This window comes from Streptomyces sp. A18 (assembly GCF_059026065.1).
The window spans coordinates 1-57,019 of sequence record NZ_JBWLKL010000012.1 but is presented as its reverse complement, the minus strand read 5'-3'; the positions used below and the strand labels follow the sequence as shown (position 1 = coordinate 57,019).

49 protein-coding genes and 1 pseudogene (1 of these 50 cut by a window edge) are annotated in these 57,019 nt (G+C 71.8%); 30 read left to right on the top strand and 20 right to left on the bottom strand.

What is annotated here, in order from left to right; all coding sequences use genetic code 11:
- The 4 genes from AC5P1C_RS20635 to AC5P1C_RS20620 form a co-directional block, all read left to right on the top strand.
- Positions 1–1,045 carry the final stretch of an MFS transporter gene (locus AC5P1C_RS20635; RefSeq protein WP_493867345.1) on the top strand. 1,370 nt of this gene lie to the left of the window's left edge, so 1,045 of the gene's 2,415 nt are visible here — the last part of the coding sequence; its start codon lies beyond the left edge, outside the window; its stop codon occupies positions 1,043–1,045.
- Positions 1,046–1,196: 151 nt separating this feature from the next.
- Positions 1,197–3,629 carry an ATP-binding SpoIIE family protein phosphatase gene (locus AC5P1C_RS20630; RefSeq protein ID WP_493867344.1) on the top strand — a complete coding sequence of 811 codons (2,433 nt, stop codon included), beginning with the start codon at positions 1,197–1,199 and terminating at the stop codon, positions 3,627–3,629.
- A 112-nt stretch (positions 3,630–3,741) separates the two neighbouring features.
- Positions 3,742–4,470, top strand: a complete 729-nt coding sequence (locus AC5P1C_RS20625; protein ID WP_493867343.1) for a class I SAM-dependent methyltransferase — start codon at positions 3,742–3,744, stop codon at positions 4,468–4,470.
- The gene (locus AC5P1C_RS20620; RefSeq protein ID WP_493867342.1) at positions 4,470–4,982 is read left to right on the top strand and encodes a hypothetical protein; all 513 of its coding nucleotides are present in this window, start codon (positions 4,470–4,472) and stop codon (positions 4,980–4,982) included. Before AC5P1C_RS20625 ends, AC5P1C_RS20620 begins: the two co-directional genes overlap by 1 nt.
- A gap of 14 nt (positions 4,983–4,996) precedes the next feature.
- Here AC5P1C_RS20620 and AC5P1C_RS20615 read toward each other — a convergent pair whose 3' ends face one another.
- Positions 4,997–6,466, bottom strand: a complete 1,470-nt coding sequence (locus tag AC5P1C_RS20615) for an MFS transporter (protein WP_493867341.1) — start codon at positions 6,464–6,466, stop codon at positions 4,997–4,999.
- Positions 6,467–6,532: 66 nt separating this feature from the next.
- Here AC5P1C_RS20615 and AC5P1C_RS20610 point away from each other — a divergent pair, with 66 nt between their 5' ends.
- Positions 6,533–7,174 (top strand): TetR/AcrR family transcriptional regulator, encoded by a 642-nt coding sequence (locus AC5P1C_RS20610; protein WP_493867340.1) that lies wholly within the window; start codon positions 6,533–6,535, stop codon positions 7,172–7,174.
- A 243-nt stretch (positions 7,175–7,417) separates the two neighbouring features.
- Here the strand turns inward: AC5P1C_RS20610 and AC5P1C_RS20605 are convergent, their stop codons facing one another.
- A complete protein-coding gene (locus AC5P1C_RS20605; protein WP_493867339.1) occupies positions 7,418–8,515 on the bottom strand; it encodes a LysR family transcriptional regulator in 1,098 nt (365 codons plus the stop codon).
- A gap of 186 nt (positions 8,516–8,701) precedes the next feature.
- On the opposite strand from AC5P1C_RS20605, the gene AC5P1C_RS20600 reads away from it, so the two are divergent.
- The 11 genes from AC5P1C_RS20600 to AC5P1C_RS20550 all read left to right on the top strand — a co-directional run bounded on the left by AC5P1C_RS20600 (position 8,702) and on the right by AC5P1C_RS20550 (position 21,242).
- Positions 8,702–10,171, top strand: a complete 1,470-nt coding sequence (locus AC5P1C_RS20600; RefSeq protein WP_493867338.1) for an MFS transporter — start codon at positions 8,702–8,704, stop codon at positions 10,169–10,171.
- A 29-nt stretch (positions 10,172–10,200) separates the two neighbouring features.
- Positions 10,201–10,686 carry a pyridoxamine 5'-phosphate oxidase family protein gene (locus AC5P1C_RS20595; RefSeq protein ID WP_493867337.1) on the top strand — a complete coding sequence of 162 codons (486 nt, stop codon included), beginning with the start codon at positions 10,201–10,203 and terminating at the stop codon, positions 10,684–10,686.
- Between the two features lie 65 nt (positions 10,687–10,751).
- Positions 10,752–11,585 carry a M55 family metallopeptidase gene (locus tag AC5P1C_RS20590; RefSeq protein ID WP_493867336.1) on the top strand — a complete coding sequence of 278 codons (834 nt, stop codon included), beginning with the start codon at positions 10,752–10,754 and terminating at the stop codon, positions 11,583–11,585.
- Positions 11,578–12,930, top strand: coding sequence for a M20/M25/M40 family metallo-hydrolase (locus tag AC5P1C_RS20585; RefSeq protein WP_493867335.1), 1,353 nt, complete (start codon positions 11,578–11,580; stop codon positions 12,928–12,930). The genes AC5P1C_RS20590 and AC5P1C_RS20585 overlap by 8 nt, the downstream gene beginning before the upstream one ends.
- 36 nt (positions 12,931–12,966) lie before the next feature.
- The gene (locus tag AC5P1C_RS20580) at positions 12,967–14,955 is read left to right on the top strand and encodes a S9 family peptidase (protein ID WP_493867482.1); all 1,989 of its coding nucleotides are present in this window, start codon (positions 12,967–12,969) and stop codon (positions 14,953–14,955) included.
- Positions 14,952–15,875 (top strand): S66 peptidase family protein, encoded by a 924-nt coding sequence (locus tag AC5P1C_RS20575; protein WP_493867334.1) that lies wholly within the window; start codon positions 14,952–14,954, stop codon positions 15,873–15,875. Before AC5P1C_RS20580 ends, AC5P1C_RS20575 begins: the two co-directional genes overlap by 4 nt.
- A gap of 197 nt (positions 15,876–16,072) precedes the next feature.
- Positions 16,073–17,881, top strand: a complete 1,809-nt coding sequence (locus tag AC5P1C_RS20570; protein WP_493867333.1) for an alpha/beta fold hydrolase — start codon at positions 16,073–16,075, stop codon at positions 17,879–17,881.
- Between the two features lie 155 nt (positions 17,882–18,036).
- Positions 18,037–18,285: a LapA family protein gene (locus AC5P1C_RS20565; RefSeq protein ID WP_493867332.1), complete on the top strand. Its 249-nt coding sequence runs from the start codon at positions 18,037–18,039 to the stop codon at positions 18,283–18,285.
- Positions 18,282–18,593 (top strand): hypothetical protein, encoded by a 312-nt coding sequence (locus AC5P1C_RS20560; protein ID WP_493867331.1) that lies wholly within the window; start codon positions 18,282–18,284, stop codon positions 18,591–18,593. Before AC5P1C_RS20565 ends, AC5P1C_RS20560 begins: the two co-directional genes overlap by 4 nt.
- Positions 18,594–18,613: 20 nt before the next feature.
- Positions 18,614–19,213, top strand: a complete 600-nt coding sequence (locus AC5P1C_RS20555; RefSeq protein ID WP_493867330.1) for a GNAT family N-acetyltransferase — start codon at positions 18,614–18,616, stop codon at positions 19,211–19,213.
- Positions 19,214–19,253: 40 nt separating this feature from the next.
- Complete coding sequence (locus AC5P1C_RS20550; RefSeq protein ID WP_493867329.1) at positions 19,254–21,242, top strand: DUF5107 domain-containing protein; 1,989 nt, start codon at positions 19,254–19,256, stop codon at positions 21,240–21,242.
- Between the two features lie 43 nt (positions 21,243–21,285).
- On the opposite strand, the gene AC5P1C_RS20545 is transcribed toward AC5P1C_RS20550, so the two are convergent.
- The 6 genes and pseudogenes from AC5P1C_RS20545 to AC5P1C_RS20520 form a co-directional block, all read right to left on the bottom strand.
- Positions 21,286–22,581: an amidohydrolase gene (locus tag AC5P1C_RS20545; protein ID WP_493867328.1), complete on the bottom strand. Its 1,296-nt coding sequence runs from the start codon at positions 22,579–22,581 to the stop codon at positions 21,286–21,288.
- A gap of 65 nt (positions 22,582–22,646) precedes the next feature.
- Positions 22,647–23,924, bottom strand: coding sequence for an amidohydrolase family protein (locus AC5P1C_RS20540; RefSeq protein WP_493867327.1), 1,278 nt, complete (start codon positions 23,922–23,924; stop codon positions 22,647–22,649).
- 190 nt (positions 23,925–24,114) lie between these two features.
- Positions 24,115–24,798 (bottom strand): GntR family transcriptional regulator, encoded by a 684-nt coding sequence (locus AC5P1C_RS20535; protein ID WP_493867326.1) that lies wholly within the window; start codon positions 24,796–24,798, stop codon positions 24,115–24,117.
- A 52-nt stretch (positions 24,799–24,850) separates the two neighbouring features.
- Positions 24,851–25,205 (bottom strand): annotated as a pseudogene (locus AC5P1C_RS20530) (VOC family protein).
- Between the two features lie 10 nt (positions 25,206–25,215).
- On the bottom strand, positions 25,216–25,365 hold the full coding sequence (locus tag AC5P1C_RS20525; protein ID WP_493867325.1) for a hypothetical protein: 150 nt from the start codon (positions 25,363–25,365) through the stop codon (positions 25,216–25,218).
- Positions 25,366–25,393: 28 nt separating this feature from the next.
- A complete protein-coding gene (locus tag AC5P1C_RS20520) occupies positions 25,394–26,494 on the bottom strand; it encodes an enolase C-terminal domain-like protein (RefSeq protein WP_493867324.1) in 1,101 nt (366 codons plus the stop codon).
- A 295-nt stretch (positions 26,495–26,789) separates the two neighbouring features.
- Here AC5P1C_RS20520 and AC5P1C_RS20515 point away from each other — a divergent pair, with 295 nt between their 5' ends.
- Complete coding sequence (locus AC5P1C_RS20515) at positions 26,790–28,637, top strand: transketolase (RefSeq protein WP_493867323.1); 1,848 nt, start codon at positions 26,790–26,792, stop codon at positions 28,635–28,637.
- A 6-nt stretch (positions 28,638–28,643) separates the two neighbouring features.
- Here AC5P1C_RS20515 and AC5P1C_RS20510 read toward each other — a convergent pair whose 3' ends face one another.
- Positions 28,644–29,105, bottom strand: a complete 462-nt coding sequence (locus tag AC5P1C_RS20510; RefSeq protein ID WP_493867322.1) for a hypothetical protein — start codon at positions 29,103–29,105, stop codon at positions 28,644–28,646.
- A gap of 240 nt (positions 29,106–29,345) precedes the next feature.
- On the opposite strand from AC5P1C_RS20510, the gene ligD reads away from it, so the two are divergent.
- Together ligD and AC5P1C_RS20500 are read left to right on the top strand one after the other, a co-directional pair.
- Complete coding sequence (ligD, locus tag AC5P1C_RS20505; protein WP_493867321.1) at positions 29,346–30,302, top strand: non-homologous end-joining DNA ligase; 957 nt, start codon at positions 29,346–29,348, stop codon at positions 30,300–30,302.
- 67 nt (positions 30,303–30,369) lie between these two features.
- Positions 30,370–31,134 (top strand): GvpL/GvpF family gas vesicle protein, encoded by a 765-nt coding sequence (locus tag AC5P1C_RS20500; RefSeq protein ID WP_493867320.1) that lies wholly within the window; start codon positions 30,370–30,372, stop codon positions 31,132–31,134.
- A gap of 48 nt (positions 31,135–31,182) precedes the next feature.
- Here AC5P1C_RS20500 and AC5P1C_RS20495 read toward each other — a convergent pair whose 3' ends face one another.
- Together AC5P1C_RS20495 and AC5P1C_RS20490 are read right to left on the bottom strand one after the other, a co-directional pair.
- Positions 31,183–31,353 carry a hydrophobic protein gene (locus tag AC5P1C_RS20495; RefSeq protein WP_493867319.1) on the bottom strand — a complete coding sequence of 57 codons (171 nt, stop codon included), beginning with the start codon at positions 31,351–31,353 and terminating at the stop codon, positions 31,183–31,185.
- A 118-nt stretch (positions 31,354–31,471) separates the two neighbouring features.
- Complete coding sequence (locus AC5P1C_RS20490) at positions 31,472–32,281, bottom strand: class I SAM-dependent methyltransferase (RefSeq protein ID WP_493867318.1); 810 nt, start codon at positions 32,279–32,281, stop codon at positions 31,472–31,474.
- 180 nt (positions 32,282–32,461) lie between these two features.
- Between AC5P1C_RS20490 and AC5P1C_RS20485 the strand changes: the two genes are divergently transcribed.
- The 3 genes from AC5P1C_RS20485 (at position 32,462) to AC5P1C_RS20475 (ending at position 35,849) form a co-directional block, all read left to right on the top strand.
- Positions 32,462–34,081 (top strand): ABC-F family ATP-binding cassette domain-containing protein, encoded by a 1,620-nt coding sequence (locus AC5P1C_RS20485; protein ID WP_493867317.1) that lies wholly within the window; start codon positions 32,462–32,464, stop codon positions 34,079–34,081.
- Positions 34,082–34,163: 82 nt separating this feature from the next.
- Positions 34,164–34,775 (top strand): TIGR03086 family metal-binding protein, encoded by a 612-nt coding sequence (locus AC5P1C_RS20480; protein WP_493867316.1) that lies wholly within the window; start codon positions 34,164–34,166, stop codon positions 34,773–34,775.
- A gap of 45 nt (positions 34,776–34,820) precedes the next feature.
- Positions 34,821–35,849 (top strand): AraC family transcriptional regulator, encoded by a 1,029-nt coding sequence (locus AC5P1C_RS20475; protein WP_493867315.1) that lies wholly within the window; start codon positions 34,821–34,823, stop codon positions 35,847–35,849.
- Between the two features lie 406 nt (positions 35,850–36,255).
- On the opposite strand, the gene AC5P1C_RS20470 is transcribed toward AC5P1C_RS20475, so the two are convergent.
- On the bottom strand, positions 36,256–36,627 hold the full coding sequence (locus AC5P1C_RS20470; RefSeq protein WP_493867314.1) for a CBS domain-containing protein: 372 nt from the start codon (positions 36,625–36,627) through the stop codon (positions 36,256–36,258).
- 292 nt (positions 36,628–36,919) lie between these two features.
- Between AC5P1C_RS20470 and AC5P1C_RS20465 the strand changes: the two genes are divergently transcribed.
- Positions 36,920–37,717 (top strand): RNA polymerase sigma factor SigF, encoded by a 798-nt coding sequence (locus tag AC5P1C_RS20465; protein WP_493867313.1) that lies wholly within the window; start codon positions 36,920–36,922, stop codon positions 37,715–37,717.
- Here AC5P1C_RS20465 and AC5P1C_RS20460 read toward each other — a convergent pair.
- The gene (locus tag AC5P1C_RS20460) at positions 37,698–38,864 is read right to left on the bottom strand and encodes a PAS domain-containing protein (RefSeq protein WP_493867312.1); all 1,167 of its coding nucleotides are present in this window, start codon (positions 38,862–38,864) and stop codon (positions 37,698–37,700) included. The genes AC5P1C_RS20465 and AC5P1C_RS20460 overlap by 20 nt on opposite strands.
- 86 nt (positions 38,865–38,950) lie before the next feature.
- Between AC5P1C_RS20460 and AC5P1C_RS20455 the strand changes: the two genes are divergently transcribed.
- Both AC5P1C_RS20455 and AC5P1C_RS20450 read left to right on the top strand, forming a co-directional pair.
- Complete coding sequence (locus AC5P1C_RS20455) at positions 38,951–39,658, top strand: ANTAR domain-containing response regulator (protein ID WP_493867311.1); 708 nt, start codon at positions 38,951–38,953, stop codon at positions 39,656–39,658.
- 141 nt (positions 39,659–39,799) lie between these two features.
- Positions 39,800–41,041, top strand: a complete 1,242-nt coding sequence (locus AC5P1C_RS20450; protein WP_493867310.1) for an aminotransferase class I/II-fold pyridoxal phosphate-dependent enzyme — start codon at positions 39,800–39,802, stop codon at positions 41,039–41,041.
- Here AC5P1C_RS20450 and AC5P1C_RS20445 read toward each other — a convergent pair.
- A complete protein-coding gene (locus AC5P1C_RS20445) occupies positions 41,038–41,655 on the bottom strand; it encodes a DedA family protein (RefSeq protein ID WP_493867309.1) in 618 nt (205 codons plus the stop codon). The two genes, AC5P1C_RS20450 and AC5P1C_RS20445, sit on opposite strands and share 4 nt — an antisense overlap.
- The gene (locus tag AC5P1C_RS20440) at positions 41,652–42,440 is read right to left on the bottom strand and encodes an MBL fold metallo-hydrolase (RefSeq protein WP_493867308.1); all 789 of its coding nucleotides are present in this window, start codon (positions 42,438–42,440) and stop codon (positions 41,652–41,654) included. Before AC5P1C_RS20440 ends, AC5P1C_RS20445 begins: the two co-directional genes overlap by 4 nt.
- A gap of 99 nt (positions 42,441–42,539) precedes the next feature.
- Here AC5P1C_RS20440 and AC5P1C_RS20435 point away from each other — a divergent pair, with 99 nt between their 5' ends.
- The 3 genes from AC5P1C_RS20435 to AC5P1C_RS20425 all read left to right on the top strand — a co-directional run bounded on the left by AC5P1C_RS20435 (position 42,540) and on the right by AC5P1C_RS20425 (position 46,692).
- The gene (locus AC5P1C_RS20435) at positions 42,540–42,962 is read left to right on the top strand and encodes a hypothetical protein (RefSeq protein WP_493867307.1); all 423 of its coding nucleotides are present in this window, start codon (positions 42,540–42,542) and stop codon (positions 42,960–42,962) included.
- Positions 42,963–43,031: 69 nt separating this feature from the next.
- Positions 43,032–45,209 (top strand): phage holin family protein, encoded by a 2,178-nt coding sequence (locus tag AC5P1C_RS20430; RefSeq protein WP_493867306.1) that lies wholly within the window; start codon positions 43,032–43,034, stop codon positions 45,207–45,209.
- A gap of 82 nt (positions 45,210–45,291) precedes the next feature.
- Entirely contained in the window at positions 45,292–46,692 is a 1,401-nt protein-coding gene (locus AC5P1C_RS20425; RefSeq protein ID WP_493867305.1) for an amino acid permease, read from the top strand.
- 43 nt (positions 46,693–46,735) lie between these two features.
- On the opposite strand, the gene AC5P1C_RS20420 is transcribed toward AC5P1C_RS20425, so the two are convergent.
- Positions 46,736–48,373, bottom strand: a complete 1,638-nt coding sequence (locus AC5P1C_RS20420; RefSeq protein WP_493867304.1) for a DUF6345 domain-containing protein — start codon at positions 48,371–48,373, stop codon at positions 46,736–46,738.
- A 228-nt stretch (positions 48,374–48,601) separates the two neighbouring features.
- On the opposite strand from AC5P1C_RS20420, the gene AC5P1C_RS20415 reads away from it, so the two are divergent.
- Both AC5P1C_RS20415 and dnaK read left to right on the top strand, forming a co-directional pair.
- Positions 48,602–49,027: an OsmC family peroxiredoxin gene (locus AC5P1C_RS20415; RefSeq protein ID WP_493867303.1), complete on the top strand. Its 426-nt coding sequence runs from the start codon at positions 48,602–48,604 to the stop codon at positions 49,025–49,027.
- 150 nt (positions 49,028–49,177) lie between these two features.
- Entirely contained in the window at positions 49,178–51,040 is a 1,863-nt protein-coding gene (gene dnaK / locus AC5P1C_RS20410; RefSeq protein WP_493867302.1) for a molecular chaperone DnaK, read from the top strand.
- A gap of 126 nt (positions 51,041–51,166) precedes the next feature.
- Here the strand turns inward: dnaK and narI are convergent, their stop codons facing one another.
- From narI to AC5P1C_RS20390, 4 genes are all read right to left on the bottom strand, one after another.
- Positions 51,167–51,889: a respiratory nitrate reductase subunit gamma gene (gene narI / locus AC5P1C_RS20405; RefSeq protein ID WP_493867301.1), complete on the bottom strand. Its 723-nt coding sequence runs from the start codon at positions 51,887–51,889 to the stop codon at positions 51,167–51,169.
- A complete protein-coding gene (gene narJ, locus AC5P1C_RS20400) occupies positions 51,889–52,458 on the bottom strand; it encodes a nitrate reductase molybdenum cofactor assembly chaperone (protein WP_493867300.1) in 570 nt (189 codons plus the stop codon). The genes narI and narJ overlap by 1 nt, the downstream gene beginning before the upstream one ends.
- Positions 52,459–52,468: 10 nt before the next feature.
- Positions 52,469–54,082 (bottom strand): nitrate reductase subunit beta, encoded by a 1,614-nt coding sequence (narH, locus tag AC5P1C_RS20395; RefSeq protein WP_493867299.1) that lies wholly within the window; start codon positions 54,080–54,082, stop codon positions 52,469–52,471.
- A gap of 3 nt (positions 54,083–54,085) precedes the next feature.
- Positions 54,086–57,019: nitrate reductase subunit alpha (locus tag AC5P1C_RS20390; RefSeq protein ID WP_493867298.1), on the bottom strand; the 2,934-nt coding region annotated here is incomplete at its 5' end.

The window sequence follows — 57,019 nt, the reverse complement described above, 5'->3', positions numbered from 1 at the left end:
CGCGGACTCGCTCGCCGACCGCATCCCGGCCGGCGCCGGCCTCCCCGACCCCGAGGCCATCACCCCGCAGCTCGTCCACGCGATGCCCGCCCCACTGCGCGAGGGCTACATCGAGGCGTACGCCGACGCGATGCCCCGCATCTTCCTCTACCTGGTGCCGGTGCTCGTACTCGGCCTGCTGATCACCTTCTTCCTCAAGGAGACACCCCTGTTGTCCAGCGCCGCGTCCCAGGACGCCCCCACGGCCGAGCCCACGCCCATCCCTCAGGCCCGCACGGCGTACGCCGCCGGGGTGCCCGTCTGCGGCACCGTGCAGCACCCGGACGGCACCGTCGTGCCCCACGCCGCACTGACGCTCATCGATGTCGCGGGGCAGCAGATCGGCCGCGGTGCCAGCGGCCAGGACGGCCGGTACGCGCTGTCCACGCCGGGCTCTGGATCGTTCGTCCTGATCGCCGCCGCCGGCGGGCACCAGCCGCAGGCGGTCACCGTCACCGTCGGTGAGCGCCCCGTGGAGCTCGACGTCGTGCTCGGCGGTGCCGGACGCCTGGCGGGCAGCGTGGTCACCGCCGACGGGACGCCGGTCAGGGACGCGGCGGTGACCCTCACCGACGTACGCGGAGAGGTCGTCGCCACCACCCGCAGCGGACGCGAAGGCGGCTACGTCATCACGGAGTTGGTGGCGGGGGAGTACACCCTCGCCGCCAGTGCGCCCGCCTTCCGCCCCGCGGCCCTGCCCGTCAGCGTGCAGGCATCGCGCGAGACCCGGCAGGACGTCGAACTCGCGGGCGGCGCCGTCCTGCGCGGGACCGTGCGCGCGAGCGGCGGGCGGCCGGTGGAGGACGCGCGCGTGACGCTGCTCGACGCGGCGGGCAACGTCGTGGACACCCTCACGACCAGGGAGGACGGCACCTTCCGGTTCATCGACCTGTCGTCCGGCGAGTACACGGTCATCGCCGCGGGCTACCCGCCGGTGGCCACCGTGCTCCAGGTCGCGGGCGGCGGGCGCACGGAGCGCGATCTCCAGCTGGGGCACGAGGACTAGGGCCCTGTCCGACGGGAGCGGCGGGAAAATACCCGCCGGAGGCGCCCCAGCGCGGCCCAATTCCCCTATTGCACCGCACGGCAACCTCTGCCGGTCGTACGGTGGTCGGGGCGGCGCAGGGCTTCGCGGTGCGCCGGAAGGAGTGTTGGCCATGGAATACGGCAGCCCGGACGGGCCGGTGGCGCAGCATGCCGTGGCCGGCCGGATCCCGCTCGCCGTGGTCGTCATCGACGGCGCGGGCCTCGTCTCGCACTGGAGCACCGGCGCACGCAAACTGTTCGGATACTCCAAGGAGGCGGCCGTCGGCAGCCCGGCGGGCGACCTGCTCCCGGTGGCCGGGGCGATCCCGGAGGAGCGCGCGCACTACGGCGAGTACGACGGCCTGGGCCCCGACCTGGGGACCTCCCTCGACGGACACATCTCGTACCCCGCCGCGGGCCGGGCCAGGCTCTCCGTGCCCGATGGCGATGACCACCGCGTGGACGTCCTGTGGTGGGCGTACCCACTGATCGGCCCCGGAGCCGAGCGGCTGCTCGTGCTCGCGGCGGACGCCGAGCGCCTCGCCGACGACGAAGGCCACGAGCCGGGCCAGGTGGAGCGGATAGCGCCCGGGTTCGCCCTGCACACGGACTTCCCCGGAGCCGACGAGCTGGCGCACGGGCTGCCCGAGATCCTGCCCAGCATGAGCGTGGGCGAGAGCTCCCGCATCGTGGCGCAGATCCTCGAACTGGGCTATCCAGTCCTGGAGTTCAGCAAGCACGACCGCGTGCCCGTCACCCCGAACTGGGGCGTGCCGCGGCGCGCCGAGCGCAAGGCGCGCAGGCTGCGCGCCCAGCGGGCCGCCGCGGAGGGCGGCGACACGGCCGAACCCGGCAGCACGCACGACGAGGCCGAGGACATCGAGTACGCGGCGGTGCGCGAGCGCCTGGAGTTCCTGAACGAGGTCAGCGGGCGCATCGGTTCCTCGCTGGACCTCTCGCAGACGATCATCGAGGTCAGCCGGGCCGTCGTGCCGCGGTTCACGGACGTCGCGGGCACCTATCTGCGCGAACAGGTCGTCGCGGGCGAGGGCTTCCCCGAGGGCCCGCCCGACGAGACCACCCTGTGGCACCGGGTCGCCGTGGAGCACACGGACGAGCCGGGCCGCTGGGACGACGTGGTGCCCGTCGGCGAATCCATGCCGTTCCCCGCGCACACGCCGTTCTTCCAGTGCATGACCTCCGGCGATCCGGTCCTCGTACCGCGCATCACGGAGCAGATGGGCAACGCGATCGCCGCACAGTTCGAGAAGCGCGACATCCGCCCGCTCATCAACCACCGCTCGATGCTCGTCGTACCCCTGAAGGCCCGCAATGTGGTGCTCGGGTTCATGATCCTGCTGCGCCACCAGGAGCGGCCCGTCTTCAACGACATGGACCGCGTCACCGGGGCCGAACTCGCCGCCCGCGCGGGCCTCGTGCTCGACAACGCCCGCATGTACACCTACCAGGAGAGCGTCGCCGACACCCTCCAGGACAGCATGCTGCCGCACATCGAGCCGCGCATGACGGGCTGCGACATCGCCACGCGCTACCTGCCGGGCACGCTGCTCGGCCGGGTCGGCGGCGACTGGTTCGACTCCGTGAAACTGCCCGGATCGCGCACCGCGCTCGTCGTCGGCGACGTGATGGGGCACGGCCTCAACTCGGCGGCGATGATGGGTCAGTTGCGCACGGCCGTGCAGACCATGGCGGCGCTTGACCTGCCGCCCGCCCAACTCCTGCGCAATCTGGACGACTTGGCGCAGCGGCTCGGCGAGCACTACCTCGCGACGTGTCTGTACGCGGTCTACGACCCCATCGCGAGCGAACTGCACCTGGCCAATGCCGGACACATCCCGCCCGTCCTGGTCCGCGCCGACGACGGCCGCAGCGAACTCCTCGACCTGCCGACGGGGGCGCCCATCGGCGTCGGAGGCGTGCCCTTCGAGGCGGTCACCGTACGCGTGGCGCCCGGCGACCGGCTCCTGATGTGCACCGACGGCCTCGTCGAGGTGCGCGGCGAGGACATCGGCGTCGGCCTCGCCACGCTCACCGAGTCCGCGGCCCACCCCGCCGCCTCCATGGACGACGCCTGCGACACCATCATCCGCGCGCTCAACACACGCGGCGGGCGCAAGGACGACGTGGCCCTCCTGATGGCCCGTCTGAACGGCGTCGCGGACGAGGACGTCGCGGGCTGGCGGCTCGCGCTCGACCCGAGCGAGGTGAGCAGGGCGCGCGAACTTGTGCGTGGACAGCTGCGCATCTGGTCCCGCGCCGACCTGTCCGAGACCGCCGAGCTCCTGGTCGGGGAGCTCGTCACGAACGCCGTACGGCACTCGGTGAGCCGTCACGTCGAACTCCGCCTTGTCCGCTCCGGATCGACGCTGATCTGCGAGGTCGAGGACGACGACCACACCCTGCCGACGCTGCTGAGCGCGGGCCCCGGCGACGAGTTCGGGCGCGGGCTGCGGATCGTCAGCGTGCTCGCCAAGGAGTGGGGGACCAGCCGTACGAACTCCGGCAAGACCGTGTGGTTCGAACTGGCCCCGCCTCGAAGGTGATGTGAAGGCGCGGCGATTGATTGCGCCGTTGACTTGCCCGCGCACCCAGGGCGCGGTAGACCGATCTCGCCGTCGGCTTCGGCGGTCGTCGTCGCACCCTGGGGAGCTGGGCATGAGCGTCACGAGTCGGTACAAGGAGGCCTGGGAGGGGTTCTGGCGGGACGCCCCCGGGGAACCGGGGGCCGTCTTCTGGGACGCCGAACCCGCGCTCACCGTCGGCATCCATCTCGCCCTCTTCGAACCGCACATGGTGGCGGTCGGCCTGCCCGTCGTGGACCTCGGCTGCGGCAACGGCACCCAGACCCGCTTCCTCGCCGACCGCTACCCGCGCGTCCTGGGCGCCGATCTGTCCGCCGCGGCGCTGCTGCACGCACGGCGCGCCGACCCCGCGGGGCAGGTCGACTTCAGACAGGTCGACGCCGTGGAGAAGGCCGAGGCCGAGCAACTGCACGCGGAACTCGGCGACGTGAACGTCTATATGCGCGGGGTGCTCCACCAGTGCGAGGAGGCCGACCGGCAGCCGCTCGTCGACGGCATCGCGGCGCTGCTCGGTGAGCGCGGCAGAGCGTTCGTCGTCGAGCTCGCCGAGGCCGCGGGGACGGTCCTGCGCGGCCTCGCCCAGCGCCCCGAAGGGCCGCCGCCGAAGCTGGCGCCGGTGTTCGCGCACGGCATCGCGCCGGGTGACGTCGCGGACGCCGCGGTGCCTCAGTACGTCGAGGCCGCGGGCCTCACGGTGCTCGCGCAGGGTGAACTTCCGCTCACGACCACCGAGTTCACACCGGACGGCACGCGGATCGAGCTGCCGTCGAAGTGGTTGGTGGTGGGTCGTAGGGTGACCTGATGGGTCTCATCGACAAACTGACCGGCACCAGGTACCCCGCCAGCGGTGTCGCCCCGCGCACCGCCGAGGAGGTGCGGACCGCGCTGCTCGGGCTCAACGGCCCTGACGTGCCGTACCTGATACGCGAAGGCATCCCGGCCGAAGGCGCCGACCTGGTGGCCGAATGGCGGGTCCTGGAGCCCGCCTGGCGTACCTTCTTCGTCCGGACCCAGCTGGACCGCACCCTCAAGACCCGGATGCGTCTGCTGCCGGACAGCCACGAGGTGCGCACCGTCGACGAGCAGAGAGAGGTCTCGTGGGTCGGGGACACCCCCAGGCTCGCCACGTCGCGTGAGTACGCCCGTGGGCAGGTGACCGCGAAGAGCTGGAGCTGGACGTACGAGCGAGGGGCCGACGGCAAGCTGCACAAGAAGGAGACGTTCCGTTTCGACCCCGCCGAGATGAAGGACCCCCTGCGGGACGCGGTTCTCGGCGCGGGGTGGGTGTGGCGGGGAGTGGTGTTCAAGCTGTGAGCGGCATAGCGGCATTAGCGGCCAGAACGGCCTGAGCCCACGACTCGGGACGCCTTCGGCCTGATCCGTCGCGCCGCGACCACCCCAGCGGCCGCCATCACGCCCGTCAGCGCGAACGTGGCCGTCAGGGCCACGGACGTGGAAGCCCCGTGGACGTCGGCCAGGGAGACCGCGGCGCCGCCCAGGCCGCTGAGCACCGCGACCGCCAGGGTTTGGGCGAGCTGCATCGCGCCGCTCGCCTCGCCCTGCCGGTCGGCCGGTGCCTGCTCCATGGCGTCCGTGGTCGCGGCGTTGAAGGCCACTCCCATGCCCGCGCCGCCGATCGCCCACCCGGCTACGGCGGTCAGCGCGGGCACGGCGTCGACGAGGATGCCGAGCGCCATCACCACGATTCCCGCGAGGAGCACGGCGAAGCCCGCCGCGATCGGCACCGCACGCGAGCGACCGCCCCAGCGCACGTCCGCCCTGCCCTGCCAGGCCGCCCCGAGCACCCAGGTGATCGCGCCCGCCGAGAGCCCGAGCCCGGCTTCCGTGGCGCTCAGGTCACGCAGTCGTACCAGGCCGAGCGGCAGGAACGCCTCGCTGCCGAAGTATGCCCCGCAGAGCAGGAAGCGCAACACGACGCCGGTCGGCACCCCGGGACGCACGGTGAGCGTGCCGGACGGCGTGACCGAACGCAGCGCGTAGATCCCTGCGGCGGCGCCCATCAGGGCCAAGGGGACGAGCAACGCAGGTTCGTGCAGCTGGAGTCCGGTGAGGAGTACCCCAGTGCCCGCGGCGAGCAGGACACTGCGTGCGACCGGTGTCGTCCACCAGCGGCCGTCCTTCACGCGGGCCGCGGTCGTGGCGCCCAGGTGGCGCAGCCGCGGCAGCACCAGTGCGGCGGCAGCGGCGATCAGCGGCAGGAGGAGCACGAACACGCCACGCCAGGAGATCTGGTCGGCGATCACGGCGGCGACGGTCGGTCCGACGAGGGAGGGGACGGTCCAGGCGCCCGAGACGAGCGCGAACATCCGCGCCCTCAACTGCTGTGGATACGCGAGGGAGATGACCGCGTAGGCCAGCGCCATGACGGCGCCGACGCCGAGCCCCTGCAGGAAGCGCCCGGCCAGGAAGGCGGGCCAGTTCGGCGCGGACCCGGCCACCGCGCAGCCGGCGGCGAAGACGGCGAGTCCGACGGCCAACGGCCTTGCGGGCCCCCGGAGATCGGCGGCACGCCCGGCGGCGACCGTACCGATCAGGTTGGCCAGCATCAGCGCGGACAGCCCCCAGCCGTAGGCGCCCAGGCCGCCGAGTTTCCCCGCGATCTCCGGCAGCACGGTGGCCACGCCCATCGACTCGAAGGCCACCAGGCCGACCGAGAGAACGATGCCCCAGGTCAGCGCCGCGTAGGGCGCGCGAAGCACGCTTTCGCGGCCGGTGTCGTACACGGGCTCGGGTGTGGTGGTGAGTGCCCGGTCGGCGGTCGATTCCTGCTCAGGCAAGGTCGCCCCTCCTTAACGTTTCGATCCGGAACGGAACGAAAGGTCATGCTACCTATACTGCTGCCCATGGCAACCCTCGATTCCGTCGGCCGCGCCGAACGCCCCACGGGGCGCCCCCGCGACTCCCGGCTCGACGGCGCCATCCTGACCGCGACGGCGCAGCTCCTGGAGGAGTCCGGCTACGCGCACCTGACGATGGAGGCGGTCGCGCGACACGCGGGCACCACTAAACCGGCCATCCGCCGCCGTTGGCCCTCCCGGCAGCGCCTCGTCGTCGCGGCCCTCGCCGAGACCATGGGCACCGCCCCCACCCCGGACACCGGCTGCACGCACTGCGATCTGATCGAGGGCATCGAGACCATCAGCCGCGCCTTCGGCGGCAACCTGGGCCGCCGCACCCTGCCCGCCCTGGTGGCCGACCTGGCCGACGACCCGGAGCTCGACCGCACCTTCGCCGAGACGATCTTCCACCCCAGAAGGGCCACCACCGAGGTGGCCCTGCGCCGCGGCATCGAGCGCGGTGACATCCGCCCCGACGCGGACATCGACCTGCTCCTGGACGTGCTCGCCGCCACCACCTACCACCGGGTGCTCTTCGGCCACGCCCCCGTGACCGATTCCCTCGCCCACGACGTCGTCATGACGGTGATGGGCGGCGCAGCCACACCGCGCTGGCGCGAGCACTATCAGCGGCGCCACGCCGACTGACGTGCCGAGGCCGGACGGCCGTGTCAGGATCACGGGCCGAGGCCCCCGCTGGACCGCCGGTGCCATGTCGATCTCGGCCCTCGCCGGATGGAAGCTGGTGGCCGCCGCCGTGCCGGGCGGGCCGCTGGGATGGGCGACCCCGGCACACGACGTCCTGCGCATCGTCACCCTCGTCGCCCTTGGCCTCGCCTTCGCCTGGTACGCGGTGCTCGTCGTCCGTGAACTGCGCCGGCCGCGCCCGCGCTACGACGTACGCCGCTGGGCCACCGTCTTCCCCTTCGGCATGACAGCCGTCGCCGCGCTCTCCACCTCCACGGCCGTCCCTGCGCTCTGGACCTGCGGGAAGGTGCTGCTCCGGCCCGCGCTCGCGGTCTGGGCCGTGGTCGCGGCCGGCGCGCTGCGTGCGGGGCGTGCCGAACGCGCGGGCGCCACGGTCCGGGGATCCGCCTGAGCCACGTCACGGGCCGCCTCGCCGGCGGTCCTGGCGAAGGTCTCGATCGCCCCGGTGCCGTGACCGGCCCGCCACACCAGGCCGTACCCGACCGGCTCGGCGTCGGCGAAGGGGACGTACGCGACACCGGGCCGGGTGAAGTACGTCCCGGTGTGCGCGGGAGCCAGGAACGCGCCCTTGCCGCCCGCGACCATCATCAGCGCCTCCTGCATGTTGGTCACGCCCGGACCGCGGCCGATCGGCCTGCCGGACGGGGTGCGCGAGGGGACGCGGTGCTCCAGCCAGTAGTCGGGCACCTCGCCGTCGATCGCCAGGAGCGGTACGTCGGCCAGGTCCTCCAGGGACACCGAGTCCCGCGCGGACAGGGGATGCGACGAAGCGATCGCCAGGACGCGCTCCTCCGCGAGCAGCGCGGGACCGCCGAACAGGTCCGCCTCGCGCACCGGGAACTCCGTGAGCTGCACGTCGAACTCGCCCTTGCGCAGCTGCCCGTACGGATCCCCGAGCGGCACCTCGCAGATCTCCACGGCGAGCCCCGGATGGCTCACGCGCAGCGCCTCCGTCGCCCGCATCACGATCTCGCCGGCCAGCGGATTGGCGAACCCGACGTGCAGCACGCTGTCGATGCCGCGCGCGGTGGCCGCGGCCCGTTCGACGGCGGCGTCGATGGCCCGGTGGTGCGGCTCCAGATCGGCGCGGAGCTGCCGGCCGAGCGCGGTGAGGGCGACGCGGCGGCTCGTGCGGATGAACAGCGGGGCGCCGACGCGGCGTTCCGTGCGCTGGATCAACTGGCTCACCCGGGCGCGGGACAGCCGCATGCGCTCGGCCGTCCTGCCGAAGTGCAGCTCCTCGGCCAGGAGCAGAAAGCACTCCAGTTCATCGCGTTCCATCGACGTCCCCCAGGCAGTTCGGTTCTGGTTCGGATCTGGCTCGGCTCTGGCTCGGTTCTGGCTCGGATCGGTAAGCCTGGTTGAACGAACGTTGCGATCTTCGCCGTTGTTCCGCCCGCACGCCCGAACGAAGGTGAGTGAGCCGGGAAAACCCCGGCACCATCGACGAGTTGGCGGAGAACCGACATGAGTACGCAGACAGAGTCATCGACCGGGGCGCCGGGCGCCCCGGCCGGCTTCAAGCGCCGCGAGTGGGGCGTCCTGCTCGTCCTGTGCGGCGCGATCTTCCTCGAAGGCATCGACGTGGCCATGCTGAACGTGGCCCTGCCGTCCATCCGCGCCGACCTGGGCCTGTCCACCGGGTCCCTGCAGTGGGTCATGAGCGCCTACGTCCTCGGATACGGCGGCTTCATGCTGCTCGGCGGCCGTGCGGCCGACCTCTTCGGGCGCCGCCAGATGTTCGTCCTGTGGCTCTCGGTCTTCCTGGTCTTCTCCGGGCTCGGCGGCTTCGCCACCGAGGGCTGGACGCTGATCGTCGCCCGCTTCGTCACCGGCGTCGCCGCGGCCTTCATGACCCCCGCGGGCCTCTCCATCATCACCACGGGCTTCGAAGAGGGCCCGCGGCGCAACAAGGCGCTGCTCTTCTACTCCGGCACCGCCGCGGGCGGATTCTCTATCGGCCTGGTCGTCGGCGGTCTGCTCACCGCGATCGGCTGGCGCTGGGTCTTCTTCGTGCCCGTGGTGCTCTCCGCCCTGATCCTGGCCGCCGCCCTCGCCTTCGTCCCGAAGTCCCCGCGCCCCGACCGCGCCGGGCAGAGCGTCGACCTGGTGGGCGCCGTCACGGTCACCGTCGCGATCGTGCTGCTCGTCCTTGGCGTGGAGCGCGCCTCCCACGCGAGCGGCGCGGCCACCATCGCCACCCTCGCCGCGGGCATCGCCCTCGTCGCCGTCTTCGTCGCCGTCGAGCGCCGCTCGGCGTCCCCGCTCGTCCGTCTGGGGATCTTCCGCAGCGGCGCCCTGGTCCGCGCCAACCTCTCGGGGCTCTTCTTCGCGGGCGGCTTCTTCGGATTCCAGTTCCTGGTCGTCCTCTACCTCCAGGAGCTGCGGGACTGGTCCACGCTGCAGACCAGCTTCGCGATGATCGTGGTCGGCCTCGACGCGGTGCTCTCGCCCACCCTCACCCCCAAGCTGGTCCAGCGCTTCGGCAACGCCCGGGTGATCTTCGGTGGTCTGCTGCTCGCCGCGCTCTCCTACGCCCTGTTCCTGCCGGTCGGCGCCGACTGGACGTACCTGGCGATGTTCCCGAGCCTGATCATCCTCAGCCTCGGCTTCGCCCTCACCTACGGACCACTCACCATCGTCGCCACCGAGGGCGTCAAGGAGGAGGAGCAGGGCCTGGCCGGCGGACTGCTCTACACCGCCTTCCAGTTCGGTGCCGCCCTCGGCCTCTCCACGGTCACCGCCGTCAACGTCTGGGCCACTCCATCCAGTTCACCCTCCGCGCTCCTCGACGGCTACCGCGCGGCTCTCTGGGTCCCGCTCGCCGCGGCCCTGCTCGCCGCCCTGATCAGTGCCTTCGGGCTGCGCTCGCGGCCGGGCTCGGTGACGGCGTCCGGCGAACCCGCCGGGCGCACCGAGATCCCCGCCGCCCACTGACACAGCACCCGACGACCAGGGAGACCGACATGCCCACCACCAAAGTCAGCGACTTCTGCGACCTCCAGGACACGTTCTTCTCGTACGTACGCGACATCAAGTACGCCACGATGATCACCGTCGACCGCGCGAACCGCCCCCGGGCCCGCGTCCTGCTCCCCGTCTGGGAGATCGTCGAAGACCGTCCTGTCGGCTGGCTCGCCGCCTACAGGACCCCCGTCAAGACGGCCCACCTGGCCGACAACCCGCACACCACCTACTCCTACTGGAACCCCCGCCAGAACACCGTCCACGTCGACGCCCTCTCCGCCTGGGCCGACGACGAGGCCTCCAGACGCCACGCCTGGGACCTCTACACCAGAGGAGGCCCGCCGGGCGTGGGCTACGACCCGGTCCACTACTGGCGCGGCGGCCCGGAGGATCCCGAGTACCACGTGATCCGCATCGAGCCCTGGAGGATCCAGCTGGTCCGCGGATCGGACCTGCGCAGCACCCTGTGGCAGCCGCGAACGTGAGGGCGCGCGACGCGGTCGCCGGCGGATCTGGTCCAGGAGTTGGCGAACGCGTAGCGTGAGGCGGCATGAAGATCCTGATCAGCGCAGACATGGAGGGGGCCACGGGCGTCACCTGGCCGGCCGACGTGCTGCCCGGTACGCCGCAGTGGGAGCGGTGCCGTTCGATGTTCACCTCGGACGTCAACGCCGCCGTGCTCGGCTTCTTCGACGGGGGCGCCGACGAGGTGCTCGTCAACGAAGCCCACTGGACCATGCGCAACCTGCTCCTGGAGAACCTCGACGAGCGGGCCCAGATGCTCACCGGGCGGCACAAGTCCCTCTCCATGGTCGAGGGCGTCCAGCACGACGACGTGGATGGCATCGCCTTCATCGGCTACCACGCGGGCGCCGGCATGGAGGGTGTGCTCGCGCACACCTACCTCGCCAACTCGATCACCGGCGTGTGGGTCAACGGCGACCGGGCCAGCGAGGGACTGCTCAACTCCCACGTCGTCGCCGAGTACGGAGTGCCGGTCGTCCTCGTCACCGGCGACGACCTGGCCTGCGAGGACGCGCTCGGCTACGCACCCGGCGCGCTGAAGGTCGCCGTCAAGGACCACGTGTCGCGGTACGCGGCGGTCTGCCGCACCCCGCGGCGGACCGCGTCCGACATCCGGGCCGCGGCGAAGGAGGCCGCGCAGCTCGCCGTGCGGCACGATCCGGTCCAGGGCGGACCGTTCACCGTGGAGCTGGAATTCGACGCCGAGCACCTGTCCATGGCGTCCACCGTCGTGCCGGGCGTGCGCCGCACCGGCGAGCGCAAGATCGCGTACACCAGCGAGACCATGTACGAGGGCATTCGAACCTTCAAGGCGGTCACGACGATCGCCTCGGCGGCTGTGGAGGAGCAATATGGCTGAGGAGCAGCCGGGGCATCAGGCCACCGGACACGTCGACGGGCAAGCGCTCGACGAGGTCGTCCGGTTCACCTCAGAGCTCATCCGCATCGACACCACGAACCGGGGCGGCGGCGACTGCCGCGAGCGGCCCGCCGCCGAGTACGCCGCCGAGCGGCTCGCGGGCGCCGGGCTCGAGCCGACGCTCCTGGAGCGCACACCGGGGCGTACGAACGTCGTCGCGCGGATCGAGGGCACGGACCCCTCGGCCGACGCGCTGCTCGTGCACGGGCACTTGGACGTCGTGCCCGCCGAGGCCGCCGACTGGAGCGTGCACCCGTTCTCCGGGGAGATCCGCGACGGCGTCGTCTGGGGCCGCGGCGCCATCGACATGAAGAACATGGACGCGATGATCCTCTCCGTGGTGCGCGGCTGGGCGCGCGCGGGAGTGCGGCCACGGCGGGACATCGTGATCGCGTTCACCGCCGACGAGGAGGCGAGCGCCGAGGACGGATCCGGGTTCCTCGCCGACCGGCACGCGTCCCTCTTCGAGGGGTGCACGGAAGGCATCAGCGAGTCCGGCGCCTTCACCTTCCACGACGGACGCGGCAATCAGCTCTACGCCATCGCGGCGGGGGAGCGCGGCACCGGCTGGCTCAAGCTGACCGCGCGAGGCAAGGCGGGCCACGGCTCGAAGGTGAATCACGCCAACGCCGTGAGCAACCTCGCGGCGGCGATCTCGCGCATCGGGGAGCACCGGTGGCCGGTGCGGCTGACGCCGACGGTCCGGGCCGCCCTGACCGAACTGGCCGCGCTGTACGGGGAACAGGCCGACCTGGACGCCCCCGGGTTCGACGTGGACGCGCTCCTGGAGAAGCTGGGCCCGGCCGCTGACCTGGTCGCCCCGACCGTGCGCAACAGCGCCAACCCGACGATGCTGCAGGCCGGTTACAAGGTGAACGTGATCCCCGGGGAGGCCGTCGCCTACGTGGACGGCCGGTTTCTGCCAGGAGGAGAGGAAGAGTTCGCCGCCACTCTTGACCGGCTCACCGGAGCGGACGTCGACTGGGAGTTCCACCACCGTGAGGTGGCGCTGCAGGCGCCGGTCCAGTCGTCGACGTACGCGAAAATGCGGGCGGCCGTCGAGGAGTTCGCGCCTGAGGGACATGTCGTGCCGTACTGCATGTCCGGCGGCACGGACGCCAAGCAGTTCTCACGGCTCGGCATCACCGGCTACGGCTTCTCGCCGCTGAGGACACCGGAGGGCTTCGACTATCAGGCGCTCTTCCACGGAGTCGATGAGCGCGTACCGGTCGACGCGCTGCACTTCGGCGTCCGCGTACTCGACCGCTATCTGAGAACGGCCTAGGGAACACAACCGATCATGGGGGAAGAGAAGGACATGATGGAGACCCAGGCTTACGGATCATGGCCATCACCCATCGACGCGGCACTCGCCGCCGCCCACGACGGCTCTCCGGCCCATGTGGGCTTCGTCGGGGACGAGGCGTGGTGGACCGAGCCGAGGCCGGCCGAGGGCGGCAGGCGCGCGCTGGTGCGGCGGCGTCCGGACGGCACGGAGGAGTCCGTGCTGCCCGAGCCGTGGAACGTGCGCAGCCGGGTCATGGAGTACGGGGGGCGTGCCTGGGCCGGGGCCGTGGGGCCGGACGGGCCGCTGGTGGTGTTCGCCGACTTCTCGGACCAGCGTCTGTACGGGTACGAGCCCGACACCCCCGGAGCCGTGCCGCGCCCGCTGACCCCGCTCTCCGGCGTGGGCGGCGGCTTGCGGTACGTCGACCCGTGCGTGCACCTGGACCGGGGCGAGGTCTGGTGCGTCCTGGAGGAGTTCACCGGGCAGGCGCCGACCGACGTGCGGCGGATCGCCGTCGCCGTGCCGCTCGACGGCTCGGCGGCCGGTGACCGCGCCGCGGTGCGTGAACTCTCCGACGACCGGCACCGGTTCATCACCGGGCCCCGGCAGTCGCCGGACGGCTCCCGCGTGGCGTGGATCGCCTGGGACCACCCCCGGATGCCGTGGGACGGCACGGAGCTTCTTGTCGCCGAGGTCCGCGAGGACGGCACGTTCGGCGCGCCGCGGGTGTTCGCGGGCGGCCCGGAGGAGTCCATCGCGCAGGTGGAGTGGGCGCCCGACGGGCGGCTGCTGTTCGTGAGCGACCGCACGGGATGGTGGAACCTCTACCGCGGTGACGCCTCCGACGGCGGGACGTCGGGAGTGCCGGTCTGTCCGCGCGAGGAAGAGTTCGGCGGGCCCCTGTGGGGGGTCGGCTTCGGCTGGTTCGCGCCCCTGGACAGCGGCCTGATCGCCGTCGTGCACGGCAAGGGCGCCACGGCGCTCGGCGTGCTCGACCCGGAGACCGGCGAAGTCGTCGACGCTGCGGGCCCCTGGACGGAGTGGTCGGCGACCGTCGCGGTGAACGGCACACGCGCGGTCGGTGTCGCGGCGAGCCCCCGCAGCGCGTACGAGGTCGTGGAGCTGGACACCAGCACCGGCCGCGCCCGCGTGATCGGCGCCGCGCACGACGACCCGGTGGACACCGCGTACTACCCCGAGCCGCGCATCCGCACCTTCAGCGGCCCGGCGGGCCGCGAGATCCACGCGCACGTCTACCCCCCGCACCACCCGACCCGCGTCGCCGCCGACGACGAACTCCCGCCGTACGTGGTGTGGGTGCACGGCGGCCCCACCGGCCGCTCCCCGCTCGTACTCGACCTGGAGATCGCCTACTTCACCTCGCGCGGCATCGGCGTCGCCGAGGTCAACTACGGCGGCTCGACCGGCTACGGCCGCGCCTACCGCAACCGCCTGCGCGAACAGTGGGGCATCGTCGACGTCGAGGACTGCGCGGCCGTCGCCCTCGCCCTGGCCGACGAGGGCACCGCCGACCGCGACCGCCTCGCGATCCGCGGCGGCAGCGCGGGCGGCTGGACCACGGCCGCCTCGCTGACCACGACGGATGTGTACGCCTGCGGCACGATCATTTACCCGGTCCTCGACCTCACGGAGTGGGGTGCCGGCGGGACGCACGACTTCGAGTCGCGGTATCTGGACTCGATGATCGGGCCGTTCGACGAGGTGCCGACGCGGTACGTGGAGCGCTCGCCCGCGGAGCACGCCGACCGGGTCAGCGTGCCCTTCCTGCTGCTCCAGGGGCTCGACGACGTGATCTGTCCGCCCGAACAGGCCGAGCGGTTCGTCTCCGAGCTCGAGGGGCGCGGCGTGCCGCACGCCTACATCGCCTTCGAGGGGGAGGGGCACGGGTTCCGGCGCGCGGACACGCTGATCCGCGCCCTGGAGGCCGAACTCTCCCTGTACGCCCAGGTGTTCCGCCTGAACCTGGCCGGCACGACGCCCACCCTGGAGCTCGCCAAGTGAATCCCCTGACGCGTCCCGCCCGCCTGACTCCCGGCGCACGGGTCGCCGTCGTCGCGCCCAGTGGCCCCCTTCCGGACGACCGGCTCCAGGCGGGCCTCGACATCCTGCGGGGCTGGGACCTGGAACCGGTCGTCGCCCCTCATGTCCTGGACCGGCACGAGCGGTTCGACTACCTCGCGGGCACGGACGCGGACCGCGCCCGTGACCTCCAGGAGGCGTGGTGCGACCCTTCCGTCTCCGCGGTGCTCTGCGCGCGCGGCGGCTACGGCACGGCGCGGATGGTCGAGTTGCTCGACTGGACGGCGATGCGGGCGGCGGGCCCGAAGGTGTTCGTCGGCTACAGCGACATCACCACGCTGCACGAGGCGTTCGCCGCGCGGATGGGTCTTGCGACGCTGCACGGTCCGATGGTCGCCGCCCTCGACTTCCTCAAGAACCCCCGCGCGCAGGAGCACTTGAGGGCCACGCTCCTCGCGCCGGAGCAGGTCCAGGTGATCGTGTCGGACGGCGCCGCGCTCGTGCCCGGCCGCGCTCGGGGCGTCACGCTCGGCGGCTGCCTCAGCCTGCTCGCCGCGGACATCGGCGCCCCCGGGGTGCGCACGTCGGCGCGGGGCGGGCTGCTGTTCCTCGAGGACATCGGCGAGGAGACGTACCGCCTCGACCGCTATCTCACCCAACTCGCCCGCGCGGGCCGACTGGAGGGGGTGAGCGGTGTCGCGCTCGGCTCCTGGGTGGACTGCGATCCGTACGACACGGTGCGGGCGCTGCTGCTCGACCGGCTCGGCGGGCTCGGGGTGCCGGTCGTCGAGGAGTTCGGGTTCGGGCACTGCGACGGGGCCCTGACGGTGCCGTTCGGGGTGGCCGGTGAACTGGACGCCGACCAAGGGACGTTGACGCTGGACGTGCCCGCGCTGTCGTGACGACGCAGTGCCGTGGGGGCGCCTGCGCCGGCGTGGTGACGCGCTGCCGCGCGGTCCCGACCGCGTACTGAATCCCCGTCAATTCCCGGCGAGAAACTCCTGTCACGAACGTTGACCCGAACCTGACACGTGTCACAGCATGACCCTGACCGGATACTTACCGGTCGGTAGTCGGCTGTCCTCAGCGTGGAGGTCTCGTGTCCCGTCGTACCGCATCCCGTCGTGCCGTCTCCCGCCCCCGCGCGCCGCTCGCCCTCGCCGTCGGCGCCGCGCTGGCCGCGCCCCTGGCGTTCGTGGCACCCGCGCCCGCGAGCGCCACCGGTCAATTCACGGTCACCCCGCTGAAGTTCACGGTCGAAGCGGGCGGCAGGACCTGCACCGTCGACGCCGACCTCTACCGCCCCGCCGGAGTGGACGCCGCACACCCCGCGCCCGCCGTCCTCACCACCAACGGCTTCGGCGGCAGCAAGTCGGACGGCGGGACGGCGGCCACCGGCAAGGCCTTCGCCGAGCGCGGCTACGTGGGGCTCGTCTACTCCGGCCTCGGCTTCGGCAAGTCGGGCTGCCTGATCTCCCTCGACGACCCGAAGACCGACGGCAAGGCGGCCTCCGGGCTCGTCGACTTCCTCGCCGGGAAGCGCGCGGCCGACGACGGCACGACGATCGGCTACGTCACCAAGGACGCCGGTGCGGATCCACGTGTCGGCATGATCGGCGGCTCCTACGGCGGGGCGATCCAGATGGCGACGGCCGCCGTGGACCGCCGGGTCGACGCCCTCGTGCCGATGGTCACCTGGAACGACCTGAGCTACTCGCTCAACCCGAACAACGCCGCCGACCGGAGCGTCCCCGGCGCCTCCAAGTGGCAGTGGATGAACGGCTTCTACCTCATCGGCGAGGGCCAGCCGCTCCTCGAGCCGAGCCTCGATCCCTCCCGCATCAACTCCCTCACCTGCCTGCACTTCGTCACGAAGGCCTGCGAGACGATCCGCACGCTCAACTCGGGCCGCTACCCCGCCGACAGGACCGAGGCCCTCCAGGAGTACGCGCGCAGCGTCTCGCCCGTCTCGTACCTGCCGCGGGTCAAGGCGCCGACGCTCCTCATCCAGGGCCAGGCCGACAGCCTCTTCAACCTCAACGAGGCGCAGGCGACGTACGAGACGCTCAAGGCGCAGGGCACCACGACGAAGATGATCTGGCAGTCGGCGGGCCACAGCGGCGGCGTCACCGATCCCGCGTCCGGTGAACTCAACCTCTCCGAGGGTAACTTGGAGTCGAGCTACGTCGGCAAGCGCATCCTCGCGTGGTTCGACCGCTACCTCCACCGGAAGAAGGGCGTCGACACCGGGCCCGCCTTCGCCTACTACCAGGACTGGGTCCCCACCGACAGTGGACCCAACGGCTCGTACGCGACCGCCGCGAAGCCGCCCGCCCTGAGCCAGAAGCTCTACCTGTCCGGTGACGGCAAACTCGTCGACGACCGCAAGAAGGTCGCGCGCGGCAGCCGCGAGTACCGGAACTGGCTGATCCCCACCAGCCACTCCGAGAGCTCCCTCGCGGGCCTGATCGGCCTGCCTGACCGGGCGCCCCGCGACACCAAGGGCACCTACCTCGACTGGACGAGCGAGCCGATGACCGCGGCCATGGACATGGTGGGCTCCGCGAAGGTCACCCTCAAGGTCGTGTCGCCCAGGACCGAGCGGGTGCAGGACTCCGGCGACGCGGCCGACAAGCTGGTCCTCTTCGCCAAGCTGTACGACATCGCGCCCGATGGCACGAAGACACTCGTGCACCGGCTCGTGGCACCCGTGCGGGTGCCGGACGTGACGAAGCCGTTCACCGTGTCGCTGCCGGGGATCGTGCACCGGTACGAGGCGGGGCACAAGCTGCGGTTCGTGGTGGCGGCCAGCGACGGAGCGTACGGGGGCAACAGGGGTGTGAAGCCGGTGACCGTCACCAGCGCGCCCGAGGACACCGGGGTGATCGAGCTGCCCGTCGTCCGCTGAGGGGCCGTCGGCGCCGCTTTCCGCTGCCGCGGGGGCTCACTCGTACGGACCAGACCCCCACCCCGGCGGGGCATCCACCGCGCGCAAACCCGGCCCAGCTGTCCATGCTGGTCACCGGGGGAGGCCGGTCGAAGCTCCGACGGAAGGTCCCACGTATGAGTCCCAGCACTTCCTCGGGCGGCTCCAAGGGCAGCTCGGGCGGCGGCGGTGGCGTCATGACGCCCGGCAGGATCGTCGTCCTCGTGGTCACCGTCCTCACCCTGGTCTTCATCTTCGAGAACACCCACCACACGAAGATCAGACTGCTGATCCCCGAAGTGACCATGCCGCTGTGGGTGGCGCTCCTCGGCACCGGCCTGATCGGCGCGCTGTGCGGGGCCTACTTCATCCGGAGGCGCAAGTGAGGGCCCGGCTGCGGCGCGCGGGAGTCGTCGCGGGCGTCGCGCTCGCGACGGGGGCCATGACCGTCACGGTCGCGGCGGCGGCCGGCCCCCCGATGCCGGACTTCCGGGGCAAGGGCCTGGTCCGCGTCTTCTCGAACCTGGACTACCGCACCAGCGTGGACGTGAACGACCTGAGCGGCTACCGCAGGCACGTGCTGTGGCCGCCCAGCTGGAAGGTCTGCACCCAGTCCCCGGCACCGGGCAAGGAGCTGAACGGGCAGCGGGTCACCATCGGCGTCGTGAAGAAGGCGGAGCGCTGCCCGGCCTAGGGGGCGGCTAGCGTGACCGGATGTCCGACAGCACCGACAGCACCGACAGCAGCTTCGGCAGGACTGTCCACCTCGCCGAGGGACCCCGCGTAGGCATACGGCCCTTCACCTACGCCGATGGCCCCGAGTTCACCGCACGCGCGAGGGAGAGCCGGGAGCTGCACCGCCCCTGGCTCTTCCCGCCCGTCACGGACGAGGCATACGCCGCTTACGCGGGCGCGTTCATCGAGGACCGGGCCAAGGCCGGGCTCCTGGTCTGCGAGCGTGAGGCCGGCGGCGCCATCGCCGGGTTCATCAACATCAACAACATCGTCGCGGGCGCCTTCCGGTGCGGTGCGCTGGGATACGGCGCCTTCGCGCACGCGGCGGGCCGGGGCCTGATGAGCGAGGGCATCGGACTCGTCACGCGGTACGCCTTCGACGTTCTGAAGCTGCACCGCCTGGAGATCAACGTCCAGCCCGGCAACACCGCTTCGATCGCGCTCGCCCGGCGCTGCGGCTTCCGGCTCGAGGGCTTCTCGCCGGACTTCCTCTGGATCGACGGGGCGTGGCGCGACCACGAACGATGGGCGCTGACCGCGACGGATCAGCGGGTGACGCGCGCCTTTGCACAATCCTGACCGGGATAGCCCCTGGTCGGGACGGCGTCGACCGTGTTCCATGGTGATCGTGACGACCACCGTGCGACGTGACGTACTGACGCTGCCCGCCGCCCCGTTGGGCCCCGAGAACCCCCTGCCGCCGCTGCGGCCGCTCCGTGAAGTGCACACGATGGACGAGCGCGGAAGAGACGGACTGCCGCGCGACATGGCGCGGCAGCTCGGTTACGAGCCGCTGCGCGGCGTGTTGCCGACGCGGGTGCTCGACGGGTACGGACGCGAGCGGACCGACACGACGCTCGACACGCTGGTCATCGAGAACGACCGGCTCCGCGCCACCGTCCTGCCGGGCTTCGGCGGCCGTGTCCACTCCCTCTTCCACAAGCCGACCGGCCGTGAACTCCTGTACCGCAACCCGGTGTTGCAGCCCGCCGCGTTCGCGCTCAACGGCGCCTGGTTCTCCGGCGGCATCGAGTGGAACATCGGCGCCACCGGCCATACGACGCTGTCCTGTGCGCCGCTGCACGCCGCGCGCGTGACGGCGCCCGACGGCGGCGAGATGTTGCGGCTCTGGGAGTGGGAGCGGCTGCGGGACGTGCCCTTCCAGGTGGACCTGTGGCTGCCCGAAGGCTCCGACTTCCTCCACGTCGGCGTCCGGATCCGCAATCCGCACGAGAAGGCCGTGCCGGTCTACTGGTGGTCCAACATCGCGGTGCCGCAGGAGCGCAGGGTCCTCGCCCCGGCCGACGAGGCCTGGCACTTCGGGTACGCGGGCGGTCTGCGCCGGGTGCCGGTGCCCGAGACCGACGGGGTGGACCGGACGTATCCGACGCGCAGCGAGTACGCGGCGGACTACTTCTACGACGTACCGGACCGGGCGCGCCGCTGGATAGCAGCGCTCGACGAGGACGGGCACGGCCTCGTCCAGACGTCGACCGACCTGTTGCGTGGCCGCAAGCTCTTCGTGTGGGGCACGGGTGCGGGCGGGCAGCGCTGGCAGGAGTGGCTGACGGATCCGGGCACCGGCGGGTACGCGGAGATCCAGGCGGGCCTCGCGCGGACGCAGCTGGAGCACGTACGCCTGGACGCCGAGAGCGAGTTCATGTGGCTGGAGTCGTACGGACCGCTGTCGGCGGAGCCAGGCCTCGTCCACGGCGGCGACTGGCGGGCCGCGCGCGATGAGGCGCAGGCGCGGCTCGCGGACGCGCTGCCGCGGGGTGCGGTGGAGGAGGCGTACGACGCGTGGCGGCCGTGCGCCGACACCGAGCCGGGAGAGGTTCTCGCCACCGGGTCCGGGTGGGGTGCGCTCGAAGTCCTGCGCGCGGACCACAAGTTGCCGGGTACGCCGTTCGCGGAGTCCACGCTTGGCCCCGAACAGGAGCCGTGGCTCGAGCTGTTGCGCTCCGGCGCGGTCCCCGAGCCGCGCCGGGTGGCTCCGCCGGGGCCGACCCTGGTCACCCCGCACTGGCGGGACATGCTGGAGACGGCGCCCGCGCGGCCGGTGGCCGAGTATCACCTGGGCGTGGCGCAGTGGCACGCGGGGGATCTGGCACAGGCGGTGCGCAGCTGGGAGCGCGGCCTCGAACTCGCCCCCTCGCGCTGGCCGTTGCTGCGGTGCCTCGCGGTCGCCGACCAGGACTCCGGCCACATCGAGCGCGCTGCCGACCGGTACGCGGAAGCCTTCGACGACCTGTGCCAGGAGCGTCGCGACGACGGCTCCCGGTGGACGGCCGTGAGCGCCGCGCTCGGCAGGGAGGCGATAGGGGTCCTGCTCGCCGCCGGGCGGCAGTCGGTGGCGCGCGGGGTGTGGGACCGCCTGAGCCCGGCGACGCGGGCGGAGGGCCGCTTCCGTCTCGTGGAGGTCCAACTTCTCCTTGCGGAGGGGGAGAAGGCCGCGGCGAGGGCGATATTCGACGAGGGCTTCGAGGTGGCCGACCTGCGCGAGGGCGCGGAGGTGCTCGGCGAGCTGTGGCACGCGACGACCGACGAGGAACTGCCCGCCCGCTACGACTTCCGGATGCGGGCGGATCGGGCCGCTTCGGAGGATTGAAGGTTCCTTGGGGGCGGGGCAGCCGCCCCCAAGGAGGCTTGTTCTAGGCCAACTCGCCGTTCCGGGCGACGACGTGGCCGCCGTGGACCACCATGTCCCGCTGTGGCATGTCCACCAGGGCCTGCTGTACGCCTTCGCCGCGGACGAGGATGAAGTCGGCGGGGGCGCCGGGCTTCAGGTCCGCGTGGTCCAGGCCCATCACGTCGGCGCCGCCGTGTGCGCCCACGTCGTAGCAGTCGGCCAGCTCCTCGTCGAGGCGGACATCAGTGACCCAGCCCAGGATGTGCGCACGGTGCAGCATGTCGGCGTTGCCGAACGGGCTCCACGCGTCGCGCACCCCGTCCGAGCCGAGCCCGACCCGCACCCCGTGCTCACGGAGCTTCGCGATCGGCAGGACCAGCGACTCGTTCGGCGCCACCGTGGTCAGCGAGATGTCCTGCTCGCCCAAGTCGGCCGCCATCGCGCCCAGTGCGGTGTCGGACAGATTCGGCAGGCAGAAGACGTGGCTGACCGTGACCTTGCCGCGCAGGGAGAGCGCGCGGGTGCGGTCGATGATGGCCCGCAGCACCTTCGTACCCTTCTCGTCGCGGTCGTGCAGGTGGATGTCCACGCCGACCCCGTGCCGGTCGGCGAGGTCGAAGACCAGGTCGAGCTGCTCGTCCATCGCGTTGTCGAAGCTGATCGGGTCGATGCCGCCGATCAGGTCGATGCTGCCGGAACGGGCCGCCTCCTCCAGGAGTTCGGCGGTGCCGGGGGACCGGATCACGCCGTGCTGCGGGAACGCCACGATCTGCACGTCGAGCGCGTGCCCCAGCCGTTCGCGGGCCGCGTTCACGCCCTCGACGCCGGCCAGGTCGTAGGCGGGCGCCACGTCCACATGGGCGCGCATCGCGCGGGTGCCGCGGGTCACGGCGTGCGCCATCAAGCCGTACGCGCGCTCGCCCACCGGCCGGGCCTGGCTCTTGAACAGCTCCACGTCCTGCGCGCAGTAGTCGGCGATGCCGCTCGCCGGCTTCCGCGTCACCCAGGAGCCGCCCCACGTCGTCTTGTCCGGGTGGATGTGGGCGTCCACGAGCGAGGGCAGCGCGACGCGTCCCCCGCCGTCGATCACCTCGGCGCCCTTGGGTGCCTTGCCGTCCGTGATCCGGCCGTCGATCACCGTGAGGTCTACGGGGGCCTTCGCGCCGAAGGGCCGGACGTCGCGGAACACCACGGCCTTGGGGTGGCGGCCGCCGCCGCGGGACGAGGCGGTGGCCGGGGAGCCGGCCGCCATGGCGGCACCGGTGCCGGCGAACGCGGCGGCGGCGCCGAGCACGCCGCGACGGGAGAGAGGCGTCATGGGGATCTCCTTCAGGGTGGGGTACGGGGGATGACTGCCGGGAGGGGCGGGGGACTCGAGGGAGTTCAGAGCGCGAAGCCCGAACGGACCACGCGTACGGGCTTCTTGAGGGCCGTCACGTCGCCGAGCGGGTCGCCGTCCAGGAGGAGCGCGTCCCCGGCGAAACCGCGTGCGAGACGGCCCGCCGTGCGCTCGATGCCGAGCAACTTCGCGGCGCCGGTGGTGGCCGTGCGGAGGGAGTCGAGGGCGGAGAGACCCGCCGCGCGCATCAACTCCACCTCGCGGCCGATGGGCTTGATCTTGCCGCCGGAGGAGTCCGTGCCCGCCGCCAGCGGTACACCGAGGTCGTGCGCGGCGAGCACGGCCCGCTTCAGGACCGGCAGGTACTGCCGGCCGCGCTCGGCGAGCACGGGGTCCGACGACTCGGCGAGCCCGGCGATCGCGGTGAGGGTGGGCGTGAAGTACGTGCCCCTGCGCCGCATCTCGTGCAGCGTGCGCTCGCCGACGAAGGCGCCGTGCTCCAGCGAACGGATGCCTGCCATGACGGCGTCATGGCAGCCCTTCTCGCTGTAGCTGTGGCAGAGCACGCCCTTGCCGCCGCGCCGGGCCGCCGTGACCACGGCGGACAGCTGCTCGCGGTCGTATACCTGGGCCAGCGGGTCCTGCTCGGGCAGGCCCGCCCGCTCGTTGACCCGGGTCTTGATGACGTCGGCGCCACGGGCGAGGTTGACCTCGACGACGCGGCGCAGCGCCTCGGGCGAGCGCACGCCGTCATGGAGCCTGGCCAGCGGGGTCAGATCCGGGTCGGCGAGGATCGTGTCGCCCAGGTCGGGCGTGACGAAGACACCGGCGGCGCGCAGCCTGGGCGCCTGCTTCGGGGCCTGGCGGGCCAGCTCCCGTACGGCGATGTCCTGGTAGAAGTTGGTCGATCCGCTGCGGGCGCTGGTCGCGCCGAGCAGCACCGCGTCGCGTGCCTCGGCCGCGGTGTTGAGGTGGATGTGCGCGTCGACGAGCCCCGGCAGGATCCAGCGCCCGTGTGCGTCGAGTACCTGAGCCCCTTCGGGCACCTCGGTCCGCCCACGCCTGCCCGCCGCGCGGACGACGCCGTCCACGATGACGACCACCGCGTCCTCGGTCACCTCTCCGGTCGCGGGGTCGAGGAGGGTGCCGCCCTCGATGACCAGATCACCACCGGTCTGCCGTCCCTCGCGACCGGCGGCGTTCGCCTGCGATGCGGTGGTGGCCGTCAGCGCGGCCGTGGTCCCGGCGAGCGCCGCGGCACCCGCGAGGACTCCTCGCCTGGTGAGCCGGGATGACGGAGGCGGGATGGACTCGACGCACATGGGGCTGCTCCAGGACGTGTTGCGGAGGGGTCGCGTCCGCAGTTTGTATACCAAGCTGGAGTGGGCCGCAAGGAGGGGCGAGGAAATGTGCAGATTTAGGCAGGTGATTGCTCAAGGGGGCGGTAAGGGTGAAGGGTGTTGGTATACAGAACGTGCTCCTAGTGGCCGCTACGGGCGCCGCTAGTGGCAGCTAGGGGCCGTTCTCCTCGAAGAGTGACCGCAGCGCGACCGCCTGGCTGTCCCGCACGTGCAGCAGCGTGCTCGCCGCCGCCGTCTCCTCGTCGCCCGCCGCGATCTGGCGGTAGATCAGGTCGTGCTGGGCCCGCATGTGGTCGGGCTCGGCGCGCATGCCGAACAGGAGCTGGAGCTGCCAGCTCAACTGCTCCATCGTGCGCGCCAGGAGGGGATTGCCGGAGAGGGACACGATGCCCTCGTGGAACGCCGTGTGCGCGGCGACCTCGCGCGGCCCGTCGTCCACGTCCGACGCCCACTCGGCCTGGTCGAGCGTGGCCCGCAGCGCGGCGAGCCCCGGCGGCTCGTCCGGTGCCTCGGCCGCCACCCGGCGCGCGGAGAGCCGGGACGCCTGGACCGCGAGCGGCTCCCACACCTCGTACAAATGCCGCACGTCGGAACGTTCCAGGCGGCGCACCCGCACCCCGCTGTGCGGCAGGAGTTCGAGCAGCCCCTCGGCCACCAGCGCGCGCATCGCCTCCCGCACGGGGACCCGCGACATCCGCAGCTCCTCGGCGACCTCGCGCTCCACGAGGCGCGCGCCCAGCGGATAGCGGCGGTCCACGATGCGCTGCCGGACGGCTTCGCGCGCCTGGGCGCTCAGCGACACCCGCTCCGTACCGTCCGCCGTACTGCCCGCCACGTGCACCGTCCTCCGTTCGGCCTGCCTGCCGTGGAGGATACGGGCAGACCGGTCAGGTCGCGGGGCGCCGGTCCGCGTACTCGAAGACCGTGCCGTCCGGGTGCACCGCGATCAGGTTGCGGCCCACCGGCGTCGGCACGGGGCCCGCGATGACTCGGGCGCCGGACGCGTTCAGGACGTTGTACGCCTCGTCGACGTCCGGTACCGCGATCGTCGCCGAGACCTTCCGGAGGATCTCGAGTTCCCGCTCGGGCCCGCTCATCAACAGAAAGCAGCCGACCGCCGCGACCGATACGCCCTCACGCTCGAAGCGCTGCGCGGGACCCCCCCGCGAGGCGTTCGTAGAAGGCGACCGAGGACTCCAGGTCCTCGACGCAGATTCGCAGCGTGGCTCCCAGGATCTCCATACGGGCGAGCCTAGTTGGCCCGGCCCGCCCGCGAGATCGTTTCCGGCGACTTCCGGGGGTTCCACCCCGTGGCGGCCACCACATCCGCCGCGATGTCCTCGATCCGCCGCCCGTCCGTCACCACGCGTACCCCGATGAGCAGCGCTTCCGTCGTGCGCACGAGCCGGGCGTGGCCGCCCGGCGCGCCCTCACGCGACCCGATACTCCTCGACTTCCTCCGTGCGTCGCAGCTCCAGGCCGTGGCCGACACCGCCGTAGGGGCGGACGACGCCGCCCGTCGGGTCGAGGGCGCCGTCGAAGAACATCGACTCGACCCGCACATGGTCGTGCAGCCACTCGATGTGCCGCAGATTCGGTACGCAGGCGGCGACCGCGGCATGCGCGTGCGGGGCGCAGCGGGCCGAGACCTCGATGCCGTGCGCCTGCGCGAGGGCCGCGGCTCGCAGCCACTCGGTCAGGCCGCCGCAGCGCGTCGCATCCAACTGGAGGCAGTCCACGGCGGGGACCATTCGCGCGAAGTACGAGAGGTCGTAGCCGTACGCACCGGCCGCCACGTCGCACACCAGCGCGTCCCGCACCAGCGCGAGCCCCCGCAGGTCGTCCGACGGCACCGGCTCCTCGAACCAGCCCACCCCGTGCTCGGCGAGCGCCCGGCCCACCCGGATCGCCTGCTTGCGGTTGTAGCCGCCGCTCGCGTCGACGTACAACTCGGCCTGCGGGCCGACGACGCCCCGCGCGGTGCGCACCCGCAGCACGTCGCGGGCCGCCGCACGCCCCCAGGCCTCACCGACCTTGATCTTGACGCGGGGTATGCCCTGCCCGTGCACCCAGCCGTTCAGCTGGGCCGCCAGATGCGTGTCGTGATACGTCGTGAAGCCCCCGCTCCCATAGACGGGGACCTCGTCGCGGGCCGCGCCCAGGAGGCGTACGAGCGGGACCTCCAGGAGGCGGGCCTTCAGGTCCCACAGGGCGATGTCGATCGCCGAGACGGCGCACGACGCGGCGCCGGGGCGGCCGGTGTCGCGGATCGACTTGGTCATCGCCGCGTGCGCCGCGGGGATGTCGAGCGCGTCGAGGCCGGTGATGGCCGGTGCCAACTGCTCGGCGATCAGCGCCACGGTGGACGCGGGCGCGTAGGTCCAGCCCGTTCCCGTGGCGTCGCCCGCGGTGATCTCGACGAGCACGATGGTCGTGCTCTCCCACGCGAGGGTGCCGTCCGCCTCGGGGGCGTCCGCGGGGACCACGTAGGCGGACAGGGCGGGGCTTTCGATGAGCACTGCGTCCTTCATCGGGACCGTCCAGGATCACGTGCGGGGGTGGGGGGCCGGGGTGCGGTGTGGTGTCGGCTCACGCCCCGCACCTGCGGCGGCGTCAGCGGACGGGTATCCCGAAGCCCGGCGGGCAAACGGTGCCTGTGCCGGTCCGGGCCCCGAAGTGCGGTGGAGTACGGCGGAGTTTGGCGGCGGTTCGCCGGGGCAATCGAGAGGTCCCGCGTGCCAGGGTCGTAGACAGGTCGCGCGTGCCGATGGCCGACGCGACCGGCGGACCGCCGGAACCGAACACGAACCCAAGGAGGGCCCCGCCATGACCGCAATCGAACTCGCCCCGCTCGCACGGCAGTTGCGGGTCGACTCCGTCCGGGCCGCGGATGCCGCGGGCTCCGGTCACCCCACCTCGTCGATGTCCGCCGCCGACGTGATGGCGGTGCTCCTGGGGCGCCATCTGCAGTACGACTTCGACCGGCCCGACCACCCCGGCAACGACCGCTTCATCCTCTCCAAGGGCCACGCATCGCCCCTCCTCTACGCGGCCTACAAGGCGGCGGGGGCCGTCACCGACAGCGAGCTGCTGACCTTCCGCACGCAGGGCAGCCGCCTCGAAGGGCACCCGACACCGCGCCGCATCCCGTGGGTCGAGACCGCCACCGGGTCCCTCGGACAAGGCCTTCCCGTCGGCGTCGGCATGGCGCTCTCGGGCAAGCGGCTCGACCGGATCCCCTACCGGGTCTGGGTGCTGTGCGGGGACAGCGAGCTCGCGGAGGGCTCGGTGTGGGAGGCCGTCGAGCACGCGGGGTACGAGCACCTGGACAACCTGACGGCCATCGTCGACGTCAACCGCCTGGGGCAGCGCGGCCCCACCCGCCACGCCTGGGACCTCAAGGCCTACGCCCGCCGGCTCGCCGCCTTCGGCTGGCACGTCGTCGAGGTCGACGGCCATGACCTGGACGCGGTCGACCTCGCCTTCCAGGAGGCACGCTCCACCCCCCGGCAGCCCACCGCCATCCTCGCCCGTACCGTCAAGGGCAAGGGCGTCGCCGCCGTCGAGGACCGCGAGGGGATGCACGGCAAACCGCTGCCGGAGTCGGCAGCGGCGATCGAGGAGCTGGGCGGTGTGCACGACGTGCGCGTCGAGGTGCGAAAGCCCGCAGCGGCGCGGGCGCTGCGCGCGACGCGCAGCGGCCATCTGGAGCTGCCGCGCCACGAGGTGGGCGACCGGGTCGCCACCCGCACCGCGTACGGCCAGGCGCTCGCCGCGCTCGGCACCGCGCGCGGCGACATCGTGGCCCTCGACGGAGAGGTCGGCGACTCCACGCGGACCGAGTACTTCGCCAAAGAACACCCCGACCGCTTCTTCGAGTGCTACATCGCCGAGCAGCAACTCGTCGCCGCCGCCGTAGGGTTGGCGGCCCGCGGCTGGATCCCGTACGCCTCGACGTTCGCCGCTTTCCTCACTCGCGCCCACGACTTCGTCCGCATGGCGGCGGTCAGCGGCGCGGGCATCAGCCTCGTCGGCTCCCACGCGGGCGTCGCCATCGGCCAGGACGGTCCTTCCCAGATGGGCCTCGAAGACCTGGCGATGTTCCGCGCCGTACACGGCTCGACGGTCCTGTATCCCTGCGACGCCCACCAGACGGGGAAGCTCGTCGCGCAGATGGCGGGCCTGGACGGCGTGCGGTACCTGCGTACGTCACGGGGGGACACGCCCGTCATCTACGGGCCCGGCGAAGAGTTCCCCGTCGGCGGCTCCAAGGTCCCGCGCTCGTCCGACGCCGACCGGCTCACGCTGGTCGCGGCGGGCGTGACCGTCCATGAGGCGCTGACAGCCGCCGAGTTCCTGGCCCGCGAGGGCATCCAGGTGCGGGTCGTCGACCTGTACTCGGTCAAGCCCGTCGACCGCGCCACTCTGCGCGAGGCCGCCGAACGCACCGGCTGTCTGCTGACCGTCGAGGACCACCGGCCGGAGGGCGGCATCGGCGACGCCGTCGTCGAGGCCTTCAGTGACGGAGGCCCGGTGCCGCGCCTGGTGCGGCTCGCGGTGAACACGATGCCCGGCTCGGCGTCCCCCGCCGAGCAGTTGCACGCGGCGGGCATCGACGCCGAGTCCATCGCGGCGGCGGCCCGGCTGCTCGTGGAGCAGGCGGTCGTGCGGTGAGGCCGGTCAATGCCTCTTCGGTTCCGTGACCCGCGCCTTGAACCAGGCGTTGGCCGTGGGCCGGAACATCAGGACCATCGCCACGAGCACCGCGCTCAGATGCAGCACGCGACTCGCGCCGAACAGGACGTCCACCGCCCCCGGATCCCGGAAGGCGTCGCCCGGCGAGTGCCCGTCGGCCAGCCACCGGACGGGCTCGATCACCAGGGAGAGCGTGCCGAAGACACCGAGACCCACGGCCAGCGTCAGACGGGCCCAGTTCTTCCCGCGACGCATCTGTACGGCGACCAGCACGGCCGCCGAGAAGACGGTCATCCGCAGCAACAGGCCGCCCGCGATCTCCCCGGCGGACGCGTCGCCGTCGGACACCATCCCGCCGACCATCAGCACCATCTCGAAGAAGCCCGCCACGACCGCGGTGATCCAGAGCGCGAAGGCGGCGTCGACGGGCGGGGGAGCGGAGGGCACACCGCCGCTCGACCGGGAGGAAGGGAAAGGGCGTCGGCCTCCGGGGCGCGCCGCGCTCTCGGAGGGCTCCGGGTGCCCGGGATGCCGCTGCGTTCCGTTCGCCATGGTGTGCCTCGCTCACTCCGGTCCACCCTGAACCGTCTCCCTGAATCCTTCCGGCGCACGCGGCCCGCGGCACGCCCGCCGGCCCCCGTCTTCAGGTGTTGTCAGCACCCCTACGCAGCATGAAAGGAACCCCACATGACCAGCGCACGAACCCTGCGGGCGGGACGCCGCACCGTACGACTGCACCGGCCCGACAAGGTGCTCTTCCCGGCCTTCGGCGACTCCGGCGGCGGCGACGACAAGGGGAGCGGCGGCGCGCGCTACACGAAAGGGGACCTCGCCGACTACTACCGTGCCGTCGCCCCGTTCATGCTGCCCCACCTGCGCGGTCGCCCCCTGATGCTGGAGCGGCACCCGGACGGCGTCGACGGACCCCGCTTCATGCAGAAGGACACCCCCGACCACTACCCGGAGTGGATCACCCGTGCCGAGGTCGCCAAGGAGGGCGGCACCGTCACGCACACCGTGTGCGACGACACCGCCACCCTCCTCTACCTCGCCGACCAGGCCTGCCTCACGCTGCACCGCTGGACGTCCCGCGTCGGCGGGGCCGGCGTCACCCATCCCGACCGGCTCGTCTTCGACCTCGATCCGGCCAAGGACGACTTCGGCCCCGTACGCGAGGCGGCGCGTCTCCTGGGTGAAGTGCTGGACCACATAGGACTGCCGTCCGCCCTGATGACCACGGGCTCGCGCGGACTGCACGTCATCGTGCCGCTCAACGGCCGCCACGACTTCGACGACGTACGCGACTTCGCCAAGGACGTCGCCGACGCCCTCGTCCAGGCCCACCCGGAGCGGTTCACCACCGCCGCCCGCAAGAAGGACCGCGGCGACCGTCTCTACCTCGACGTGCAGCGCAACGCGTACGCGCAGACCGCCGTCGCGCCCTTCTCGGTGCGGGCCAAGCCCGGCGCGCCGGTGGCCGTGCCCGTCGCCTGGGACGACATCGACGACCCGGCGCTCGGCGCCCGTCGCTGGACCATCGAGGACGCCGTCGAGCAGGCCCGCACCGACCCCTGGGCGGGCCTCCTGCGCTCGGGGCGCGCCCTGGGCCCTGCACGGCGCAAGCTGCGGGCCCTGCACGGCTGAGGTTTGGCCGTCGTGCGCGGGGTCACCCGGACTCCGCGCGCGATGTGAGAGGTGAGGAGAGGGAGCGGTGAGCACGTACATCTACGGCATCGTCGGAAGCGGGGACGCCACGCCAGGCGCGGACGGTGTGGACCGCGTGACCGGCACGCACGGCATCGGTGAGCCGCCCCGTCCCGTCCGGATCGTGCGGCGCGGTCCGCTCGCCGCGCTGGTCAGCGACGCTCCCGGAGACCTGAGGCCCAAGGAGCGCGATCTGCTCGCGCACCAGAACGTCCTGTCCGAGGCGGGCGCCGTGTGGGGCGCCGTGCTCCCGATGCGCTTCGGCAGCGTCGCGCCCGACGACGATGCGGTCCTGACGGTCCTCGCGGAACGGGCCGACCACTTCGCCGAGCGGCTGCGTGCCCTGGACAGCAGGGTCGAGTACAACGTGAAGGCCTCCCACAACGAGCGCGCCGTCCTGCACCAGGTCCTCGCCGAGAACCCGGAACTGCGCGCCTTGGTCGAGGCCAACCAGCTCGCCGGAGGCGGAAGTCACGAGCAGAAACTGCGGCTCGGCGAGAAGGTCGCCGCGATGGTGCGGGCGCGCGAGGCGAGCGACGCCGACCAACTGCGGCGCGCGCTGGAGTCGACCACCGAAGCGGTCCACGCGGGAGCCGCGGGGACGGGCTGGCTGGCCGACCTCTCCTTCCTCGTGCACCGCGACGCGGCCGTGGGCTTCCTCTCCGCGGTCGCCGAACTACGCGCCGACCAGCCTCACTTGGACCTGCGGGTGCGCGGCCCGCTGCCGCCGTACAGCTTCGTGGACCCGGGCCCGTCCGAGCCCGCGGGCTGAGGCCCGCGGGCTCCGGGACAGGGCAGGACGACAGGACGGGACGTCCGGCTACCACCGGTACCAGCGGGACCTCGACCCGGAGGACGTCGTGCCGCGCTTCAGGAATCCGATCAGCCAGAGCACGAGCACGGCGATGGCGATCCACCAGAGGATCTTCACGGCGAACCCCGCGCCGAAGAGAAGCAGGATCAGCAGCAGGACGAGCAGAACGGGAACCATAGTGTGTTACCTCCTGCTGCTCCGGGTATCCCCAACTGCCGTGTCCACGCAGCGAATCGAGCACAGGTGAGTGATACGGCGCGACAGCGCGCGAGGTACCGGCACGCGGCGTGACGCGTCATTTCCGGCAGAGGATCTCTCCGTGCAGTACGGCGAACCAGCCGTCCTCCCGCTCTCCCCACGCCCGCCACGCGTCGGCGATCGCCGCCAGCTCGCCGGTCTCGGCGTGCCCGCCCTCGACGGCGACCCCCGCATAGCTGGACGCGACCGTACGGTCCGCCCAGAGTCCGCTCCACCACGCCCGCTCATCGGTCGAGCTGTAACACCAGGTGCTCGCGCTCGCGGTGACGTCGTCGAAACCGGCCTCCAGGGCCCAGGACTTGAGTCTGCGCCCCGCGTCCGGCTCGCCGCCGTTGGCGCGGGCCACCCGCCGGTACAGGTCCAGCCAGTCGTCCATGGCGGGGGAGTTCGGGTACCAGGTCATCGCCTCGTAGTCCGCGTCGCGGGCGGCGACGATGCCGCCCGGCGCGCAGACACGCCGCATCTCGCTCAGGGCCCGCACCGGGTCGCCGACGTGCTGCAGCACCTGATGCGCGTGGACGACGCAGAAGGAGTCGTCCGGGTAGTCCAGGGCGTGCACGTCGGCGACCGCGAACTCCACGTTCTCCAGGCCCCGTTCGGCCGCCGTCGCACGGGCGCGGTCCAGGATGTCGGGAGCGTGGTCGACGCCCGTGACGTGGCCGTCGGGCACGAGTGCCGCCAGGTCGGCGGTGATGGTGCCGGGGCCGCAGCCGATGTCCAGGATCCGCATGTGCGGCTTCACCGAATCGATGAGGTAGGCGGCCGAGTTGGCGGCGGTCCGCCAGGTGTGGGAGCGCAGCACGGACTCGTGGTGTCCGTGCGTGTAGACGGCGGTCTCCTCCGGCATGACGGGAACTCCTTCGCGTTTGCTGCCGCTCGTTGCGGTGGATCGAACGGTACGCTGCCATGTCGCATGATGAGACCCACGTATCACTATGTGGGCACCCGGTTGGTGTGGACGACGGCCCGGGAGCAGGCAGCTGAAACGCATTTGCAGCAACGAGCGCCCCCCACGGACAATCCCCGCATGGGACATCTGGAAGCCGCGCACATCGAGTACTACCTGCCGGACGGCCGAGCTCTGCTCGGTGATGTCTCCTTCCGTGTCGGTGAGGGCGCCATCGTCGCCCTCGTCGGGGCGAACGGCGCGGGCAAGACCACCCTGCTCCGCCTGATCTCGGGCGAGATCCAGCCGCACGGCGGCACCGTCACCGTCAGCGGCGGTCTCGGCGTGATGCCGCAGTTCGTGGGATCGGTGCGCGACGAGACGACCGTGCGCGACCTGCTCGTCTCCGTGTCGAACCCCCGCATCCGCGAGACCGCGAAGGCCGTGGACGTCGCCGAGCACCTGATCATGACCGTCGACGACGAGGCCGCCCAGCTCCAGTACGCCCAGGCGCTCTCGGACTGGGCCGAGGCGCACGGCTACGAGGCGGAGACGCTCTGGGACATGTGCACCACCGCCGCGCTCGGCATCCCGTACGACAAGGCCCAGTTCCGCGAGGTCCGCACCCTCTCCGGCGGTGAGCAGAAGCGCCTCGTGCTCGAAGCCCTGCTGCGCGGCGGCGACGAGGTCCTTCTCCTGGACGAGCCGGACAACTATCTGGACGTCCCCGGAAAGCGCTGGCTGGAGGAGCGGCTCAAGGAGACGCGCAAGACCGTCCTCTTCGTGTCGCACGACCGCGAGCTCCTCGCCCGCGCCGCCGAGAAGATCGTCAGCGTAGAGCCGGGCCCCGCGGGCGCCGACGCCTGGGTGCACGGCGGCGGCTTCTCCACCTTCCACGAGGCGCGCCGCGAGCGGTTCGCGCGCTTCGAGGAGCTGCGCAGGCGCTGGGACGAGAAGCACGCCCAGCTGAAGAAGCTCGTGCTCAGCCTGCGCCAGGCGGCTTCGATCAGCCATGAGCTCGCCTCGCGGTACGCCGCCGCGCAGACCCGGCTCCGGAAGTTCGAGGAGGCCGGCCCGCCGCCCGAGCCGCCGCGCGAGCAGGACATCACGATGCGGCTGCACGGCGGGCGGACCGGCATCCGGGCCATCACCTGCAAGGACCTGGAGCTGACCGGCCTGATGAAGCCCTTCGACATCGAGGTCTTCTACGGCGAGCGGGTCGCCGTCCTCGGCTCGAACGGCTCCGGCAAGTCGCACTTCCTGCGCCTCCTCGCCGGCGGCGACGTCGCGCACACCGGCGACTGGAAGCTCGGGGCGCGCGTCGTGGCGGGCCACTTCGCGCAGACCCATGCCCACCCGGAGCTCTTCGGCCGCACGCTCCTCGACATCCTGTGGCGCGAGCACGCCCAGGCCAAGGGGCCCGCCATGTCGCGGCTTCGGCGCTACGAGCTGACCGGGCAGGCCGAGCAGCGCTTCGAGCGGCTCTCGGGCGGCCAGCAGGCGCGCTTCCAGATCCTGCTCCTGGAGCTTGAGGGCTCTACCGCCCTGCTGCTCGACGAGCCCACCGACAACCTCGACCTGGAATCGGCCGAGGCCCTCCAAGAGGGGCTTGAGGCGTACGAGGGAACGGTGCTCGCGGTGACGCACGACCGCTGGTTCGCCCGCTCCTTCGACCGCTATCTCGTCTTCGGCAGCGACGGTCTCGTACGCGAGACGCCCGAGCCGGTGTGGGACGAGCGGCGGGTGGAGCGCAAGCGGTAGCGCCTCCTGGTCCGCGAAGTGGTAGTGCCTCCTGGCCCCGGAAGCGGTAGCGCCTTCCGGCTCCAGGAGGACAATGGCGGGTATGGCAGACACCACTGGCACAGCGGATTCGTCCGGTCCGGCGGGCCACCCGCTCCTTGCCCGGCACTCGGCCGCCCTCGAACTGTTCACCGACCGGGTGCACGCGGTCGGCGCCGATCAGTGGGACGCGCCGACGCCGTGCGCCGACTGGTCCGTGAGCGACCTCGTCAACCACCTCACCGCCGAGCAGCTCTGGGTGCCCTCGCTCGTGCGTGACGGCGCCACCATCGACTCCGTCGGCGACGCCTTCGACGGCGACATGCTGGGCCCGGACCCGGTCGCTTCCTGGGACACGGCCGCCGCCGCGTCCCGGGAAGCGTTCCGCGAGACGGGCGCCCTCGACCGCACGGTCCACCTCTCCTTCGGTGACACCGCGGCTGACTTCTACTGCGGGCAGATGATCAGCGACCTCGTCGTGCACGCCTGGGACCTGTCCCGGGCGATCGGCGCGGACGAAAGACTTCCGGGCGACCTCGTCGCCTTTTCCGTACGGGAAATCACGCCGTACGCTGCGGACTTGGCGAAGACCGGGCTCTTCGCCCCCGCGGTGGAACCACCGCAGGGCGCCGATGTGCAGACGAAGCTGCTGAGTCTGCTGGGGCGCCGCGTGTAGTCGCGGGGGAGCGCGAGTGATGTCGGGGGAGCGGGTGAATCACGCGTGAGTGCGCAGACGCTGAGGACGTCCTTCAGGACCGCGGACGTGGACGAGGCACGGCGGATGATCGGTGCCACGTTCTACAGCAACTTCATGGACGTCATCGACGGACCGCGCACGTTCCGGGCCGAGTTCGACATCGGGCAGCTCGGCGCGCTCACCCTCGGCGAGCTCAGCTGTGGCGCCGACGTGCGGATGCGGCTGGGCGAACTGGGCGCGTACCACGTGAACATACTGCTCGGTGGGCGCATGCACTTCCGGCAGGGCCGCGGCGCGGGCACCGTCGCGACGGCGGAGCGGGCCGGGGTGTTCCAGCCCGTCGGCGACACGGTGGTGGAGCGGTGGACCGGCGACTGCCGGGTCCTCGCGGTGAAGATGGACCGCGAGGCGCTCGACCGTCGCCTGGAGCAGCTCCTCGGCCGTGCCGTCCGCGCCCCGCTGACCCTCGCCCCCGAACTGGACACCACCCGTGGTCCGGGCCGCAGTTGGGCCCGCCTTGTCACGACGGTCATCGAGGATCTGAACGATGGCCTGAACGAGGGTCTGAACGAAGGCCTGAACGAGCCCCTGGGAGCGGCGCAGTCCCAGGCATCGCTGTACACGTCGCCGCTGATCGCCGCGCCCCTCCAGGAGGCGATCCTGAGCGGGCTGCTGCTCTCCGTCGATCATCCCTATCGGGACGAACTCGCTTCGCCCGCGGAGAAGTTGCGTCCGGCGCCGGTGAAACGCGCGATGGACGCCGTCGAGGAGCGGCCCGAGTACCCCTTCACCCCGGTAGGGCTCGCGGCCGAGGCGCGGGTCGGGGTGCGCTGGCTCCAGGAGGCGTTCCGCCGCTACGTCGGGATGTCGCCCATGGCGTACGTACGGGACGTACGGCTGGCCCGGGTGCGCGACGAACTGCGGGCGGCGGAGCCCGGTGAGCTCGGCGTGAGCGAGGTCGCCCACCGGTGGGGCTTCAGTCACCTGGGGAGGTTCGCCGAGCAGTACCACGCGCGGTTCGGCGAGTTGCCGTCCCAGACGCTGCGGAGGTAATCACCCGGGGACGGCGGTTGGGGGCGCGGGCGGGCCGGGGGCGCGGGCGTGCGTTATCCGGACAGTGGCCGCGCTCAGCGGATCGTCACCGCGGGGCAGCTGATTTATCGTTTTACCTGTCACCGGCTGGGCCGGTCGCTGCCCATGGGTCCACAACCCGCCCCGAGGGCGCGGCCGTGACGGACCACCGGGGATGATCCGGCTCGGCCCCAGGCCGGGCCGGGCCCGAGCCGCGGGTCCGGTCGCTCCCCCTGCACCACCCGTGCAACCGGACCCGCCCCTCCGGTCCGGGCCGGGACCCCGCCCGGCCGGGGGCGGAGACGGAGCGGCGTGCCCTCGGTGCTGCGGTGCTTGGGTACTTCGCGCCTCAGTGCCTCAGTGCCTCAGTCCTCAGCGCCTCAGTGCCTCAGGCCGACGAGGCGAGATCCGTGAGCGTCACCATGCCCACCGGCTGTCCGTTCTCGACGACGGGCAGCCTGCGCACGGCGTTCTCCAGCATCAGGCTGACCGCCGACGACACCGCGTCGTCCGGAGCGACCATCACCGGATTCGGGGTGCAGACGGCCTGCGCGCTGACGGTGAGGGGATCGGCGCCGTCGGCGACGGCCCGCAGCGTGATGTCCCGGTCGGTGAGCACGCCGACAAGGCGGCTGGCCGTGGCCACCAGGACATGACCGATGTCCTGCGCGCGCATCAGCTGTGCCGCTTCCACCAGCGAGGCATCGGGGCCTACCGCCACGACGCCCGGAGTCATGACGTCCCTTACGACGACAGCCATGGTGGGAGCCCTTCCTGTGGGGTGAGCGGGGGTTGTGCCGCAGTACCCATGTGAGGCCATTCCATGCGGGATTGCCACGAAGAACCGGGAGACCCGGCCCTTGCGCCCCACGGGCGGCGTACCCGTGTTTGTCCCGCGGACCTCGGGGCAGGCGAAGTGGACAGTGCTTCGGACCGGAGGCACGTCCGTGGGAGCGGCTCGCGCTCGCCCCGGGTGTGCCCCGTCGCGGCATCGCGCGCACCCCACGGTGACTCTTCAACCCAAGGCACCTTCAAGGGAGTTGCGACGCATCATGCGATCCGACGCGCGACAGACGAAGCGCCACCCGCACGACGACGCCCCTGACACCGCGGCCGCCTTCCGGCGGCTCACCGAAATGCCGCACGGCCCCGAACGCGACGCGTTGCGCCAGGAGTTGGTCAAAGCCTGGCTGCCGATGGCCGAGCGGCTCGCCGGCCGGTTCCGCAACCGCGGCGAAGCACTGGACGACCTGCGTCAGGTCGCGGCCCTCGGCCTGGTCAAGGCCGTCGACCGCTACGACCCCGAGCGCGGGAGCGCCTTCGAGAGCTATGCCGTGCCGACCGTCACCGGCGAGATCAAGCGCCACTTCCGTGACCACATGTGGACCCTCCATGTCCCGCGCCGCGTACAGGACTTGCGCAACCGGGTGCGCTTCGCCCGCCAGGACCTGGTCCAGACCGTCCCCGGACGCGCGCCGACCCTCGCCGAGATCGCCGAGAAGGCACAGCTGTCCGAGGAGGACACGGCCGCCGGACTCGAGGCGCTCGACAGCTTCACCGCGCTCTCCCTGGACGCCGAACTGCCGGGCAGCGAGGACGGGTACGCGCTGCGGGACGCGCTCGGCGCGCCCGACCCGGCGCTTGACGTGGTCATCGACCGCGAGGCCGTCAAGCCGCGCATCGCCGCGCTGCCCGAGCGGGAACGCGACATCCTCTACATGCGGTTCTTCGGCGACATGACACAGAGCCGGATAGCCGAGCAACTCGGCATCTCCCAGATGCATGTCTCGCGGCTGATCAGCCGCTGCTGCGACCGCCTGCGCGACCAGGTCATGCAGGACGCCGCCTAGGTCCTGTCCGGCGGCCCGCCCGACGGGTCATGGCCAGCGCGATGTGCCGCGACATCACGTCGACCGCCTGCGCCTCGGCCATCGAGAAGGCGAGCCGCGCCCCGCTCCTGAACAGCGTGAGGACACCCTCCACCGGACCGTCCGACCGCCCCCTCAGCGGCACGCACAGCAGGGACGTCACCTGTGCGCGTACGAGGACGGGGGCGCCGGACGCATCCCGGCCGAAGGAGTCCGGGTCCTCCGGGCGCACCTGCAGCATGGGCGCTCCGCCGCGTGCCGCCTCGGCGACGAGGGGGCACGCGGCGGGGGACTGCGCGAGCAGGTCGTCCACCGGCGCGCCTTCCGGGCCGAGTACGGTCGTACGCCGCTGTTGCGCGGCCCCTTCATCGGCTATCACCCAGTCCGCGAACCGCGGATGCAGGACGCCGGCCGCCCGGTCGAGGACGGCCGCGCGGTCCCCGGTGGGAGCGGTGAGCAGGGCGGTGGTCATGGCGTCATCGAGGTCCATCCGGGCCGCGTGCCGCGTCGCCTCGCCGAGGTCGGGTAGGGGGGCCCGGAAGCTCTCCTGCGGCGTCGCGCGGGACCCGGTGGGCTGCGTGCCCGGCTGCAGGACCACGAGGACCGCCGTGCGCGGCTCGGCGCCGGGCCGCAGCGCGGTGAGCGTCGCGCGGACCGGGAGGTGCGGATCGCGCTGGAGGTGGACGGTGAGGCTGCGGTCGCCCTCGCCGCGTGCGACCGCCGCTGTCTGCGAGCGGAACGCGACCCGGTCCGCGTGCAGCAGGAATCCGGTCAGCGGTCTGCCGGTGGCGTAGCCCGCGCGTACGCCCGTGAAGCCGGTCGCCGCGAAGTTCATCCGCCGGACCACCGACTCGCGGTCGACCAGGGCGACGGGCAGGGGGAGGCGTTGGAAGATGGCCCGCAGCAGCCGGTGCTCGTCCCGGTCGGGTGAGCCGCCGCCCAGGTGGCCCTCGGCGGCGAGCTGTTCGTAGAGCGGCTTCAACTGGTCCGCTACATGGTCGAGTTCGAAGATCGCCGCGTCGAGCACCGTACCGAGATCGTCCGTCGGTACGGAGCGTGCCGATTTCAACTCGGCGACGCGGCGGACGAAATCCGCAATCTCTTCACCGAACTCCTCCGTTTTGGCCATGTGCTGAACGTATCCGCTGCTGCCGTTTTCCGGCGAGTCCCGCGGGAAGGCGGGGAAAAGAAGAGGAGGAAACCACCATGCCCCTCATGCCGGCAGTGGACCTGGCAGGGCCGGAAGCAGCTCTGCCGGGACGCAGGCTCTCGGAACTGGCCGAACAGGCCGTGCGCTGCACCACCACGTGCTGCGGCGCGGGCACCACCGTATCGGAGGGCGGCAGCGAGCACCCCGCCTCGGTGACCCACCCCGACCTGGCAGGTCTCGTCGCCGTCCAGCTGCGCTCGGGCGACGGGCCCATTCCCGCGGCGCAGGAGCGGGGCGCGCCGGTGGAGACCGGTGACCTGCTGCGGGACGAACGGTGGCCCGGTTACCGCGCCATGGCGCTCGACTCCGGCGTACGCTCCAGCATCACGCTCCCCTTCCAGCGCGCGGGGCTCACGGTCACCCTGACCCTCTTCAGCTTCCGCCCCGACACCCTGGACGACGCCCGGCACGGGCCCGCCCAGGCACTGGGCGACCTCGCCACGACGGGCCTGGTCCGCGACCGCCGCTACCGCGCGGCCCTCACTGAACTCGACCACCTCGGCACGGCCCTGCGCACCCGCCCCGTGGTCGACCAGGCCTGCGGCATCATCATGCACGTCCTGACCTGCGACGTGGACAAGGCGTTCACGGTGCTGCGCCGCATCTCCCAGACCACGAACCGCAAGCTGGCCGATGTCGCGGCGGCGGTGGTGGAATCGCGGGGCAAGGGTCTCGAGCGGGAACTCGCGGGGCTGGCCGCGGAAGGCGGCTGATCCGCCCGGTCACGCCGCGCCCGCCGCTGCCGTCGGTCCCGTCGCTCCCGGAGGGACGGCCCTGCGGGCCCGCAGGGGCTGAAACCACTCGGCCGGAGGCCCCCGCGCGCGCGGAGCGGCCCGCCACGTTTCGATGGGTTCATGCGGACGGAACCCGAAGGCCGTGGCCCTGTCCGGTACGGACCTCCCCTGCCGGAGCCGGGCCTCCCGGTCCTGCCCGAGCTGTCCGCCGTGCTCGCCGCCGCCGCGGGCCGTGCCCACGCCGAACCGCCCGGCGGCAGCCCCGCACTCCTGGACGCCGCGAGCGGATACTGGGCACGGCGGGGCCTGCCCGCGGAGCGCGGCCAGGTCGCCGCCGCGCCCGGAGCCGCGCCCCTGCTGCTCGCTCTGACCGCCGCGCTCGGCGGCGGCGACATCCTGCTCCCGCGCCCCTGTCCCGCCTGGTGGGCGCCGCAGGTGCGGCTGCTCGGCCGGTCGGTCTACCACGTGCCGACGCCCGCCGAGTGCGGCGGCGTCCCCGATCCGTACGCCCTTCTGGAGACCGTCCGCCGTATCCGTGCCGAGGGGGGAACCCCGCGCCTCCTCGTGCTCTCCGTGGCCGACGACCCGACCGCCACCGTGCCGCCGCCGGAAGTGCTGCATGAAGCCGTGGAGGCGGCCGCGGACGAGGGGCTGCACATCGTCAGCGACGAGACCTGGCGCGACACCCTGCACCGGCCGCACGACACCCTGCTCATCGGCCCCGCCGAGATGGCTCCCGAGCGGGTGACCGTCCTGACCGATCTCTCCGGAGCGTTCCTGCCGCCGGGCTGGCCCGCGGCGGTCGCCCGGTTCCCGGCCGGTGCGCGGGGCGCCGCACTGCGCTCCCGCACCCTGGACGTCCTCACCGCGCTCGGCGCGTGCGTCGCGGCGCCGGTCGGGGCGGTGGCGTCGTACGCCCTGGGCGAGCCGGACGAGGTGACCGACCGCCTCGCCCGCGCGACCCGCCTGCACGCGCGCGTGGCCGCCGCCGCGCAGCGTGCGGTGCGGGCGGCGGGCGCGCTCGCCCTGCCGCCGCGGGCGGGCCGCCACCTCTACGTGGATCTCGACCCCCTCCGCCCGGCCCTCGCCGCGCGCGGCGTCGGCGACTCCCAGGAGCTCGAGGACTTCCTCGGCGCACGCCTGGCCATGCCCGCCCCCGGCGGCCACCGCTTCGGCGACGACCCCGGGACACTGCGCGTACGCCTGTCCACGGGCCCACTGCTCGGCTCGACCCAGCAGGAGAGGATGACGTCTCTCACCGCACCGGACGCGCTGGAACTGCCGCACGTGGAACGGGCGTTGAGCATGCTGGGATCGGCCTTCGACGACCTCCGCGCGGCAGCTGACCGGCTCACCGGCTAGGACGCCGTACGCCGCACCTTGCGCCACACCGTCGGCGCCGTGCTGATCAGCACCGTCAGACCGACCGCCACCACCACGCCCTCCCACGGCTCCTTGAAGAGGGAGCCGCCGAGAATGCCGATCAACTGGTACGTCACGGCCCAGGCGAGGCACGCGGGCACGTCCCCGCGGGCGAACTCGCGCAGCGGCATCTTCGCCATCAGACAGGCCAGCATCACCGGGATGCGCCCGGCGGGCACGAGCCGGGACAGGACGAGGACCAGGACGCCGTGGTCCGCCAGCTTCTCCTGCGCCTGGACCAGACGGTCCTCGGGCGCGCGGTCACGGATCGCCGCCAGCCAGCGCGAGCCGTTCTTCGAACGCATCCCGCGCCGCCCGAGCCAGTACAGCGCCATGTCCCCGAGGAACGCGGCGAACGCCGAGACCCCGAACACCACGAGCAGCGCGAAGGGCGCCTCCTGGTGGACGGCCACGACCGCGGCCGAGCTGACGAGCGCACCTGTGGGGACCACCGGCACGAGCGCCCCGAGCACGATGAGCAGGAACAGCGACGGATAGCCGACCGCCTGCTGCGTCGACTCCGGCGGCACCTGCGCCGCAGCGGAGAGGATCACTGAGGCTCCCCCCTGGTGGCCTCGGGCCGCACGCTCTCGCCGTGCCGCAGGCGGTGCACCGCCACATCGGGGGCGAGCCGTGCCGCCTGGCGCACGAACTCCTCACCCGGCGCATGGAATTCATGCGGCCGCACGGCGTCCATCCCGACGGGCCAGTACGTCCCGTAGTGCACCGGCACCGCACTGCGCGGCGCGATCCGCGCGAGGGCGACCGCAGCGCGCGCCGCGTCGAGGTGACCATGGCCGAGATACGGCCCCCAGCCGCCGACCGGAAGCAGCGCCACGTCGACATCCCCGACCTCATCGGCCATCGAGTCGAAGAGCCCGGTGTCCCCGGCGAAGTACGTCCGCGCCTCGCCCCGCACCACGAAGCCCAGGGCAGGCGCGCCGTGCGGACCGACGGGCAGCCGCCGCCCGTCGTGCCGCGCCGTCACCACGCGGACGACGAGGTCGCCGATCCGCACCTCGTCCCCCGGCACGACCTCGATGAGATGCAGGTGGGAGAGCCTGCGCGCGAGCCCCGGCACCTGTCGGCGTGCGCCGCGCGGGAGCAGCACACGGGTGTCGGGCGCGATCCGCGCGAGGGAGGGCAGATGCAGGTGATCGGCGTGCAGATGGGAGAGGAGCACGGCGTCGGCGACGGCCGCCTCGGGGGGCGGGAGCGCGCCCCTGCGCCGGCGCAGATGGGCGAGGCGGCGGGCGAACAGCGGGTCGGTGAGCACCCGGAGCCCCGAATCCTCGACCGTGCAGGTGGCATGACCCCACCAGGTGATCTCCACCGGCACTCCGGTTCCTCCTTCGCGCGACTGTTTACGAGCCTACGGCCAGGAGTAGGGTCTTCGGCTGACGCCAGTGGTGAGGACGCCAGAGGTCAGGGGAGCGCGATGGGAGATGCCGCGAGCGTGACAGTGGTGCGGGTCGCTGCGATCGCCAGCCTCACCCCGCTCGAGGAGCTGGACGCCGATCCCTTCCTGGTGGACTCCCGCAGCCAGCACGCGATGTGCGCGCGGTGGGCCGCCGCCCGGGGATACGTCGTCACCCGTGAACTCGTCGTGCGCGGGCTGCCCGCCGACCACGCCGTGCTCTGGGCCGACGTCGACGCGGGGCTCGTGGACCTCTTCGTCGTGCCGAGCCGCCGGGTCCTCGACCACGCGCTGCGCTCGCCGGACGAGTTCACCGCGGAGTGCGGGCGGCGCGGAGTGCGGATCGAGACCGCGGGCCTGGCCGAACCGTCGTACGACGCCGTGATGAAGGCCGACGTGCACCGGCGGCTCTCCATGCCGACCGCGGGGTACGACGGCCGCTGATCCCTCCCCGCCCACCGAGCCGTTCACCCTGTGACAGGCTGGTGTCCGGATCCGGTGTCCGGATCTGTCATGAAACGTGAGGCGGCGGGCGTGGGGCGAGGGCGATGGCGGGCGGTCGGCAGTGCTCTGTGGCGTTCGGTCGCCGTATGGCTGGTCAGCACGCTCACGATGCTCGCGCTCGCCGGGATCCTGCCCGACTTCCAGCTGCAGTCCGACGACGGTGACAGCGCCACCCGCATCGCCGTCACCGCCGCGCTCGGCGCCGGAGCCTTCGGTCTGCTCTCCTCGCTGGTGTGGCCCCTGCTCGTGCGGGCGTTGCTGCTCGTGCCCGCGCTCGTGCTCGGTCTGCTCGCCTTCTTCCTCAACGGCTCGCTGCTCCTGCTCGCCCTCGGGCTCATCCCCGACGGCCGCGGCGAGGCCAACGCCGAGACCGCCGTGGTCGTCGCCGCCGTCATGTCCGCCGTCGCCTCCGCCACCGGCGGTGCCCTCGCCGTCCGCGACGACGACGCCTACCGCCGCCGCCTCTACCGCCTGGCCGACCGCAGGCGCCGCCGCCGTGCCGAAGGGCGGGTCGGTCCCGTACCGCCCGGCACCGTCTTCATCCAGCTCGACGGGGTGGGCCACGACGTCCTGCGCACCGCCGTGGACAAGGGGCTCATGCCGACCGTCGCCCTCTGGCTCGGGCAGGCGGGCGCCCCGACCCACCGCCTCACCCCCTGGCGCACCGACTGGTCGAGCCAGACCGGGGCGAGTCAGCTCGGGATCCTGCACGGCTCCAACCACGACGTGCCCGCCTTCCGTTGGTACGAGAAGGACACCGGCGAGGTCATGGTCTCCAACCGGCCCGCGTCCGCCGTCGAACTCCAGCGCCGTGCCATCGAGCACACCGGCGACGGCGGTCTGCTCACCCTCGACGGCGCGAGCCGCGGCAACCTCTTCAGCGGCGGCGCCGAGCAGGTCGCCCTCGTGCTCTCCATGGCCGCACGCCGCGGCAAGGAGAACCGCTCGCGCGCCGGGTACTTCGCCTATTTCTCCGACCCCGCCAACGCCGTCCGCACCGCCCTGTCCTTCGTCGCCGAAGTCGGCCGCGAGATCGGCGAGTCGACCCGCGCTCGGATCAGGAAGCGCCGTCCGCGCGTCGGCCGTGGCGGGCTCTACCCCTTCATCCGCGCCTTCGCGACCGTCGTGGAGCGCGACGTCGTCGTCGCCGCGGTCATCGGGGACATGCTCGCCGGGCGCAGCGCGGTCTACGCCGACCTCGTCGCGTACGACGAAGTGGCCCACCACTCGGGGCCCACCGGAAGCGACGTGGAGAAGGTGCTCCAGCGGCTCGACCGGTCCCTCGCACTGATCGCGAAGGTCGCCGAACACGCCCCCCGCGCCTACCGCATCGTGGTCCTCTCCGACCACGGCCAGAGCCCCGGCGAGACCTTCCGCGCCCGCTACGGCCTCACTCTCGGCGACCTCGTCCGGGCCGGCTGCGGACTGCCCGTGCCGCGCAAGGCGCAGCGCACGCACAGCGGAGCCGAGGCCCGCTCGACGGTCCGCGCCGCGCTGCGCCGCCCCGTCGAGGAGGGCGCGGGAGAGCACCGCCCCGCACGCCGCGCGGAGCCCATCGTGCTGGCCTCCGGCAACCTCGGCCTCGTCTCCTTCCCCGACGTCCCGCACCGCATGACCCGCGAGGAGATCGACCTGCGCCATCCGGCGCTGCTTCCCACCCTCGCCAACCACCCGGGCGTCGGCTTCCTCCTCGTACGCAGCCAGGAGCGCGGCCCGGTCGTCCTCGGCGCGCGCGGCAGTGAGGTGTACCTCGACGAGGAAGGCGCAGCGCCCGGCGACCTCGGGCCGCTCGTCGACTTCGGGCCAGGCGCCGCCGACGCCGTGCGCCGCACCGACGGCTTCCCGCACGTCGCGGACATCATGGTCAACTCCTGGTACGACCCGCAGGACGGCGAAGTCCTCGCCTTCGAGGAGCAGATCGGCTCGCACGGCGGACTCGGCGGCGCCCAGGCCCAGCCGTTCCTCCTGTCGCCCCTCGCGCTCTCCGCGCCGCTCGACGACGGACACGAACTCGTCGGCGCCGAGCAGGTCCACGACGTGCTCAGGCGCTGGCTCGGCGAGTACCAGGGGCCGGAGATTCCGCTGGTGGGAGGGGGTTCCATGGCCACGGACGATTCCCGGCAGGACGGCCACGGCACATCAGCTTTTGCGGTCGCCGACCCTGCCCTGCAGGAGAAAAACCGCTGATTTTGCGCGGTTCCCGTCGTGCCCGACCATGACTGACGCCCCGGCGATCCCGGGCGTCCGGCACGATGAGAGGCACCACCCCATGCACGACACCGGAACCGCGATCAAGCCGGCTCCGGCCCCCGACCAGGAAGAACTGCCGACAGAGCAGCACGAGGACGGCGCCGGGAAGCATGCCCGCCGCTTCGGTCTGCCCATCGCCACCTGCCTCGTCATGGGCAACATCATCGGTGGCGGCATCTTCCTGCTCCCGGCCTCCGTCGCCCCCTTCGGGACCATCAGCCTCGTCGCGTTCGGCGTCCTGACCGCCGGTGCGATCGCTCTCGCCCTGGTCTTCGGGCGGCTCGCGCGGCGCGACCCGCGCACCGGCGGACCGTACGTCTACGCCCGCGCCGCGTTCGGCGACTTCGCGGGCTTCCTCGCGGCCTGGTCCTACTGGGCCACCGCCTGGGTGTCGAACGCCGCGCTCGCCGTCGCCGCCGTCGGCTATCTCGACGTCCTCATACCGGTGGGCGGCCACAAGTGGACCGCCTGCCTGGCCGCCCTCGTGCTGCAACTGCTGCCCGCAGTCGCGAACTTCGCGGGCACCCGCTACGTCGGCGCGGTCCAGGTCGTCGCCACCGTCCTGAAGTTCCTGCCGCTGATCCTCGTCGCGGTCGGTGGACTGTTCTTCTTCGACAGCGCCAACCTGGGTCCCTTCCGGGCGAGCGACGACGGCCCGGTCGGCGCGATCTCCGCCTCCGCCGCGATCCTGCTCTTCTCCTACCTGGGAGTGGAGTCGGCCGCCGTCAGCGCCGGTGAAGTACGCGACCCGCGCCGCAACGTAGGGCGCGCCACCATCCTCGGTACCCTCGGCGCCGCCCTCGTCTACCTGCTCGGCACCCTCGCCGTCTTCGGCACCGTCGCCCACGACAAGCTCGTCGGCTCCACCGCGCCGTTCTCCGACGCCGTCAACGTCATGTTCGGCGGCTCCTGGGGCGGTACGGCGGTGGCGATCGCGGCGGTCGTGTCGATCCTCGGCGCCCTCAACGGCTGGACCCTCCTGAGCGCCCAGACGCCGTACGCCGCCGCCAAGGACGGGCTCTTCCCCGCCGCCTTCGCCAAGAAGAAGCGCGGCGTGCCGACCGTGGGCGTCCTGGTCACCGTCGTCCTCGCCTCGCTGCTCACCGTCTACAACTACACGGCAGGATCGAGCGGCGTCTTCGAGTCCCTCGTCCTGATCACCACGTTCACCGCGACCGTGCCCTACCTCCTGGCCACCGCCGCGCAGATCTACTTCCTCGTCTCGGGGCAGGGCGAACGCGTCAACCGCGCCCGCCTGGTGCGGGACGGCGTCCTCGCGGGCATCGCGTGCGGCTTCTCCATGTGGCTCGTCGCCGGGTCCGGATACGCGGCCGTCTACCAGGGCGTCCTGTTCCTCTTCGCGGGGGTGCTCGTCTACGCGTGGATGGCGGCCCGCAAGGAGCGGACCGCCACCCACTGATTCCCCGACCCCCGTCGGCCTGGGCTCTGCCCTTCCCGCCGGACTACCTGGCCAGCGGTGCGACCACCCAGCGGCGGGTGGTGAACATGCCGTCGGGCGGGCCGATCTCGATCAGCTTGCGAGCGGCCGGGTAGGCCTCGTTGCCCTCGATCTCATAGCCGACGTCGAACGTGCCGGGCACGTCCCTGACCTCGGGCTCCTGCGGGGCCCTCGCGCTCTGGGAGCCCGTCTCGTCGGCCGTGACGGCGGCGAGCTCGGCGAGCAGCTTCCGCTGCGCAGCGGCCAGCGCCTCGCGCGGGTCGCGTGCCTGCATCGAGGGTGCCGCCGCGCCCCGGCCGCCGGCGGGAGGCGGTGCGATGTCGGTGCTCGGCTCGCGCGTCGTGCCGGTGGTCTCGCGCGTGGAGATCTGCGCCTGGACGACGGTCGCGTCGTTGTCCAGGGCCACGCGGATGAGACCGCGGTCGGGCGTGATGACCGGTACGCCGTCGAAGACCTGCCGGAACGTCACATGGGTCTCCAAGGACACCGGCTCGCCGAGCTCGGAGCCGTCCTTCGCCCCGGAGTTCTGCATCAGGTCGTGCACGCTGTCCACGACGAGCTCGGCGCCGTCGGCGTGCCGCTCGGCGAACGCGCGCGCCGCGTCGACCGCCTGGTCCGTGGGCAGTTGCCGCAGGTTGCGGTGGTTGGCCTCGGCGAGCTTGACCCACCGGACGGCGTGCGGGGCGGTGGACACGGTCCGGTCGCCGGAGACGGCGCTGAGCACGCCCTGCCGCTCGACCTGCACCTCTTGCAGTGCCGCCGAGGGGAAGTCGGCGATCTCCCCCATCTTGGTGAGTTCCTGGCCCGGGTCGCGCGGCGCGAGCTGGACGATCTGCGGGCTGCTCGGCACCCGCGTCAGCGGCTCCCTGAGGCTGTCGCGCGCGTTGTACCAGCGCCACGCGTACCAGTTGTCCGGCACGTGCTCGCGGTAGAGGGTGCGCTCGCCGTTGAGCCGGGCGGTGGCGTCGGCCTGGTTGACGCCGACCGCGCAGACGGAGGGCGCCTGGCCCTTGTAGATGTCCCAGCTCGCGTTCAGCCACGCGTCGGTGAACGTCTGCCCGGCCCGCCACTTCTCCCAGAACTTCTTGCCGTAGTCCGGGCTGTCGATGCTGACCGTCTCGAACCCGAAGATCATGCGGAAGCCGATGTTGGGCCCCGCCCAGGTGCGGATCGGTGAGTGCCCGCCGAGGACCCGCAGCGATGTGCAGGTGGACCAGAAGACGTAGTTCGCCTTCTCGTTGCCCAGCGCCATCCGGTTCGAGACCGCGTCGCTGCGGCCGTCCCAGACCGCACCGAGCGGCGCGAAGAAGACGCCGTTGCCGTCCATGCCGCCGTGGCCCGAGTGGTAGACGGCCACCACCGCGTCCATGCCGTACCGGTCCTGCCAGTTGTCGTACGTCTCTTCGTACGCCCAGACCTGCGCCCCGCCGTCCGCGAACCAGAAGTTGCGGTCGTAGAACTGCTGGAGGTACGCCAGCCACCCGGTGGCGTCGGCGTGCGTGTGGAAGAGAGGTGACTGGTTGACGAACTTCTGGATGCTGAAGGCACCCCACCAGCCGAACGTCGAGTCGCGGTCACCGGCGGCTCCCGGCTTCGCACCTTCCAGTGGAGACGGACCGCGTTCCGAGAAATTCATGCGCATGGCCAAACCCCCTGAGTGGTCTCCTCGTCCCGTGGGCGAGGGGGCCTCAAAGTGTCACCGCGGACGCGCCTTGCACAGTTGGCATTTCGGCCATAGCGACCACGCACCGGGACACTCGTACCGCCTCAGTTACCCCGGCTTTCCCGGCTGGGCCGCCCGGGTGTGATCGGATGGGCGCAACGGACGTTCCGGAACGCATCTCGGAACCGCACTGAAGGGATCTACATCGTGGCTACCACGCGCTCCGCGCACACGGTCTGGGAAGGCAACCTGACGGAGGGGTCGGGCACCGTCACCTTCGACTCCTCCGGGATCGGTGAGCAGGCGGTTTCCTGGCCGTCCCGTGCCGAGCAGGCGAACGGCAAGACCAGCCCGGAAGAGCTGATCGCCGCCGCGCACTCCAGCTGCTTCTCCATGGCCTTCTCGAACGGTCTGAACAGCGCGGGCACCCCGCCGACCCGCCTGGTCACGTCCGCCGACGTGACGTTCCAGCCGGGCACCGGCATCACCGGCATCCACCTCACCGTCGAGGGCACGGTGCCGGGCATCGACGAGGCCGCGTTCGTCGCGGCCGCCGAGGACGCCAAGGCGAACTGCCCGGTCAGCCAGGCGTTGACGGGCACGACCATCACGCTGACGGCGAAGCTCGCCTGACGCACGGCTTTTCGGCCGTTCTCGACCGTGCCGCCGTCCCCCAGGGGGCGGCGGCACCGTCATAGGCGGCATTGACAATAAGCCGCTCAAGTTTTGTGATGGAGGTCGGAGTACGCCGGGAAACGGGCTCGCGGTGGAAGGGGACCGGACATGGCACGTGCAGTCGGGATCGACCTCGGAACGACGAACTCGGTGGTGGCCGTCCTTGAGGGCGGTGATCCCACGGTCGTCGCCAACGCGGAGGGAGCGCGCACCACGCCCTCGGTCATCGCCTTCGCGAAGAACGGCGACGTCCTCGTCGGGGAAGTCGCCAAGCGGCAGGCGGTCACCAATGTGGAGCGCACCGCACGCTCCGTCAAACGCCATATGGGAGACGGGAGTTGGCGCTTCCCGGAAGGCGGGTCCGTGGACGGCACCCGGTACACCGCCCAGGAACTCTCCGCCCGCATCCTGCAGAAGCTCAAGCGCGACGCCGAGTCCTATCTGGGCGAGGACGTCACGGACGCGGTCGTCACGGTCCCCGCCTACTTCGACGACACGCAGCGCCAGGCCACCAAGGAGGCCGGCGAGATCGCGGGCCTGAACGTGCTGCGCATCATCAACGAACCGACGGCCGCGGCCCTCGCCTACGGCCTCGACAAGGGCGACGACCAGACGGTCCTCGTCTTCGACCTCGGCGGTGGCACCTTCGACGTATCCCTCCTGGAGATGGGCGACGGCGTCATCGAGGTGAAGGCCACCAACGGCGACACCCAACTGGGCGGCGACGACTGGGACCAGCGCATCGTCGAGTACCTGGTGCGGCAGTTCAAGAACGGCCACGGGGTGGACCTCGCCAAGGACAAGATGGCGCTGCAACGGCTGCGGGAGGGCGCGGAGAAGGCGAAGATCGAGCTGTCGTCGTCGAGCGAGACGGACATCAACCTGCCGTACGTCACGGCTTCGGCGGACGGCCCGCTGCACCTGGCCGAGAAGCTGACCCGCGCTCAGTTCCAGGAGCTGACCGCGGACTTGATCGAGCGCTGCCGCGGCCCCTTCCACCAGGCCGTGAAGGACGCGGGCATCAAGCTCTCGGCCGTCGACCACGTGATCCTGGTGGGTGGCTCGACGCGCATGCCCGCCGTCACGGAACTGGTCAGGGAACTGACTGGGAGCGAGCCGCACAAGGGGGTCAACCCGGACGAGGTGGTGGCGCTCGGCGCCGCCCTCCAGGCCGGTGTGATCAGGGGGGACGTGAAGGACGTCCTGCTCCTGGACGTGACCCCGCTGTCCCTGGGCATCGAGACCAAGGGCGGCATCATGACCAAGCTCATCGAGCGCAACACGACCATTCCCACCCGGCGTTCGGAGACCTTCTCGACCGCCGAGGACAATCAGCCGTCGGTCGGCATCCAGGTCTTCCAGGGGGAGCGGGAGATCGCCGCGTACAACAAGAAGCTGGGCGTCTTCGACCTGACGGGGCTGCCCCCGGCGCCGCGCGGTGTCCCCAAGATCGAGGTCACCTTCGACATCGACGCCAACGGCATCATGCACGTCTCCGCGAAGGACGAGGCGACGGGGCGCGAGCAGCGCATGACGGTGACGGGTGGTTCCGCGCTGCCCAAGGACGACATCAACCGCATGGTGCGGGAGGCCGAGGAGCATGCGGAGGAGGACCGCAAACGGCGCGACGCCGCGGAGACCCGCAATCAGGCCGAGCAGCTCGTCTACCAGACGGAGCGGTTCGTGCGGGAGAACGAGGAGCGGATCCCTGCGGAGACACGGTCCGAAGTGGAGTCGGCGGCAACGGAGTTGAAGGCCCTGCTGAAGGACAAGGCGGACGACACGGCGGCCCTGCGCGTCGGCGCCGAGAAGCTGGCCTCCGTCAGCCAGCGCATGGGCCAAGCCATGTACGCGTCTGCCGGCGAGGGCGCCGAGCAGGAGCAGGGGGCTTCGGGGCCCGCCCCCGAGGAGGGCGTGGTCGATGCGGAGATCATTGACGACGAGAAGCCGGGGGAGGGCGCCGAGAAGTAAGGGCCCGGCGGGCTGAAGAACTCAGCCCGTCCGGCGCTCGAGGACGAACTCGGCGAAGCCGGTGATGGCAGCAGCCAAGGCCCCCGTGCCGAGCGGGTTTTCGGGATGGGGCGGGGTTGGGGAGGATTAAGACCCCGTCTTCTCCCAACCCCGCCGCTCCGGACGCGCCCCCACCCGGCGGGGGTCCCTGCTCCGGTACACCACATACGGCCGGAACAGATACTGCACCGGCGCGCTGAACATGTGCACGAGCCGCGTGAACGGGATCAGCGCGAACAGCGCGAGCCCGACCAGCGCGTGGATCTGGTACAGGACCGGGACCCCCGCCATCCGGTCCGTGTCCGGCTGGAGGGTGAACAGGCTGCGTGCCCAAGGAGCCATCGACTCACGGTAGTTGTAGCCCTCGCCCGACGCGTGCGTCAGCTTGGCCACCATGCCGAGCACGATCGCCGCGAACAGCACCAGATACATCAGCTTGTCATTGGCGGTCGTCGCCCGGAACACCGGCGCGTTCGTGCGCCGCCGGTAGAGCAGCAGCAGGATGCCGAGCACCAACAGGATTCCCGCCGCCGTGCCTCCGTACAGCGAGAACAGGTGATAGGTGTGCTCGCTCACACCCACCTTCTCCGTCCACGACTCCGGGATGAAGAGTCCCACCAGGTGTCCGACGAGGACGAAGAGGATCCCGTAGTGGAACATCGGCGACGCGATGTTCAGGAGCTTCGACTCGTACACCTGCGAAGAACGCGTCGTCCAGCCGAACTTGTCGTAGCGATAGCGCCAGAAGAGCCCCGCCGCCAGGAGGACGACGGCCAGGTACGGGATGACGCCCCACAGCAGCGTTCTCATCAGTGTTCCCCGATCATTGCGAAGGGTTCGAGGCCGACGTCCTCCCGCGGGGGCCCCGACCGGGCGAGCGCCTGCGCCTCGGCCCGGTCCTTCGGCGAAGGCCCCGGCAGCGTCGCGCACACCGCGTCGAGCACGGGCGCGTACGGCGTACCGAAATCGGTGAGCGCGAGGCGGAGCAGCTCCAGGCCCGGCCGGTGCTCCTCCAGGAGGACGGGGCCCGCGTGCGCGGAGAACTCCAGGACCGCGGGCAGGAAGTCCGGCAGCTCCTCGCCGGTGAACTCCATGCCGTGCTCCCGGTAGACCTCCTTGAAGCGGACCAGGGTCATCCCGCGCCGCCTCGTGTCGCCGTCGCGCCACCAGCTCAGGTAGAGGCTGTGGCGGTTCTTGAAGTCGAAGACCTGGACGTAGTGCGCGGCGAGCTCGGAGGCGTCGGTCGCCGCCGCGTGTGTCAGGAACCCTTCCAATTGGGGTGCCGCGGCCGATAGGTGAGGCAAGAGGCCGCGGAACTCCTCGTCCGGGTAGGACAGGCAGTGCGCGGCTGCCCGGTAGAGCACGGCGTGGTCGCTCACAGGGTGTCCTTCACAGTGCGTCCTTCTCGGTGGCGGACGGCTGCTCGTCGGCGGTCTGCCGGTCCCGCAGCGCGTGGAAGTTCTCGATGGTCACCAGCGGCAGCTGCTTGCGGCCCGAGTCCTGGCCGAACGGCCCGTCCCCGCCCATCCCGGGACCGTCCTCGAAGTCGAGGCTGCACTCGTCCGGCAGCGCCGACTCCTCCAGGCGCTGCGCGTCACCGACGGCGGCGGTCGGGATGACGTAGCGGTCCTCGTACTTGGCGATGGCGAGCAGCCGGTACATCTCCTCGATCTCCTGGCCCGACATCCCCACGGAGTCGGCGACCGAACTGTGCGGCCGGTCACCGAGGTTGATCGCCCGCATATGGGCGCGCATCGCCGCCAGCTTCTCCAGCGAGGACCGCACCGGGCCCACGTCACCGGCCGTGAAGATCTCCGCCAGGTATTCGAGGGGGATGCGCAGCGTGTCGATCGCGCCGAAGAGGTTGTCCAGGTCCTCGCCGTCGTGCCCGGTCTCGCTCAGCGCGTCCACGACCGGTGAGAGCGGCGGGATGTACCAGACCATCGGCATCGTCCGGTACTCCGGATGCAGCGGGAGCGCCACCTTGTACTTGCTGATGAGCGCGTGGACGGGGGAGCGGCGTGCGGCCTCGACCCAGTCGTGACCGATCCCGGCCCGCTCGGCCTCGCGCCGCACCTGAGGGTCCTCCGGGTCGAGGAAGACCCCCAACTGGGCTTCGTACAGCGCGGTGTCGTCCGGCTGCGAAGCCGCCTCCGTCACCTTGTCGGCGTCGTAGAGGATCACGCCCAGATAGCGCAGACGCCCCACGCACGTCTCCGAGCAGACCGTGGGCAGCCCCACCTCAAGGCGCGGGTAGCACATCGTGCATTTCTCGGCCTTGCCGGTGCGGTGGTTGAAGTACACCTTCTTGTACGGGCAGCCCGTCACGCACTTGCGCCAGCCCCGGCAGCTGTCCTGGTCGACCAGGACGATGCCGTCCTCCTCGCGCTTGTACATCGCGCCGGACGGGCACGACGCCACGCACGCCGGGTTCAGACAGTGCTCGCAGATGCGCGGCAGATAGAACATGAAGGTCTGCTCGAAGGCGAACTTCACCTTCTCCGCCGCCTTCTCGCGGGTCTTGGCCACCATGGGGTCGAGGTCGCCGTACTCGGTGGCGCCGCCCAGGTTGTCGTCCCAGTTCGACGACCACTCGATCTTCATGGGCTTGCCGCTGATCAGCGAGCGCGGTTCGGCGACCGGGTAGTCGTCACCGAGCGGGGCATCGGTGAGGTTCTTGTACTCGTACGTCCAGGGCTCGTAGTAGTCCTTGATCTCCGGCAGCTTGGGGTTCGAGAAGATCTCCAGGAGGGACTTGATCCGGCCGCCGTTCTTGAGCTTCAGGGCGCCCTTCTTGTTCAGCTCCCAGCCGCCGCGCCACTTCTCCTGGTCCTCGTAGCGGCGCGGATAGCCCTGGCCGGGGCGGGTCTCCACGTTGTTGAACCAGACGTACTCCATGCCGTCCCGGTTGGTCCACGCCTGCTTGCAGGTGACGGAGCAGGTGTGGCAGCCGATGCACTTGTCGAGGTTCATGACCATCGCGATCTGTGCCATGACGCGCATGTGTCAGTACTCCACCTTCTGCGAGCGGCGGCGGATGACCGTCACCTCGTCGCGCTGGTTCCCCGTCGGGCCCAGGTAGTTGAAGGCCCACGACAACTGGGCGTAGCCGCCGATGAGATGGGACGGCTTGAGGATGAGGCGGGTCAGGGAGTTGTGGATGCCGCCGCGCTTGCCGGTGGTCTCCGCCTTGGGGACGTTCACCGTGCGCTCCTGCGCGTGGTGCATGTAGACGGTGCCGGCCGGCATCCGGTGCGAGACGACCGCGCGCGCGACCACGACACCGTTGCGGTTGACCGCTTCGATCCAGTCGTTGTCCTTCACGCCGATCGCGTCCGCGTCCTGCGGCGCCATCCAGATGCACTGCCCGCCGCGCGAGAGCGACAGCATGAAGAGGTTGTCCTGGTACTCGGAGTGGATGGACCACTTGTTGTGCGGGGTGAGGTAACGGACCGTCACCTCCTTCTCGCCGTCCGGGCCGAGTCGTGGCTCCCCGAACAGTCGGTTCATGTCCAGCGGCGGCCGGTAGACGGGCATCGCCTCGCCCAGCTCGTGGATCCAGTCGTGGTCGAGGAAGAAGTGCTGGCGGCCCGTGAGCGTGTGCCACGGCTTGAGGTGCTCGGTGTTGAGCGTGAACGCCGTGTAGCGCCGCCCGCCCGACTCGCTGCCCGACCACTCGGGCGAGGTGATCACGGGCACGGGCGCCGCCTGCGTGTCGGCGTACGTGATGCGCTTGCCCTCGTACTCGGCGGCCAGGTGCGCCATCTCCTGACCCGTACGCGCCTCCAGGGTGTGGAAACCCTGCGTGGCGAGGCGGCCGTTGGTCGTTCCGGACAGGGCGAGGATGGTGTTCGCCGCCTTCACTGCCGTGTCCAGGGCGGGGCGGCCGTCGGCGGGTCCCCCGCGTACGACGCCGTTGCGCTCACGCAGCTCGTCGACCTCCTGGTCGGGCCGCAGGGCGATGCCCTTCGCGGGCAGGCCCAGCTTCTCCGCGAGCGGGCCGAGCGCCGCGAACTTCGCGCCGATCGCCGTGTAGTCCCGCTCGACCACCGTCAGGCCCGGCATGGTCTTGCCCGGGATCGCCTCGCACTCGCCCTTGCGCCAGTCCAGGACGACACCGCCGGGCTGCGCGGTCTCGCCGGGGGTGTCGTGCTGGAGCGCGGTGGCGACGACGTCCTTGCGTACGCCGAGATGGTCCACGGACAGTTCGCTGAGCCGTTCCGCGATCGCCTTGAACGTGTCGAAGTCGGTGCGGGCCTGCCAGGGCGGGTCGACGGCGGGCGTGAAGGAGTGGACGTAGGGGTGCATGTCCGTGGAGGACAGGTCGTGCTTCTCGTACCAGGTCGCCGCGGGCAGCACCACGTCCGAGAGCAGCGTCGACGACGTCTGCCGGAAGTCCAGTGAGACGAGCAGATCGAGCTTGCCCTCGGGCGCCTCGTCGCGCCACTTCACCGTCGACGGCCTCTCGTCGGGCGCCGCCTCCTCCGCCCGCAGCGAGGAGTGCGTGCCGAGCAGGTGCTTGGTGAAGTACTCGGCGCCCTTGGCCGACGAACCGAGCAGGTTGGCGCGCCACAGGGTCAGGACACGCGGCCAGTTCTCCGGTGCGTCCGGGTCCTCGCAGGCGAAGTTGAGGGTGCCGGCCTTGAGCTCGTCGACGACATTGGCGACGGGGTCGCCCGAAGCCCCCGAAGTATCGCCCAGATCAAGGGAGTTGCGGTCGAAGGTCGGGTACGAGGGCATCCAGCCGGTGCGCGCCGAGAGCGCCAGGCAGTCGGCGCCCGTCATCCCGGCGAAACGCCCCTCGCCGAGCGGCGACGCGAGCACGTCCGCCGCGAACTTGTCGTAGCGCCACTGGTCGGTGTTCAGGAACCAGTACGCGGCACCGATCATCTGCCGCGGCGGCCTGCTCCAGTCGTTGGCGCTGGCCAGCGTCGCCCAGCCGGTCGCGGGGCGGCACTTCTCCTGCCCGACGTAGTGCGCCCAGCCGCCGCCGTTGCGGCCCTGGCAGCCGGTCAGCTGGAGCAGCGCGAGGAAGGCACGGTAGATCGTCTCGGAGTGGAACCAGTGGTTGGTCCCAGCGCCCATGAGGATCATGCAGCGCCCGCGCGACTTCTCTGCGGTCTGCGCGAACTCCCGCGCGATCTTCACCGCCTTCGCGGCCGGGACCGAGGTGTGCGCCTCCTGCCAGGCCGGGGTGCCGGGCGCGTCGGCATCCTCGTACGAAGCGGGCCACTCGCCCGGAAGCCCCTCTCGCCCGACGCCGTACTGCGCGAGCAGCAGGTCGAAGACCGTCGTGACGAGCGGACCGTCCTGCCCGCCGAGCCGCGTCGCGGGCACCCCGCGGCGGACGATCTCACCGCGCCCCTGCCCGTGCGTGCCGCCCTCGGTGTCGAAGCGGGGGAGCAGCACCTCCACGCCCGTCGCCACGTCGGAGTCGTGCAGGGAGAGCTGCGGCCTGATGTTGCCGAGCTCCAGGTTCCACTTGCCCTTGCCGGAGTCGGTCCAGCGGAAGCCCAGGGAGCCGTTCGGGACAGCGGGCTGCCCGGTGTTCTCGTCCAGGACGACCGTCTTCCAGTCGCCGCCCTCACCGCTCTGCCCCAGATCGGTGGCGCGCAGGAACTTCGAAGGGACGTACGCGCCGTCGCGCTCGGTCAGCGTCACCAGGAACGGCAGGTCGGTGAACTTGCGCACGTAGTCCGTGAAGAAGTCCGTCTGCCGGTCGACGAAGAACTCCTTGAGGATGACGTGGCCCATCGCGATGGCGAGGGCGCCGTCCGTGCCGGGGTGCGGGTGCAGCCACTCGTCGGCGAACTTGGCGTTGTCCGCGTAGTCGGGCGCGACGACCACGACCTTCTGGCCGCGGTAGCGGGCCTCGGCCATCCAGTGCGCGTCGGGGGTACGGGTGACGGGGACGTTCGAGCCCCACATCATCAGGTAGGC

Excerpts from the sequence above, each read along its gene's own strand:
- AC5P1C_RS20495 (WP_493867319.1), bottom strand. The coding sequence starts at position 31,353 with ATGGTTCCCGTTCTGCTCGTCCTGCTGCTGATCCTGCTTCTCTTCGGC.
- AC5P1C_RS20460 (WP_493867312.1), bottom strand. The coding sequence starts at position 38,864 with ATGGCCAAAACGGAGGAGTTCGGTGAAGAGATTGCGGATTTCGTCCGC.
- AC5P1C_RS20430 (WP_493867306.1), top strand. The coding sequence starts at position 43,032 with ATGAAACGTGAGGCGGCGGGCGTGGGGCGAGGGCGATGGCGGGCGGTC.
- AC5P1C_RS20610 (WP_493867340.1), top strand. The coding sequence starts at position 6,533 with ATGGCAACCCTCGATTCCGTCGGCCGCGCCGAACGCCCCACGGGGCGC.
- ligD (WP_493867321.1), top strand. The coding sequence starts at position 29,346 with ATGACCAGCGCACGAACCCTGCGGGCGGGACGCCGCACCGTACGACTG.
- AC5P1C_RS20480 (WP_493867316.1), top strand. The coding sequence starts at position 34,164 with ATGGCAGACACCACTGGCACAGCGGATTCGTCCGGTCCGGCGGGCCAC.
- AC5P1C_RS20555 (WP_493867330.1), top strand. The coding sequence starts at position 18,614 with ATGTCCGACAGCACCGACAGCACCGACAGCAGCTTCGGCAGGACTGTC.
- AC5P1C_RS20520 (WP_493867324.1), bottom strand. The coding sequence starts at position 26,494 with ATGAAGGACGCAGTGCTCATCGAAAGCCCCGCCCTGTCCGCCTACGTG.
- AC5P1C_RS20490 (WP_493867318.1), bottom strand. The coding sequence starts at position 32,281 with ATGCCGGAGGAGACCGCCGTCTACACGCACGGACACCACGAGTCCGTG.
- AC5P1C_RS20465 (WP_493867313.1), top strand. The coding sequence starts at position 36,920 with ATGCGATCCGACGCGCGACAGACGAAGCGCCACCCGCACGACGACGCC.
- AC5P1C_RS20470 (WP_493867314.1), bottom strand. The coding sequence starts at position 36,627 with ATGGCTGTCGTCGTAAGGGACGTCATGACTCCGGGCGTCGTGGCGGTA.
- AC5P1C_RS20455 (WP_493867311.1), top strand. The coding sequence starts at position 38,951 with ATGCCGGCAGTGGACCTGGCAGGGCCGGAAGCAGCTCTGCCGGGACGC.
- AC5P1C_RS20620 (WP_493867342.1), top strand. The coding sequence starts at position 4,470 with ATGGGTCTCATCGACAAACTGACCGGCACCAGGTACCCCGCCAGCGGT.
- AC5P1C_RS20540 (WP_493867327.1), bottom strand. The coding sequence starts at position 23,924 with ATGTGCGTCGAGTCCATCCCGCCTCCGTCATCCCGGCTCACCAGGCGA.
- AC5P1C_RS20545 (WP_493867328.1), bottom strand. The coding sequence starts at position 22,581 with ATGACGCCTCTCTCCCGTCGCGGCGTGCTCGGCGCCGCCGCCGCGTTC.
- AC5P1C_RS20630 (WP_493867344.1), top strand. The coding sequence starts at position 1,197 with ATGGAATACGGCAGCCCGGACGGGCCGGTGGCGCAGCATGCCGTGGCC.
- AC5P1C_RS20600 (WP_493867338.1), top strand. The coding sequence starts at position 8,702 with ATGAGTACGCAGACAGAGTCATCGACCGGGGCGCCGGGCGCCCCGGCC.
- AC5P1C_RS20625 (WP_493867343.1), top strand. The coding sequence starts at position 3,742 with ATGAGCGTCACGAGTCGGTACAAGGAGGCCTGGGAGGGGTTCTGGCGG.
- AC5P1C_RS20590 (WP_493867336.1), top strand. The coding sequence starts at position 10,752 with ATGAAGATCCTGATCAGCGCAGACATGGAGGGGGCCACGGGCGTCACC.
- AC5P1C_RS20425 (WP_493867305.1), top strand. The coding sequence starts at position 45,292 with ATGCACGACACCGGAACCGCGATCAAGCCGGCTCCGGCCCCCGACCAG.
- AC5P1C_RS20420 (WP_493867304.1), bottom strand. The coding sequence starts at position 48,373 with ATGCGCATGAATTTCTCGGAACGCGGTCCGTCTCCACTGGAAGGTGCG.
- AC5P1C_RS20580 (WP_493867482.1), top strand. The coding sequence starts at position 12,967 with ATGGAGACCCAGGCTTACGGATCATGGCCATCACCCATCGACGCGGCA.
- narI (WP_493867301.1), bottom strand. The coding sequence starts at position 51,889 with ATGAGAACGCTGCTGTGGGGCGTCATCCCGTACCTGGCCGTCGTCCTC.
- AC5P1C_RS20565 (WP_493867332.1), top strand. The coding sequence starts at position 18,037 with ATGAGTCCCAGCACTTCCTCGGGCGGCTCCAAGGGCAGCTCGGGCGGC.
- dnaK (WP_493867302.1), top strand. The coding sequence starts at position 49,178 with ATGGCACGTGCAGTCGGGATCGACCTCGGAACGACGAACTCGGTGGTG.
- narH (WP_493867299.1), bottom strand. The coding sequence starts at position 54,082 with ATGCGCGTCATGGCACAGATCGCGATGGTCATGAACCTCGACAAGTGC.
- AC5P1C_RS20485 (WP_493867317.1), top strand. The coding sequence starts at position 32,462 with ATGGGACATCTGGAAGCCGCGCACATCGAGTACTACCTGCCGGACGGC.
- AC5P1C_RS20585 (WP_493867335.1), top strand. The coding sequence starts at position 11,578 with ATGGCTGAGGAGCAGCCGGGGCATCAGGCCACCGGACACGTCGACGGG.
- AC5P1C_RS20450 (WP_493867310.1), top strand. The coding sequence starts at position 39,800 with ATGCGGACGGAACCCGAAGGCCGTGGCCCTGTCCGGTACGGACCTCCC.
- AC5P1C_RS20605 (WP_493867339.1), bottom strand. The coding sequence starts at position 8,515 with ATGGAACGCGATGAACTGGAGTGCTTTCTGCTCCTGGCCGAGGAGCTG.
- AC5P1C_RS20595 (WP_493867337.1), top strand. The coding sequence starts at position 10,201 with ATGCCCACCACCAAAGTCAGCGACTTCTGCGACCTCCAGGACACGTTC.
- AC5P1C_RS20515 (WP_493867323.1), top strand. The coding sequence starts at position 26,790 with ATGACCGCAATCGAACTCGCCCCGCTCGCACGGCAGTTGCGGGTCGAC.
- AC5P1C_RS20550 (WP_493867329.1), top strand. The coding sequence starts at position 19,254 with ATGGTGATCGTGACGACCACCGTGCGACGTGACGTACTGACGCTGCCC.
- AC5P1C_RS20435 (WP_493867307.1), top strand. The coding sequence starts at position 42,540 with ATGGGAGATGCCGCGAGCGTGACAGTGGTGCGGGTCGCTGCGATCGCC.